The following is a 56,379-nucleotide window of genomic DNA, read 5'->3' as shown; positions in this document are numbered from 1 at the left end:
GAAGCGCAGGGCGGCCCAGATCAGGAACGGGAAGACCAGGAAGAGCAGGCTGACCTCCGTCCGCATGGCCACCAGCGCGACGGCCGCCGTGCCCAGCAGCAGGGCCACCGCCTCCAGCAGGCGGTACGGGCCGACGCCGCGCGGGAGCCGGGCACGGCGGAGCACCAGCAGTACGGGGGTGATCACCAGGACGCCCATCGCGTCGCCCGTCCACCACACCGACCAGGCCGTCCAGAAGTCATCCGCCGCGAGCGCGCCCGACAGCAGGAGCGCGGCGGTGCCCACCGTGGCGCTGAGCAGCATGCCCGCCAGGGCGCCGAGGAAGACCAGGACCAGCGCGTCCCGCAGCCGGTCCACGGCGGGCCGGAAGCCCACGCGCCGCAGCAGCAGATACGAGCAGACCGGGGCCAGGGTGTTGCCCGCCACGATCGCGATGACGGCCGGGGGCGACGGGCCGATGGGGGCGTTGACCGCGACGGCGCCGAGGGCGACGCCCGGCCAGGCCATCGGGCCCAGCGTCAGCAGACAGGCCAGCGCGATGCCGGTCGGCGGCCACAGCGGGGTGACCTGACCGCGCACCAGCTCCTGGAGCAGTCCGATCCTGGCGCCCGCGTAGTAGAGGGCGGCGACGGCCACGAGCCGCAGCGCGGTGGCACCGTGGCGCCGGAGGCTGTTGTTCCGCCGGATCCCCATATCGCGCGCCACAGCCGCCATCAGACTACGGGCGCCCTCGGACGGCGCGGCTGACACGCGGCCGCCGGGGCCGGGCTCGCCCGTACGCAGCACAGTCCGGCCCGTATGCCGCACAGGCAGCCCGGCCCCGCCCCTACGACTCATCCGAGTGCAATTTCACGACTTGGCTTAAGGCTCGTATTGACACCGGAATCCCATGGTCATACCGTCCTCAAAGCCGCGGTACAGACCAGCCAACTCGCCGTTGACGAGGGCCCGTTGGCACGCGCGGTGGCCGCCCTGTGACCGCGCCGGGGCGCTCTTCCCCCGCCCCCACGAGGAGAGGCTTCCGTGATGCGAAGACCCGCACGATCCGCGAAACGCCCCAGGCCGCCGAGAGTCCCCAGGCCCCCGAGAGTCCCCCGGCCGCCAAGGGTCCCCGGGCCCCGGAGAACCGCTCTGCTGGCCGTCTTCGCCCTGCTCACCGCCCTCTGCGGCGCCCTGGCGACGGCCCCCGGAGCGAGCGCCAAGGCCGCCGCGCTGCCGTCGGGCTGGGCCACCGCCGTCAACAAGGGCAGCGGCAAGTGCGTGGACGCGCGCGGCGCGGCGACGGTGAACGGCACCGCCGTCCAGCAGTACGCGTGCAACAACTCCGCCGCCCAGCTGTGGAAGTTCGAGGCCACGGGCGACGGCTACGTCCGGGTCGGCAACCGCAACGACGCCGCCCAGGCGTGGGACGTGACGGACGTGTCCACCGCCGACGGCGCCGCCGTCCAGCTGTGGACCTACGGCGGCGGCGACAACCAGCGGTGGCAGGCCGTGGACGAGGGCGGCGGGGCGTATCACTTCGTCAACCGGCACAGCGGCAAGTGCCTCGACGTGCCCAGCGCCTCCACCCAGGACGGGACGCAGCTCCAGCAGTACGCGTGCAACGGCAGCGCGGCCCAGTCCTTCCAGGTGGCCGAGGTCCCCGGCGACCCGGGCGGCCCCGACCTCGGCCCGAACGTCGCCGTCTTCGATCCGACGATGCCCGCGTCGACCATTCAGAGCCGGCTGAACTCCATCTTCCAGCAGCAGGAGCGGAACCAGTTCGGCTCCAACCGCTATGCGGTGCTCTTCAAGCCGGGCACCTACAGCGCCGACGTCAACGTGGGCTTCTACACGCAGGTGCTGGGCCTGGGGATGTCACCGGACGATGTGACCATCAACGGCGCGGTGCACGCCGAGGCCGACTGGTTCCAGGGGAACGCGACCCAGAATTTCTGGCGCGGCGCGGAGAACCTGTCCGTGACCCCCACCTCGGGGACCGACCGCTGGGCGGTCTCGCAGGCCGCGCCGTACCGCCGGATGCATGTCCGCGGTTCGCTCCAGCTCGATGACGGCGGCTGGTCCAGCGGCGGATTCATGGCGGACACGAAGGTCGACGGCCAGGTGCGCTCCGGCTCGCAGCAGCAGTGGCTCTCCCGGAACACCCAGTGGGGGAGCTGGTCCGGGTCCAACTGGAACATGGTGTTCGTGGGGGCCGTCAACGCGCCCTCGGGGAACTTCCCCAATCCGCCCTTCACGGTGGTGAACCAGACCCCGACCGTCCGGGAGAAGCCCTTCCTCTACGTGGACCAGGCGGGCGCCTACAAGGTCTTCGTGCCCGCGACGCGGTCGAATTCCCAGGGCACCACCTGGGCCGGTGGCGCTCCGGCGGGGTCGTCGCTGCCCATCGACCAGTTCTTCATCGCCAGGCCCGGGGTCTCCGCGTCGGCCATCAACGCCGCGCTCGCCCAGGGCAAGCACCTGCTGTTCACCCCGGGGGTCTACCACCTCGGCGAGACACTGAAGGTGACCCGGCCCGACACGGTCGTCCTCGGCCTCGGACTCGCCACCCTCGTCCCCGACAACGGTGTGACCGCGATGTCGGTCGCCGACGTGGACGGGGTCAAGGTCGCGGGGCTGCTCTTCGACGCGGGTCCGGTGAACTCCGCCACGCTGATGGAGGTGGGCCCGAGCGGGGCGAGTGCCGAGCACGCGGCGAATCCGACGTCCCTGCACGATGTGTTCTTCCGGGTCGGCGGGGCCGGGGTCGGCAAGGCGTCCAAGAGCCTGGTGGTCAACAGCTCGAACGTGATCGGCGACCATCTGTGGATCTGGCGGGCCGACCACGGTGACGGCGTCGGCTGGAACACCAACACCGCCGCCAACGGCCTGACCGTCAACGGTGACGACGTCACCATGTACGGCCTGTTCGTCGAGCACTATCAGCAGTACCAGACGATCTGGAACGGCAACGGCGGCCGGACGTACTTCTACCAGAACGAAATGCCCTACGACCCGCCCAACCAGGGCGCCTGGATGAACGGCAACACCCAGGGCTACGCCGCCTACAAGGTGGGGCCGAACGTCACCAGCCATGAGGCGTGGGGGCTGGGCAGCTACTGCTTCTTCAATGTGAATCCCGGTGTCGTCGCGGCCCGCGCCTTCGAGGTCCCCGACACCCCGGGCGTCCGCTTCCACCACATGGTCACCGTGTCGCTCGGCGGCACCGGCACCATCAGCCATGTCATCAACAACACGGGCGGGCCATCCAATTCCGGCAACAATGTGGCGAACCTCGTGAACTATCCGTAGCACCCCCCGCCACACGGACGACCCCGCGCCCGCGATACGACCCCTTCCCGGGGCGTATCGCGGGCACGCATATGCGCATCGGGCTTGCCCACCCGAAGCGGGAGACGTCACCGTTGTCCCCCACGGGCACGCGCCGCGCGCCCGTATTCGACTGGGACCGGAGGCGCCATGGAACCGATCGTTCCACCCCTCGTTCCACCGTACGAAACCGTCGGCGACGGGCCGCACCATGTGATGGCGGTGCACGGCTGGTTCTCGGACCGGGCCGCGTACGCCGCGATGCTGCCGCATGTCGACCGGCGCGGGTTCACCTATGTGCTGCCCGATCTGCGCGGCTACGGCGAGGCGCGCGACATCCCCGGCGCGTACACCACCGGCGAGGCCGGGGGCGATCTGCTCGCGCTCGCCGATCACCTCGGCTGGGAGCGGTTCTCGCTCATCGGCCACTCGATGGGCGCGGCCGTCGTCCAGCGCGTCGTGGCGGCGGCCCCGGACCGGGTCCGCCGGCTGGTCGGGGTCGCACCGGTGCCGGCCAGCGGGGTGCCGATGGAGGGCGAGCAGTGGCAGCTGTTCGCGGCCGCCGCCGACCGTCCGGAGAACCGCCGGGAGATCATCGACCTCACCACCGGCGGCCGCCACCCGGCCGCCTGGCTGGATCTGATGGTGCGGCACTCAGTGGAGCACAGCGACCCCAAGGCGCTGCGCGCATGGCTGGACTCCTGGGCGCTGGAGGACTTCCACGAGGACATAGCCGGTGCCCAGGTGCCGGTCCGGATCGTGGTCGGCGCCCACGACCCCGCGCTCACGGCGGAGGTGATGCGGCAGACCTGGCTGCGCTGGTACGTCAACGCCGAGCTGGTGGAGCTGGAGTACGCCGGGCACTACCCCGCCGATGAGACACCGCAGGAACTCGTACGGGCCGTGGAGGACTTCATCACGGCCGACGCGTAGCCGCCGGTGAGGAGCCGGAGGCGGGCCCGGAAGGATCGCCGGAGGGCGAGGGGGAGGCCGGTGCGGAGGGTGAGGCGGAGGCACTGCTGGTGTGCTTCGCCTCGCTCTCCTGGTATTTCTCCTCGCTCTTCCGGTACTTGGGCAGCAGCTCCTTCAAGATCTTGTCGACATACTCCTGCGTCTCGAGGATCTTCGGGATGCCGCGCGCCCGGAGCACCGCGTTCGGCCCCGCGTTGTACGCCGCGAGCGCGAGCCGGGTCGCCCCGAGCCCGGCCTTGCCGCCCGGGACCACCTTGACCACGTCGTACAGATGGCACATATAGCGTGCCTGGGAGGGGATGGCGTCGCGGGGTTCCCAGACGTCGGCCCTGCCGTCGCCGTCGCCGTCCTGGCCCCACTCCTTCCAGGTGACCGGGGAGAACTGCGAAATGCCCTGGGCGTGCCCGGAGTCCGCGTCCCGGCGCCAGCCGCTCTCCGCGTCGATCTGGGCGGCCAGCAGCGGCACGCTCAGCGGGGAGCAGGTGCGGACCGCGGCCTCCACGACGGGACGCCTGGCATCGGGGACCACCGGCAGCTCGGGCTCCGAGGGCTCGGTGAGATGCCGTACGACCAGGACCGCGGCGACGACCAGGGCGAGGCCGGCGAGGAACGCGGCGACCATCCCGGCGGCGCGGGTCAGCATGCCGGAACCGGCACGATGGGGGTACGCATGCAGGGACCGTAGCCGGTATCGCGGGCCGATAAGTAATCGTTCGCCGACACGGCCCTACCGCGCCTGGTGGGCGCCGGGCAGCGGCTGCCCGGCCGGACCCGCGGGGAGCGGACCCGTCTCGCCCTCACCCGGACGCTTCATCACATACGCGGCACCGGCGCCCGCCGCGAACAGCGCGAGGACCGAGACCGCCGTGCCGAGCCAGGTGGCGCCGAGCCACTGGCCGCCGACATAGCCGAGGGCCACGCTGTACGCCGCCCAGGCGAGCCCGGCCACCGCCGACCACGGCAGGAATTCCTTCACCCTCCGGTGGGCCGCGCCCGCGCTCAGGCTGACGACCGAGCGTCCCGCGGGCGCGAAGCGGGCTATCACCACGAGCGGACCGCCGCCGCGCACCAGCGCGGTGCCCAACTTCTCCTGGGCGGAGGTGAGTCGGCGGGAGCGGGCGATGGCGCGGTCGAGCCGGTCGCTGCCGCGCCAGGCCAGCCGGTAGGCGACCATGTCCCCGAGGACGGAGGCGGTCGCGGCGCACAGCATCAGCCCGAACATGGCGGGGAAGTCGGCCGTGCCGGCCTGGCGCACCACGCCGACGGCGTCGACGGTGGTGCCGGCGGCCGCGGTGGCGGCGGTGATGACCAGAACTCCGCTGGGCAGAACGGGCAGGAAGACATCGAGCAGAACGGATGCCCCGATCACCGCATAGATCCATGGGGTGTTGGTCAGCGACCCCAAATGTTCCAACAACGTACTTCTCCCGATCCCGGTCCCCCCGCTGCGCATGTCGCCGGGAAGCGGCAGGCGTCAGCCTGTTACAGCCATACAGCGTACGCCTGTGACTGAAGAGGATAACGGTAAGGGGTGTGATGATGTTGTTCGAATCACGCCATGCGGGGCGTTCGACCCCGCATGGCGTGATGGGTGATGTGATGCCGAATGCGTGGAACTGACGGCTGGACGAGGTGACGTCCGGCTGCCGTCCGTCAGACCCGGGACGGCTCGCGCCGCGCCTCCGGCGCCGCCTCGCTCGCGCGGGGCGAGCCGAATATCCGGTCCAGCGCCCAGGGGCCGGGGCCGGTGAAGACGAGCAGCAGCAGGGCCCAGCAGAACATCGCGGCGGGCTCGCCGCCGTTCTGAATGGGCCACAGCTTCTCGGGCTGGTGCTCGTGGAAGTACGCGTAGGCCATCGAGCCCGAGGAGATGAAGGCCGCGCTGCGGCTGCCGACGCCGAGCATCACCAGCGCGCCGCCGACGAGCTGGATGACGGCCGCGTACCAGCCCGGCCAGGTGCCGGCCTCGATGGTCTTGCCGGTGCCCATCATGCCGCCGAACCAGCCGAGCAGCGACGAGGCGCCGTGGCAGAAGAACAGCAGCCCGACCACGATGCGGAAGAGGGAGAGGACATACGGCTTGGCGCTGTCGAGCGCCTCGCCGAGGGTGCGGGGGGTGGTGGAAGAAGGCATGGGAGGGGAGCTCCTTGCTCCTGGGGACGGGGAACAGCGGAACGCCAGGTTAGGTTCCCCTCACCTTTTGTTGCAAGTTCAAGTTCCTGCCAATATGAGTGCCCGGGAGGCCCTTTTCCGGGGCCCTGAACCCGCTCCTCAGAGCCCCACGGCGCACATCGGGGCAGCTTCCTGCCGGGGCTCCCGCGCGGTCATCACGCGCAGCGCCGCCCGTGCCACCGCGTCCGTGTCGCAGAGGGTGACGGAGTTGACGCCCGGCCGCGCGCCCGCGGCCGTCACCCAGTGGACCCCTTCGGTCGGCACCCCGAGGGCGAACCGCCGCGGATGCGGGCGGCCCTGGGTGTCCACCAGCCGGTAGGGGGCGGTGGTGACATCGAGGCCGCCGGTCTCATAGCCCTCCACCCGGTGCGGACGGCCCTGCCCGGTCTCCAGCAGATGGATCAGCAACTCATCGGCGGTCCGGCGCACATCCGGCTCCGGCAGCCGCGCCTCGATCAGCGTCGTGGCCGCCACCGGTGGACCCGGCACCTCGGCCGACCGCGCGGCGAAACCGGCCTCGTCGGCCCCTTGGTCTGGACTTTCCAAGGTCACTTCAAGCCGTGGGCCGAGGACGTCCAGGACGCCCGCCTCGATCAGCGCGGCCATCTCCTCGATCCGGCGGCGCGGCGGGCCGATCGAGAGGAAGGCGTTGAGCGGGGTGTACCAGCGGTCCAGATGGGCGCGGCGGGACGCCCCCGTGAGCCCGCCGTGGTCGACGATCAGACGCACCTCGTTGCGGAGGTCGCGCAGCACGTCGAGGGCGGCCTTGACCGGGCCCTCGACATTGCCCAGCCGAGCGTGCGCCACGTCCTGGTGGGCGTAGGTCAGCAGCCACCGGCGGAATTCGTCACGCCCCGTGAACCGGCGTCCGCGGTGCGGCTGGGCCACCGCGTCCCAGGACCAGTGCTCCGCGTCCGGAATGCCGTACTCCGCGAGCACGGCGGCCTCTTCGGGGCTGCCGTGCTCGGTGGCCAAAAAGTGACGCCTGAAGCGTGCTGGGGTGAACGGGGTGGGGGTTCCGGGGCCGGATTCGGGGGCGTCCGGGGCTTCCGGGGCGGCCGGGGCGTGGGTGTCCGGGGGCTCCGGGGCTTCCGGGGCGTGGGTGTCCGGGGCGCGGAGGGTCAGCAGCGCCTCGTAGTAGACCGTCTCGGCCTCCTTGGCCACGAGTGGCCATATCTCGGTGAGGAAGTCCGGCGGATCGCCGGCGTCCGCGCGCTTGCGGAAGTGGCCGAGCACATCGGGGGTCAGCAGCAGCGGGGTGTGCCGGCCGCACGGCCCCTTCGCGTTGTCGCCCCGCGCGTGGTACGGGATGCCGCGCCGCGACCCCGCGTACAGCCGTGGCTCGAGCCCCGAGGGCCGGTAGACCAGACCGCCGCGGCCGTTCGGGACGAACGTGCCGCCCCGGCCCGCCGTCAGCAGTGCCATGTGGTCGAAGAAGTTGAGGCCGAGGCCGCGCAGCAGTACCGGCTCGCCCGGCGCGATGAGCGACAAGTCGACATCGGCGGGGTTGGCGGGCGGGTAGTAGCGCAGCCCGTACCGCTCCGCGTGGGCCGCGTACCGCCGCTCCGTGGGGTCGGTGGCCGCCGGCAGATGGCCCTGCGCCAGGACGACCGCGCGCAGCCCCTCCAGACGGCTCCCGTCGTCCAGCGCCAGCACCTGCTCGCCGTCGGCCCGTTCCTCCAGCCGTACGGCGCGGGCCCGGTGCACCCGGACGGTCACGGTGTCCGGCGCGCCCCGCATCACCTCGCCGAACACCCACTCCAGATAGCGGCCGTAGAGCGCGCGGCTGGGGTAGTCGTCCGGGCCGAGGCCGGCCGCCAGGCCGCGCGCGGTGACCCATTCGTACAGGCTCGGCCCGGTCCGCACCGGTCCGTCGCATTCGACGCTCGCGTCGGTGAACAGGGTGACCTGCGAGGCCACGGTGTTCATCAGCAACTCGTCCGGCTGGGCGGTGCGCCAGACCCGTCCCGCGCCGGGCGGGGAGGGGTCCACCATGTGCACGGTCAGCGGGGTGCCGGGCGCCAGCTCCGGGGCCGAGGCGCACAGGCGCTCCAGCACGCTGGTGCCGCGCGGCCCGGCGCCGACGACGGCTATCGCGTGAGGGTCTCCGGCCAAGGCTGTGTCTCCCGGGGCAGATGTGACGCAGGATGCGCGCCCATCATGCCGCCCGCTTCACACGAATCTCCCCGGTCTCCGGAACGTACCGCTCCGTTGTGGCCCGTATCACGGACATACGCCGTCATCACGTGACGTACGGCGCGGAACGGTGCCCAAGGGACGGCACTCAAGGGGTCGACTGGCCCGCCCAGTCCGTCTCCAGCGCCGCCACCAGCCGGGCGCCGCCGCCCGCGGGGTCCGACTGCGCCTGATCCAGCCGCAGATGCGCGGTACGGCCCCGGAGGGTCAGCGTCATCAGCTGGTTGCCGAACCAGGGCCCGCCCGTCTTGTGCCAGCTCAAGCGGGGGTGCGGCACCCGGCCATGGCGCCGGAACGCCCGGCCCAGGGCACGGCCCGCCGCGCTCCAGCCGAAGCGGAAGCCGAGCCGTATCGAGGCGTAGATGCTGTTGTGGACCGGGGAGCAGGTCAACTGGCGCACCTGGCTGCGGGGCGGTGGGGACGGCCACCGCGACCAGTCCGGGGTGGCCACATAGGCGTGGTGCACATCGCCGGAGAGCACGCTGATCGTGGCGGGCGCCCCCGGCGCGCCGCCCACCGCGGCGATGGTGTCGGTGAGCGCGTCGAAGGACTCGGGGAACGCGGCCCAGTGCTCCAAGTCGCCGCGCTGCCGCAGATCCTCGGCGATCCGCGCCCAGCGCCCACCGCGTCTGCCGCCGCACACCGAGGCGTTCCACGCCTCCACGTCATGCACGAAGTGCGGCAGCAGCCAGGGCAGCGAGGTGCCGAGCAGCAGATGGTCGTAGCCGCCGGAGGAGGTCTCGGGCGCCTCCGGACCGGGGAAGCCGCCCGTGCCCTCCATGGCCTGCTCGCGCACCCAGGCGAGCTCCTTGTCGGTCAGCATCGCCCGCCGGCCCTCCTCGAGCACCCGCGCCGCGCGGGTGTCGACCATCAGCAGCCGGGTGCGGCCGAAGTCGCGGCGGTAGCTCCAGCGGGTGTACCCCGGATCGGCGTCGGCGCGGGCGGCGAACTCCCGCAGCGCCCCGGTGCCGTCCTCCGCCGCGCGCACCTCCGCGTAGAGCGGATCGGCCGCCAGCTCGGCGGGGGAGAGGTTGCCCAGGTGCTGATGGACCCAGTAGGACATCAGCCCGCTCAGTATCCGCTCCCGCCACCACGGGGTGGCGCGCATCCGGCGCTGCCAGGCCTCGCTGGTGTTCCAGTCGTCGATGACATCGTGGTCGTCGAAGATCATGCAGCTGGGGACGGTGGAGAGCAGCCAGCGCACCTCGGGGTCCAGCCAGGACTCGTAGTAGAGCCGGGTGTACTCCTCGTAGTCCGCCACCTGCTCGCCCGGCGGCTCGCTCAGATCGCGGCGCTCGGCCAGCCAGCGGCGGGTCTCGGCGGAGGTCTCGTCCGCGTACACCTGGTCGCCCAGCAGCACCAGCACATCGGGGCGCGGGGCCTGTGGGGCGCGGGCGAGCGCCTGCGCGAGGGTGTCCAGCGCGTCGGGCCCCACGGGGTCGTGCGAGGCGTCGGAGGGCGGTGCGGCCCACCGGCAGGAGCCGAAGGCCACGCGCACGGGCGCGGGGTTCGCGCCGTCGGCCCCCGGGGCCGGGGCCGGGGCCGGGGTGCGGATGGTGCTGTCGGGGAACGAGGAGCCCGGCAGCGGCCAGACCTGCTCGCCGTCCAGCAGCACCCGGTAGGCGGTCTCGCCGCCCGGCCGCAGCCCGGTGACCGGGATCAGGGCGTAGTGGTGGCCCGCGATCTGCCAGGTGCGGGCGGTGCCGCCCGCACCGTCGGCGCACCGCACCTCGGCCTCACAGGGCCGGTCGGCCTCGACCCAGACGGTCGCGCCGGTGCCGGTCTCCCAGTCGACATGGCGCAGCAGTGGTCCCAGGCGCAGCCCGGCCATCCGGACCTCCTCCGTCGTTCTTCGATGTGCTCGACATGCGTACGGTACGGAACGACGGAGGGGGTGCGGCGGTTCCTCCGGCCGGTGCGCCGGATGGAGCGGTGGCTCAGCAGCCGTTGAGGATGCCGCTGAGCGCGGACTTCTCGGCCGAGTCGAGGGTGAGTTTGTAGGTGTACTTCACCGAGACCCACATGCGGGCGTACATGCAGTGGTAGGCGGTCCGGGACGGCAGCCACTCGGCGGGGTCCTGGTCGCCCTTGGACTGGTTGACGTTGTCCGTCACGGCGATGAGCTGGGAGTGGGTCAGGTCGTTGGCGAACGACTGGCGCTGGGCGGTGGTCCAGCTGTTGGCGCCGGACTTCCACGCCTCGGAGAGCGGCACGACGTGGTCGATGTCCACGTCGCCGGAGGCGGACCAGGTCTCGCCGTCGTACTCGGAGTACCAGGTGCCGCTGGTGGCCGCGCAGCTGGAGTCGGTCTGGACGTTCTCGCCGTCGCGCTTGAGGACTTCCTCGCGGGTGTTGCAGGCGCCGCTCTGGGTGATCCAGTGCGGGAACTTGTCGCGGCTGTAACCGTCGGACGAGCCCTCGGTCTTGACGGTCAGCGAGGCCAGCTGGGTACGGGCGGTGGCGGCGCTGGGCGGGGTGGGCGGGGAAGCCTCGGCGGCGGGTCCGCTCAGTACGAGCGTGCCCAGCAGGGCGACGAACCCGCCGAAGACGGAGGCGCGACGCGCGTAGACGCGACGGCGGGAAGACGTGTCCGACATGCGAACTCCCTTGAGGGTGGGGGGTCGTTGGCCGCTGGTGCCCGGCCATGGTTGCGGCGCCGGGTTGCCGTGGGGTGGGCGCCAGGTAACAGAGTGACGACGCGGTCATGTCAACGCAAGGGGTTCCAGGAGGCAGTTGGTGCCACCCACCCGCCCCGGCGCGGCCACCGCGCGCTTGCGATGCGCCCACGTATCGTGCGCGCCCGCGCCCGGGGCCGAGGCATCGCCGCCGGTCAACGCCGCGCCCGGGGCGGCGCTCGCCGCTCCGCCGCCCGGCGGGTGCACAAGCCGCCGGTGAGCCGGGCGCGCGAGTGGCGACGGCGCTCCGGGCGCCCGCCCAACTGGCCACTGGCCACTGGCGCGGATCGCCCGCCCGGCTGTGGGGCTGGTCACACTTCCCGGCGCCCCGTAGGCATGCCGACGGGCTGCGGTGGGGGTTCCCGTATCCTTGGCGGAAGCAGAAGGGGAGTAGCTCCTCGCCGGACCGTCGACATACTGCCCGCCCCTCGAGGTGCGGGCCGGCGCCCGGAGCGTACGGATCACCGCGTGACGCGGAGGCAGTACGCCAGCGAGACCTTCGGCCGCAGTGTCCGACGCTGCCGTGCCGAAGCGATCCCTCCCCCGGGGCCCTTGGCGCGGCCCGATCTACGAGGTATCCATTCCGTGTTCAGCATCACCGTCGCCGCCGTGGTCTTCGGCGTCGTCTTCCTCGCCGAGCTGCCCGACAAGACCGCCCTGGCCGGGCTGATGCTCGGCACCCGCTACCGCGCGTCATACGTCTTCGTCGGCGTGGCGGCGGCCTTCGCCCTTCACGTGGTGCTCGCGATCGCGGCGGGCAGTGTGCTCACCCTGCTGCCGCACCGCCTGCTCCAGGCGATCGTGGGGGTGCTCTTCCTCGGGGGAGCGGCGATGCTGCTCTTCAAGAAGGACGACGACGAGGAAGAGGTCCGCACCCCCGCCGACCAGAGCTTCTGGAAGGTCTCCGGGGCGGGCTTCACGCTGATCCTGATCGCCGAGTTCGGCGATCTGACCCAGATCATGACCGCGAACCTCGCCGCCCGCTACGACGACCCCCTGTCGGTCGGCGTCGGCGCGCTGCTGGCCCTGTGGGCCGTCGCGGGTCTGGGCATCGTGGGCGGCCGCACCCTGATGCGGTACGTACCGCTGCGGCTGATCACCAGGATCGCGGCTCTGGTGATGCTGGCGCTGGCCGGCTTCAGCCTGTACGAGGCCGTCGCGGCCTGATCGGCGGGGTGCCGGGCGGCCGTCCGTCCGGCACCCGGGGCGCGATCACCGCACGGCGTCGGCCCCGGCGCTCAGCCCGAGAAGCGCTCAGCCCGAGAAGTGCAGCCGCATCGTGCCGTCGGGCAGGGCCTCTATCCGCACCTGCTCAAGGTCCCGCACATGCGCGTCCGGGGCGTGGGCCCCGGCGCGCGGGCCGATGCCGACGACTCGCATTCCGGCCGCCCGGCCCGCCGCGATGCCGGCCTCCGAGTCCTCGAAGACGACACAGTCGGCGGGGGCGAAGCCGAGCTCGGCCGCGCCCTTCAGGAAGCCCTCCGGGTCGGGCTTGCTCGCGCCGACGCGCTCCGCGGTGACCCGTACCTCCGGCATCGGCAGTCCGGCGGCGCCCATGCGGGCGCGGGCGAGGGCCTCGTCGGCGGAGGTCACCAGGGCGTGCGGGAGTGCGGCCAGCGCGGCCATGAAGGCGGCCGCGCCGGGCACCGGCACGACGCCGTCGAGATCGGTGGTCTCGCGCTCCAGCATCCAGCGGTTGTCCGCCAGGTTCCGCTCCACCGGGCGGTCCGGGAGCAGCGCGGCCATCGTGGCGTGGCCCTGCCGACCGTGGACGACCTTGAGGACCTGCTCGGGGTCGAGCCCCTGCTCGGCGGCCCAGATCCGCCAGTAGCGCTCGACCACGGCGTCCGAGTTCACCAGGGTGCCGTCCATGTCGAGGAGGAGTGCGCGGGCGGTGAGGGACATCGGGACTCCTGGGCGCGAGCGCGGAGTGCGGACCGCGGAAAGACGCAACGGAAAGGGAAACAAGCGGCTCCGCCCGCCGGTCAGGGAAAACGGGCGGAACCACTTTGTTCCTTCACGATACAAAGCGGGGCCGCTATGCGCCAGGGGGTGGGGCCCCTCGGTGCGTGTCCGACGGTTCATGCCGCCTGCGGCGGGCTGCTCCCCTCCCCGCCCCTCCCCGAAACCGGGGCTCCGCCCCAGCCCCCGCCGGGGCTCCACCCCGGTCCCCGCCGGGGCTCCGCCCCAGCCCCTGCTGGGGCTCCGCCTCAGTTCCTGCTGGGGTTTCGCTCCGGTCCCTGCCGGGGCTCCGCCCCAGTCCCCGCCCGGGTTTCGCTCCGGTCCCTGCTGGGGTTTCGCTCCGGTCCCTGCTGGGGTTTCGCTCCGGTCCCCGCTGGGGTTTCGCCCTCGCTCCCTGCTGGGGTTTCGCCTCAGTCCCTGCTGGGGCTCCGCCTCAGTTCCTGCTGGGGTTTCGCCTCAGTTCCTGCTGGGGTTTCGCCTCAGTTCCTGCTGGGGTTTCGCTCCGGTCCCTGCTGGGGTTTCGCTCCGGTCCCTGCCGGGGTTTCGCCCTCGCTCCCTCCCGGGGCTTTGCCCCAGTCCCTGCCGGGGCTTCGCCCCTTCCCGCAGCATCGATATGCGGCTTCGCCGCGTGGCGGGGCCCGCCTTAGGGGCCGTGGGCCGGGGGCTGGGGCGGAGCCCCAGTTTCGGGAAGGGGCGGGTAGGGGAAAGGCCCGCCAGGCACCCACAGGGCTCGGGACGGCTCGCGCCCCTACGGCTCGTCGGTTCTCGATTCGAGGTCGCGGCGGGTGTCCTCGCCGTAGACGCCGTCCGGATCGCCCGTGATGTCGTGCTGGTCCTGGTAGCTGGAGACGATCCTCCGCAGCCCCCCGTCGTACTTCCCGTCCGCCACACCGATGTACTGCAGCAGCTGGGTCAGCCGCTTCTGGAGCTCGACCACCTCGGCCCCGCTGTCGCCCTCGCGCAGCACCGGCGGGCCGGGTGGCTCCGGGGTGTCGGACGGGGCGGAGGTCGGGCCGCCGGACGCGCTCGGTCCGGGCTTCGTCGCCGGGCCGGTCGCGGAGGCCGAGCCCGAGGGGCGGGCCGAGCCCGAGGGGCCGCCCTCGCTCGGGGCCGCGCTCGTCCGCGCCGAGCCGGACGCGGAGGGGTGGGGCGTCGCACTCGACGAGGGGGAGCCGGACGACGTGCCCGGCCCTTCGGCGGGCAGCTCCTCCTCGGCCGGAGGGCTGACGGTGCTGTCGGCGAGAGTGTGATCGCTCGCGCCGCCGCCGCTGCCGTCCTCCTTGTGGTCACCGCCGAGCAGACCCGTACCGATCGCCAGCGAACCGGCCACCGCCACGGCCGCCGCGCCCGCGAGCACGGCCGTCATGACCCTGCGCTTGCTCTTGCGGTGACGGCCGGGGCCGGGGGCATCTCCGTCGGCGTCTCCGTCGGCCTCGTCCCCCTCGTCCCCGCCGGGTCTCTCCTCGACGCGGTCGATCACCCGCGTCTCCTCGCCGTCCCCCTTCCCGGCGTATCCGGCGTACCCGGCGTTCTCGGTGGTCTCCCCCTTCGCCGCCGTCTCCGCCTCCGCCGCATCCGTCGCCTTCTCCGCCTCCTCGAAGAGGCGCAGATCGCGCGGATCGGGGCCGGCCGGGCGCTCCTCCGGGAGCGTCACCTGGGGGTTCGGCCGGGTCTGGTCATCGGTCGCACCTGCCGTCGCGGTGGACGCGGCGGCGCGTTCGGCACACGTACATCCGGGGCGGCCGTTGGCGCGCGCCGGTGCGAAGCAGTGCGGGCAGGACTCTGCCGTCACGGAACTTTCCCTCCCTGGAGCTCGCAGCGATTATGCGCATCCGATCGCCCTCCGCGCAGGTGTTCGCCCGCCGTGCGGACCGGTCCGACGGGCCGTAACAGGGCATAAAGGTGAGGATGGGATGAGGATGAGGAGGGGACGGAGGGGAGCGAGGAGGAGTCGCCATGGCGCGGGACGCCGGCAGCCCGGCTCCGGCCCCAGGAGGCCCAGGGACCCCCGGCGCCGTGGCCCCCGGCGCCGTGGCCTCCGGCCCGGGAGGCGGCCGGCCGCGGCGCACGGTCCTCGTGGCCATCGGCGCGCTCCTGCTCGGCATGCTGCTCGCCGCGCTCGATCAGACGATCGTCTCCACCGCGCTGCCCACGATCGTCAGCGACCTCGGCGGCCTGGAGCATCTGTCCTGGGTCGTCACCGCGTATCTCCTCGCCTCGACCGCGGCCACCCCGCTGTGGGGCAAGCTCGGCGACCAGTACGGCCGCAAGAAGCTCTTCCAGACCGCGATCGTCATCTTCCTGATCGGCTCCGCGCTCTGCGGGCTCGCCGGGAACATGGCCGAACTCATCGCCTTCCGCGCGCTGCAGGGGCTGGGCGGCGGCGGCCTCATGGTGCTGTCGATGGCCATCGTCGGCGATATCGTCCCGCCCCGTGACCGCGGCCGCTACCAGGGCCTCTTCGGCGCCGTCTTCAGCGCCGCAAGTGTGCTGGGGCCGCTGCTGGGCGGGGTGTTCGTGGACCGGCTCAGCTGGCGCTGGGTCTTCTACATCAATCTGCCCCTCGGCATCGTCGCCCTCCTCGTCGTCGCCTCCGTCCTGCACATCCCGGTGCGCCGCACCTCGCACACCATCGACTACCTCGGCACCTTCCTGATCGCCGTGGTGGCCGCCGCCCTGGTGCTGATGACCTCCCTCGGCGGGGTCACCTACGGCTGGGGCTCCTGGCAGATCGTCGGGCTCGCGGTGGCCGGAATGGTGCTGCTGGCGGCCTTCGTACGGGTGGAGACGCGCGCGGCCGAGCCGGTGCTGCCGCTCACCCTCTTCCGCAGCCGCACCTTCACGCTCTGCGCGGTCATCGGCTTCGTCGTCGGCTTCGCGATGTTCGGCAGCATGACCTATCTGCCGACCTTCCTCCAGATCGTGCAGGGTGTCTCGCCGACCACGTCCGGCCTCCATCTGCTGCCGCTGGTCTTCGGCACGCTGGTCTCCTCCACCGTCTCCGGCCATCTGGTCAGCCGCACCGGCCGCTACAAGGTCTTCCCGGTGCTGGGCACCGCGGTCACCGCCGTCGGGCTGCTGCTGATGCACCAGCTGCGGGAGTCCAGCGGGACGGCCGAGATGAGCGCGTACCTCTTCGTCTTCGGCTGCGGTCTCGGCCTGGTCATCCAGGTGCTGGTGCTGATCGTGCAGAACTCCGTCCGCTATCAGGACCTGGGCGTCGCCACCTCCGGCGCGACCTTCTTCCGCTCGATCGGCGCCTCGTTCGGCGTCTCCGTCTTCGGCACGATCTTCGCCAACAACCTCGGCCCGCATATCGCCGACGCCCTGGCCGGACGGCGTCTGCCACCCGGTGTCACCCCCGGCGCCCTCACCTCCGACCCCCGGACCCTCGGCCGGCTGCCGCCCGTGGACCAGGCCGCGGTCCGGCACGCGTTCTCCGTCTCCATCACCGACGTCTTCCTGTACGCGGTGCCGGTCGTGCTGCTCGCCTTCCTCCTCGCCTGGTACCTCCGGGAGGAGCCGCTGCGCGCCAGCGTCACCGCGCCCGACGGCAGCGAGATACTCGCCAGCAACCCCGTGGAACGCACCTCGCGCGACGAATGCGCCCGCGCGCTGTCCCTGCTGGGCAGCCGGGAGGGCCGCCGACAGGTCTACGTGGACATCACCCGGCGCGCCGGTCTCGACCTCGGACCGGCCGCGAGCTGGATGCTGCTGCGCATCCAGCACTACGGCTCGGTCGAACCCGCCCTGCTCGCCGAGCGCACGGCCGTACCGCTGCGGGCCATCACCGAGGCGGTACGGCAGATCGAGGCGCGGGGCCTCGGCCGCCGCTACGGGCTGGAGCTGACCCTCACGGACGACGGCCGCGAGATCGCGACCAGGCTCTACCGGGCCCGCGAGGCGTCCCTCGCGGAACTCCTGGGCGACTGGTGGTCACCGGACCGCCCGACCGACCTGACCGAGCTGGTGGACGAGCTGACGCGGGAGCTGTGCGGCTCGGACGCGGAGCAGCCGAGGGAGGGCATGCCCCGCCCGGATCACCGCAGACCGCCGCCGCCGTGTGGGTAGGGCCTTCGGGCGCACCAGGGCCCTTTGGGCGCACCGCGCCTCGTGCCTCAGCCCAGCTCCTTGGCCGTTCAGCCCAGCTCCTTGGCCATCCAGACCTCGGCGTACGGCCCGTCCGTGAAGGCCGGAACCTCCCGGTAGCCGTGGTGTGCGTACAGCCCACGTGCCTCGACCAGATCGAGGCGGGTGTCGAGCACGATCCGCCCGGCGCCCAGTCCGACCGCCGCCGCCTCGACGGCCGCGAGCAGTGCGGCGCCCCCGCCCAGCCCCCGCTTGGCGGGCCGTACGTACACCCGCTTCAGCTCCGCCGTGCGCGCGTCCATCAGCCGCACCCCCGCACATCCGGCGAGTTCCCCCGCATGGTGCGCCAGCAGGAACACCCCCCGCGGCGGGGCGAGATCGTCGCTGGGCATCTCGGCGAGCGCCTGCCCGATCTCCTCCGGAGTCGAGTCCCGCTCCTCGTGGAGCTGGTAGTAGCGGTCGGCGACATCGACGAGGTACTCGCGCAGCAGCATGGCGGAGACGGGGTCGCCGACGGGCCGCGCGGCGACCGCCCACCCGGGGGAGGCTCCGGCGCGCTCACCGGCTCGGGCACAGGGGGTACTCGTCATGGTCCGCATCCTGGCACCCACCACACCTCTGACGCACCGCAGTTTGAGGGCCGAAGACCGGGCTACCCGCAGAGAGGAGCCCCCCGAACGCGGAGGGGGAAGCCAGCGGGAAGGCAGAAGCAGACCATGTCAACTGGTGCGATCAGCATCGTGGTTGTCGTCGCGGTCGTCCTCGCGGCCGCGCTCATCATCCGCGTCGTCCGCGCGGGCGCCGGCCGTAGGGAACGCGCTCTGCGACGCCGCTTCGGGCCCGAGTACGAACTGAACGTCGCTCAGCACGCGGGCGACACCAAGGCGGCGGAGCGGGAACTCGAGGAACGGCTGCGGCTGTACGGCGATCTGAGGACCGAACCCCTGCCCGGTGAGCTGCGCGAGCGGTACGTGGCCGAGTGGGCCGGTATGCAGGAGATGTTCATCGAGTCTCCGGAACACACGGTGACCGGCGCCGATCAGCTCCTGGCCCGGCTCGCCCACGACCGTGGCTACCCGTCGGGCCACTACGAGGAGCAGGTGGCGGCGCTGTCCGTCCACCACGCCGACCACGTCCAGGGCTACCGGCAGATCCACGACACGGCCGCCCGCGCCCGTGAGGGGCGCGCGGACACCGAGGAGCTGCGCGAGGCCGTGGTGCACGCCCGGCCGTTCTTCGAGGATCTGGTCAGGCCGCCGCACCACGGCGCCCCGACCGGCTCCGAGACCGCGCGGCAGCACCACCACGGCGAGCGGCGGAGCGGGAGCGGCCTCCGGAGGTGGCTGCCAGGAACCGGGACCGGGACGGGGACGGGGACCGGGATGGGGACGGGCCATACGCGGTTCGGCCACACCAAGAAGGGCGGCGCGTGGTGACGGACCCGACCGACCCGACCGACCCGACGGAGAACAACGGGCAGCGGCGCCATGGGCTGGAGAAGCATGAAGCGGCTCCGCTGCCCCAGCGGCCGGGCCACACGGAGGCGGCGGGGCCGATGACGTCCTGGCACGCGACGATGCCGAAGCACGAGCCGACGAACGGAAGCCGGTCGACACCGACGAACGGAAGCAGGCCCACGCCGACGAACGGGTCCTCCGCCCAGCCGTCGGGCGAGCCGTTGGACACCCCGAACGGCCCCAGCTTCCCCGTGCTGCCCACGAGCGAGCACGACAAGCTGACCCAGCGGCTGCGGTACGCGGTCAGCGGCTTCGTGGACAGCCCACGTGGCGCCGTGGAGGAGGCCGACGCCCTGCTCATGGAGGTGGCCGCCCGCCTCACCGACCTCCTGGCCGAGCGCCGCGCCACCCTACGTGCCGCCTGGCACGAGGACGACGCGGTCATCTCGGAGACGGAGGAGCTGCGGCTGGCGATGCGGGGCTATCGCAATGTGCTGGAGCGCCTCATCAGCATCTGAGTGCCCCAGTTCACCCTTTGGCCGCCGCCCGGATCTTCTCCGGGTGGCGGCCACGGGCGTATTGGCCGGGGCCGCCTCGTAAATCGTTCGTGGTGGGGCCGGGCCACGGCCTACCGTGGCGCGGTTGTGGTCACGCAGGGTTCATGGAGGGCCGGGGGCAATGACGCTGTACAGCGGGTGGGTCGACGAGGGGTTCGGCGGCGTCGCCGATGTGTTCGCGCGGAACTTCGAGGAGTTTCCCGAACTCGGGGCGGCCGTCACCGTCTTCGCCGGCGGGCGCAAGGTCGTGGAGCTGTGGGGCGGGGTCGCGGATGAGGGGAGTGGGCGGGGGTGGGAGCGGGACACCGTCGTGCCGGTGTTCTCCTGCGCCAAGGGCCTGGTGAGCGTCTGCGCCCACCTCCTCGCGCAGGAGGGGCGGCTGGACCTCGACGCCCCGGTGAGCCGGTACTGGCCGGAGTTCGGCCGGTACGGCAAGGAGGCCATCACCTGCCGTATGGTCCTCGGGCACCGGGCGGGGGTCCCCGTGCTCGACGGGGTGCTGAAGTTCGAGGAGATCGCCGACTGGGCGCCGGTGATCCGCGCCGTCGAGGAGCAGACGCCGCTGTGGGAGCCGGACACGGCGTACGAGTACCACGGCCATGTCTTCGGTTTCCTCATCGGTGAGGTCATCCGGCGGATCACCGGGCACACCCCGGGCGCGTACTTCCGCCGGGCGGTGGGGGACCCGCTGGGGCTGCGGGCCTGGATCGGGCTGCCCGACGCGGAGATGGACGGGCGGGCCCGGCTGGTCGAGGCCGAGGGGCGGCCCGGGATGCCGGGGCCCGAACATCTGCTGACCCGCATCGTGACCATGAACGGCGCGCTGGTCTTTCCCGGCCTCGACGAGCCGCACGGCTGGAACGACCCGGCGCTGCTCGGCATGGAGCTGCCGGGCGCGGGCGCCACCGCGTCGGCGAGCGGGCTCGCCGGGCTGTACGCGGCGGCCGTGACGGGCATCGGGGGCCATCGGCGGCTGCTGGCCCCCGAGACCGTGACGGACGCGGTCCGCGAGGTCTCGTCCGGCAAGGGCTGGCTGGGCTTCGACATGGGGGCGCGCTGGGGCTCGGGCTTTCTGCTCGACTCGCCGTCCTTTCGGCCGATGCTGGGGGAGCGGAGCTTCGGCAATGACGGGGCGGGCGGGCAGTTCGCCTTCGGCGACGACGAGTTCGGTGTGGGTTTCGCGTATGTGGCCAATCGCATGATCGGCCACGGTGATGCGCGGGCGTCGCGGCTCGTTGCGGCCGTGCGGGAGCGTTTGGGCGCCTGATCAGCCCCCACCCCGCCCCTCCCCGAAACCGGGGCTCCGCCCCCGCCCCCGCCGGGTCTCCGCCCCGGACCCCGCTCCTCAATCGCCGGAGGGGCTGGGATGGGTAACGCCGCAGCATCGATATGCGGCTCCGCCGCGGGACAGGGGCTCCGCCCCCGGCCCCCCGGGGTCTGTGGGCGGAGTGCCGGTGGGGTCCGGGGCAGAGTCCCGGTGGGGTCTGTGGGCGGAGCCCCGGTGGGGTCTGGGGCGGAGTCCCTGCGGGGTCTGGGGCGGAGTCCCGGTGGGGTCTGTGGGCGGAGCCCCGACGGGGTCTGGGGCGGAGCCCCTGTGGGGTCTGGGGGCGGAGTGCCGGTGGGTCTGGGGCGGAGTCCTGGTGGGGTCTGTGGGCGGAGCCCCGGTGGGGTCTGGGGCGGAGTCCCTGCGGGGTCTGGGGGCGGAGTCCCGGTGGGGTCCGGGGGCGGAGCCCCGCCGGGGGTCTGGGGCGGAGCCCCTGTGGGGCCTGGGGCGGAGCCCGCCGGGGGTCTGGGGCGGAGCCCCGGTGGGGGCTGGGGCGGAGTCCCAGTTGGGGGAAGGGGCGGGTAGGGGAGCAGCCCGCCGCAGGTGGCACGAAGCGTCGGACACCCTCTACGCCGCGTCCCACACGTCGGTGCTGTGCGCCTTCACCAGCGCGTCGATCCGGGCCAGGGCCTCGTCGGCCGGCACCGGGTCCAACCGGCGGCCGTCCCGTAGCCGCAGGGCCACCCGGCCGTCCGCGGCCTCCCGGGCGCCCACGACGGCCTGGTACGGGACCAGGCGGGCCTCCCGGATGCGGGCGCCCAGGCTGCCGCGGTCCGGCCCGGCGAGCTCCGCGCGCAGGCCGAGCTCATCGCACCGCCGGACGAGCTCCTCGGCTCGCGCCAGTTCGGCCTCGGAGATCGGCAGGACGACCAGCTGGGTGGGGGCCAGCCAGGCGGGGAAGGCCCCGCCGTGCTCCTCGATGAGATGGGCCACGGCCCGCTCCACACTGCCGATGACGCTGCGGTGAACCATGACCGGACGGTGCCGGGCGCCGTCCGGGCCGATGTAGTGGAGATCGAACCGCTCGGGCTGGTGGAAGTCGACCTGGACGGTGGACAGGGTGGATTCCCGGCCCGCGCCGTCCGCGACCTGGACGTCGATCTTGGGGCCGTAGAACGCGGCTTCGCCCTCCACCGCCTCGTACGGCAGCCCGGAGCGGTCCAGGACGTCGGTCAGCAGGGCGGTCGACCGGCGCCACAGCTCGGGCGCGGCGACGTACTTGCCGCCGGGGCCCGGGAGGGAGAGCCGGTAGCGGGCCGGGGTGATGCCGAGTGCCTCGTACGCCCGGCGGATCATCTCCAGGGCCGCCCCCGCCTCGTCGGCGACCTGGTCCAGGGTGCAGAAGATATGGGCGTCGTTGAGCTGGATGGCCCGGACCCGGGTCAGCCCGCCGAGCACCCCCGACAGCTCCGAGCGGTACATCCCGCCCAACTCGGCCATGCGAAGTGGCAGTTCGCGGTAGCTGTGGCCTCGGGAGCGGTAGATGACCGCGTGGTGGGGGCACAGGCTCGGGCGCAGCACCATCTGCTCCGCGCCCAGATCCATCGGGGGGAACATGTCGTCGCTGTAGTGCTGCCAGTGCCCCGACAGCTCGTACAGCTCCCGTTTGCCGAGCACCGGTGAGTACACATGCCGGTAGCCCGCCCGCCGCTCCGCGGCGCGGATGTACTCCTCCAGGGCGTGCCGTACGGTCGCGCCGTCGGGCAGCCAGTACGGCAGGCCCGCGCCGATCAGCGGGTCGGTGTCGAACAGGGCCAGTTCACGGCCCAGCTTGCGGTGGTCGGACATCGCGGTCTCCTCGTCGGGGTGAGGCGAGTGACCGCACGGCGAAGCCCCGGGGCACTCGCCCCGGGGCTTCGGATCAGAACATCGATCAGCGCGCCGGGACACTCTCCGGCGTCGTCGTCATCGCAGCGCGCTTCATACCCGGCACCGTAGCAAGGCCCGGCGCGGCCCGCCCGGCGATTTTCCGGGCGTACGCCACGCCGGGCCACGGCCCGTGCACGCGGTACCGGCTACGTACGCGCGGTACCCGTTACGCTCCCTCCGGCAGCAGTTCCCCCACCGCGTCCCGCCACGCGGCCCGCGTCGCGACCGCCTGCCGCCACGTACGCACCGCCTTCGGCGGCATCCCGACGGCCAGCACACCGGCCACCCGGTCCCCGGAGCGGTAGACGGCCAGGAACTTCCGCTCCTCCAGCACGCCGTCCACCACCGCCACCTCCTCATGGCCGCGCAGATACCCGTGCGCCTGGATCCGGAAGTCGTACTGGTCCGACCAGAAGTACGGCACCGGTGCGAACGGCCGTCGCTCGTCCGGGCGGAGGAGGTTGCGGGCCACGGCCATGCCCTGCTCGGTGGCGTTGGTCCGGTGCTCGATCCGCATCGCCGTGCCGAACAGCGGATTGTGCCAGCGGGCCACATCCCCCGCGCCGTACACACCCGGCGCGGCGGCGCTGTACTCATCGCACTCCAGGCCGTCGCCCAGGGTGAGCCCACTGCCCTCCAGCCAGCCGGTGTTGGGCACCGAGCCGATCGCGACCAGCACCTCGTCGGCCTCGACGAGCGTGCCGTCCGTCAGCCGTACCCCGCCGTCGGCCACCTCGGCCACCGCGACCCCGGTGCGCAGATCCACGCCGTGGTCGTGGTGGGCCTGGGAGAGCATCCGGCCGACCTGCTCGCCGACCGCCGGGGCCAGCGGCACCGGCGCCGGTTCCAGCAGCGTGACCTCCGCGCCCAGCCCCCGCGCGACGGCGGCCGCCTCGGCGCCGAGGAACCCGGCGCCGACCACCGCCAGCCGCCGTCCCGGGCCCAGCCGGTCCCGCAGGGCCAGGGCGTCGTCCAGGGTGCGCAGCACATGTGCCCGCTCCCCGCCGTCGCCGGGCAGCCGGCGCGGGCGGACGCCGGTGGCGATGACCAGGCCGTCGTACGGCACCCGCGCCCCATCGGCCAGCGCGACCGTACGGCCCGCGAGGTCGAGCCCGGTCGCGGCGACGCCGAGGCGCAGATCGAGGCCGAGCGCTTCCAGATCGGCGGGGGCGCGCAGCGGCACCCGGTCGGGCTCCCACTGCCCGCCGAGGATCTGCTTGGACAGCGGTGGCCGGTCGTACGGGTGGTACGGCTCGTCGCCGATGAGCGTGAGCGTGCCCTCGTAGCCCTCCCGGCGCAGCGTCTCCGCCGCCGCCAGACCGGCGGCGGAGCCACCGACCACCACCACGTGTTTCACTTCTCGATCACCCGTATCGCCGCCGCCGGGCAGATCACCGCGGACTCCCGCACATCGGCGTGGAGTTCGGGTGCGGGCTGTTCGTCCAGCAGGACCACGATGCCGTCCTCCTCCCGCTGGTCGAACACATCGGGTGCGATCATCACGCACTGTCCCGACGCCACACACTTGGGCACATCGACTTCCACACGCATGGTGACTCCCTTGCCTTCGCCGCTGCCGTCCCCGCCGCCTTCGTCGCTCATGACGTCCAGGTGACGGGCAGCTCATAGATGCCGTAGACCAAACCGTCTTCTTTGAAAGGTAGTTGGTCGACCCCGGTGGCCAGCCGCAGAGTGGGGATACGGCGGTAGAGCGTGCCGTAGACCACCTGGAGCTCCACCCGGGCGAGCGGCTGGCCCAGGCACTGGTGGACACCGAAGCCGAACGCTATGTGACGGCGGGCGTCGCGGCCGATATCCAGCCGCTCGGGCTCGGGGAAGACCTCCGCGTCCCAGTTGCCGGTGCCGGGGAAGACGATGATCCCGTCCCCGGCGCGGATGGTCTCGCCGCCGATCTCGATGTCCTCCAGCGCGACCCTGGTCCGGCCTTTGTGCACGATGGTCAGATAGCGCAGCAGTTCCTCGACGGCCCTGGCGACCGCCTTCGGGTCGTCGGTCTCCCGCAGCACGGCGAGCTGGTCGGGGTTCTCCAGCAGCGCGGCGGTACCGAGGGCGATCATGTTGGCGGTGGTCTCGTGACCGGCGACCAGCAGCGTCACACCCATGTCGGCTGCGTCGCGCTGGGTCAGCTCACCGGCCCTGACCCGGGCGGCCAGCTCGGAGAGCATGTCGTCAGCAGGGTCGGCGAGTTTCGCGGCGACCAGCCCGTCCAGAAGGCCCCTCAGCGCCTTGTTGGCGCCGAGTACCTCCTCGGGCGAGGCTTGAGGGTGGATCAGGAGCGAGCTGTTCCGCTGGAAGAAGTCGTGGTCCTCGTACGGCACCCCGAGCAGCCGGCAGATCACCAGCGACGGCAGCGGCAGCGCGAGCGCGCGCACCAGGTCGACCGGGGTCGGTCCGGCCAGCATGGTGTCGATCAGATCGTCGGTGATCTTCTGGATGTCGGGCCGCATCGCCTCGACGCGCTTGGTCGCGAACGGTCCGGTGATCATCCGTCGGATCCGGGCGTGCTCGGGGTCGTCCATGGTGACGAAGGACCGCCGCTGCGCGGCGTTCTCGCGGAAGCCGGCGCTCATATGCGGATAACCGGGCAGCGTGTTCTCGGCGCTGACCCGCGGGTCGGCGAGCAGGGCGCGCTGGTCGGCGTGCCGGGTCACCAGCCACGGGGTGCTGCCGTCCCACAGCCGTACGCGGGCGACCGGCCGTTCGGAGTGCAGCGCCCGTGCGGCCGGGGGAGGGTCGAAGGGGCAGCCGGTCGCCCGCGGCATCGGAAACTCCGGAAGCGGCTCTTCCGCCTCGGCCGTGGTCTCTGCCAGCGTCTCGGTCATATCTCTCCTCGGGTGGGGGTTCCGATGGGAGCGGATCGTGAACCTTCGGGTCGGTGGGGACGTCGTCTTCGCGCTACGGGGGCGCGAACCTTTGTGTCGCGGAGATGTGGTGATCAGCGAACCCGCTCGACCTGACTCCCCCCGGTCAGTTTCCTGACGAAACGCTGACAGCGGGGAAGGCCACGGTGACCGTGGTGCCGCGGCCCGGTGCGCTGCTCACGCTCACCTCGCCGCCGTGCCGCTCGACCACTCGCCGCACGATGGTGAGGCCGATGCCACCGCCCAGCTCGATCCGGCCCTCGTCGGAACGCGGAGAGGTGAGCCGGGCGATGTCCTGCGGGCCCATGCCCGGCCCCTGGTCGCTGACCGACAGTTCGACGCGCGGCGTTCCCCCGGCCCCGGCCACCGGGCCGCGCACCGCCACGGTCACCGGGGACCCGGCGGGGGTGTGGCGCAGCGCGTTGCCCAGCAGATTGCGGACGGCGTGCCGCAGCATGCGGTTGTCCGCCACGACGGCGGCCCGGCCGGAGTTCTCGCGGGCGATGGGGCGTTCGGGGTCGAGCAGCCCCAGATCCGCCACCGCCTCGTCGGCCACGTCCCGCAGATCCACCGGCTCCGTCTCCAGCGGCCGTACCCAGGAGGCGTCCGCACGGGGAAGCACCTGCTGGACCACCTGGTGCATATGGTCGGCCTCGTCCTGGATCCGGCGCAGGGCGCGCACCATCAGCTCGGGGTCGTCGCTGAGCCCCTGTAGCGGGAGTTCGGCCCAGCCGCGGATGGTGGTCAGGGAGGTGCGCAGCTCGTGCAGCAGGCCCTCCAGCTGCTGCTGGCGCTTGTGCGTGCTCATCCGGAGGCGAGTCCGCCGAGCCAGTAGCCGAAGCCACGGCGGGTGTGGATCAGGGCGGGCCCGGCCCCGTCGACCTTGTGACGGAGGCGGGAGATCAGCTTCTCGATGGCGTTGTCGCCGTAGCGCCGGTGGTCCGCCACCCACAGATGCTCGCCGATCTGCTCCTTGGACAGCACCTGCCCGGCGTTGACCAGCAGATAGCGCAGCAGCCGGAACTCCGCCGGGGTCAGCTCCAGCGCCCGCCGCCCGCGCCGCGCCTGACGGGTCGTCTCGTCCAGCACCAGATCCGCGTAAGCCGGCGGCGGCTCCTCCCGCCGCCGGTTGCGGGTGCGCAGCAGGGCCTGCACCCGGGCCAGCACCTCCGCGATCCGGAACGGCTTGGTGACGTAGTCGTTGCCGCCGATGCCGAGGCCGGTGACCAGCGAGTCGAGCGAGTCGCGGGCGGTGAGGAAGAGCACCGGCGGATGGTTCTCGTCGGCCGCCACCAGGCGCCGGCACACCGTGAAGCCGTCCAGATCGGGCAGCATCACATCGAGGATCACCAGGTCGGGCCGGTCCCGCCCGACCCGGTCGAGCGCCTCCCCGCCGGTGGCCGCGGTGCCGACCCGGTAACCGGCCAGCTCGAGGGTGGTCGAGAGCAGTTCGGCGATTCTCGATTCATCGTCGACGACCAGGATGCGCTGCCCGTTGCCACGGGCCGGCGCTGGTTTCTCGCTGACACTCCCGTACACGCCATGACACTACTTGACTGCTCCTCAGCCTGAAAGCGGGGGATTTCAGCCTTCAGGGGTCTCGAGGATTCCTGGCTCAGGCAGCTTGGCCGCACTGCGTGCGGCCAAGTCTCACGCCGTCAGCGCCAACCGGGGTCAGACCTGCCCGGATGAGCATCACGCGGGCGGAGTTCTTGTCTCTGGGCGAGACGGTTCCGCACGTGGTGCAGGTGTGGGTGCGCTCACCCAGCGGCAGTGCGTGCTTGGCTCTCGCTCCGCAGTGCGCGCAGTCCATCGTGGTATGCGCGGGGTGAACCAGGTGCACGGTGCGTCCGTGCTTCCGGCCCATTTCGATGGGGCTCGTTGCTTGGCCGGTAGTCCGTCCCTGATGTCTTTCTGTGCCTTGGCGCGTGATTTACCGAAGTCCCGAATGATCTGCTGCTGGGGAACACTTGACCCGTCGCGCAACCACGGGGTCATCGCGCGGGCTTCGGTCAGCATCTTGTCGAGCTGGGCGGGGCCGCAGGTCTGCTTGCCGCTGGAGGTGCTCTTGTTCCGCAGGTGCACGGCTTTGGGCTTGGCGACGCATTCGTTCCAGATCCAGCGACATCGATTCCACTCCGCCAGCAGAGCCGTGTGGGCGGTCGACGACACCAGCCGCAGACGCGCCTCGGTCTCGGCGGCCGGGCGCCCCGCCGGAATCCGCGTATTGGTGGAACCGGTCGAGCCGGGACTTTTTCTGAAGGGTCCGGACCAGCGCACGGGGCACTGCCATGTGCACATCGCGGCCACCGGCCGCATCCGCCGGAGTCGGCATCCTGGGCGGAGCCTCACCCGCGCCGCTCAGATACCATGATCCGAACTCACGACGAGCGCCCCCATCGCCCGCCCTTCACCGGAAAACCGTGCTATCCGGTGCAAAGAGTGACCTACAGCCCACATCGAGCAAATCGGCCAAACAATTGATATCTATAGCATCGCGGGTGTTTTCGCGAATAAATAGCCGAATAACGTTCGCCGCGTGGCGCCGACCACGGACGGTGCTGTGGGCTGCGGCGGGTGTGGCGGTCCTCGGGTTCCTGGTCGCGCTGGAGATCGCCGCGCGGCGTTACGGCCTGCCGGGGCCGATGACCAATCAGGCGCAAGAGGTGATATTCGCCCCCAAATCGGGCTTTCTGCTGTACGCCGGTATGGGCTTGATGATGGTGGTGCTCACCTGGCGGGAACGGTTCATCGCGGCCGGTGCCGCGATCGGCATCGACATCGTCATCTTCCTGGTGCGGTGGGTGGCCGACGCGAAGGTGACCGAAGGGCACCCCTTCGGCAACGGCGCGCTGTGGGTGCTGCTGGGCTGTGTGGTCATCGCGGTCACGCGCCGCACCGGCCGGGAACGCGCCCTGCTGCTGAAGGGCGTCGGGCTGGGCCTGCTGCTGGTGGCCGGCCGTAAGACCGGCGACACCTGGCTTCTCATCACGGCGAAGTCCCGCCCCACGGTGCTCGATCCGTACCTGGCGACCGCCGATCATGCGCTGGGCAACCCGTCGTGGCTGGCAGGCCGGATCGTCGAGGCCATGGGCCCGATCGGCGCCCATGTTCTCGACTACGTCTACATCCAGCTTCCGGTGGCCGCGGTCATCGTCTCGATCTACCAACTGCGCAACGTGGCGGTCGAGCGCCGCTTCCCGCGCCACCATCTGGTGCGTACCTTTCTCGCCATCGGCCTCCTCGGGCCGGCCATCTACATGGTCTTCCCGGTGGTCGGACCGATCTTCGCCTACGGCGCCGGGGCCTTCGGCACCGGCGGTGAGCACTGGGCGCTGGCCAACCTGTGGCCGCACACGCCGCCGCCCATCAGCGCCCCGCACTCGATGCCCTTCGACGAGATCACGCCACGCAACTGCATGCCCAGTCTGCACACGGCGTGGGCCACCGCGATCTTCATCCACTCCCGCCAGGGCCCACGGATCCTGCGGTTCGCGGGAACGTTCTGGCTCGTCGCCACGCTCGGCGCGACGCTGGGATTCGGCTACCACTACGGCGTGGATCTCGTCGCGGGCGTGGTCTTCGCGCTCACGATCGAGGCGGCGCTGCGCTCGCTCGCACGTGGCTGGGACCGGTCGGGAACCCAGCTGGTCGCCCACGGTGCGGCGGTCTTCGCCGCCCTCCTGGTGGCCTATCGCTATCTGCCGGTGGAGATGGCCGGACATCCATGGGTGTTCGGACCCCTTGTCCTGCTGGCGATGGGCTCGGTGATCCACGGCTATGTACGGACCACCAGGTTGTGGGAGCCGAAGGCCGCACCGGCGCTGCAACCGGAACCGCAGCCCGAAATGGTGTGAGCCGTGTTGACCGTAAGGCGGCCATGACGCGGCCATGAGACGGCCATGAGAGCGGTTAGCGATGCGTTAGCCGATCGGCAGGGGATCATCAGCGGCGGCGGACAGGCTTGGTGTCACGGGCCCCCGGAGTACAGGGACGGGGGCCACCCGCGACACAGAGGGGAGTCTCATGTCACGCCGCACCGGACATCGCCACGCTCGTAAGGTCGCCGCCGCGGTGGCCGCCGTAGCCGCGTTCGGGCTGACCGCCTGCCAGGGCGATGGCGACACCAAAGCCACGTCCTCCACCGCCTCCCAGGACTCCGGCTCCAAGGGCTCCGGCTCCAAGGGCTCAGGCTCCCCCGACGCCGAGGCGAAGAACGGGGAGGGCAGCGCGGCGGCCCTGCAGAAGACGGACCCCAAGCCGCTGCGCGACGGCGCGGGCCTCTACCCCCGGGCGATCCGTCTGGAGCACAGCGGGAAGAACAACGGCCGTGTGCTCGCCTCGACCGTCGTCCCCAACGGCGGCAACGGCATCGGCGCCATTCAGGAGAGCACCGACGGCGGAGCGAACTTCAACCAGGTGGGCACCATCGCCGACCCCGCGTCCGCCGACGGCAAGGGGCTGTGCTGCTCGGTCCTCTACGAACTGCCGCAACAGGTCGGTGACATGCCGGCCGGCACCCTGCTGTGGGCCGCCTCCTTCGGCCAGGACGAGCCCGAATCCAGCCGCCATATGTCGATACGGGTGTTCAAGAGCACCGACGTGGGCCGCACCTGGAGCCATCTGTCCACGGTCGCCACCGCGCCGAACGCCAACGGGCTGTGGGAGCCGGAGTTCTCCATAGACGCCGACGGCAACCTGGTCTGCCACTACTCCGACGAGACCGATCCGAACCACAGCCAGAAGCTCGTCGCCGTGCGCTCACGGGACGGCGTCTCGTGGAGCGGACTCCATGACACCGTCGCCAGTGGCCCGGTCCCCGACCGCCCCGGGATGGCGGTCGTACGGAAGCTGCCGAACGGCACCTACGCCATGACATACGAGATCTGCTCCAAGGACCCCAAGTTCTCGTGCGTCGTGCACTACCGCACCTCACCCGACGGCTGGGACTGGGGCGACCCCGCCAACCTCGGCACCCGGCCCGAGACGGCGGATGGCAAGTACTTCAAGCACGCGCCGACCCTGGCCTGGGCGCCGGAGGACGGAAATCCGCAGGGCAAGCTGCTGCTGGTCGGACAGGTGATGTACAACGCGGACGGCAGCAAGGCCGAGGGCAGCGGGCGCACGGTCTGGACCAACAGCAAGGGCGGAGAGGGCGCCTGGAAGGAGATCCCGGCCCCCGTCGCCGTGAAGTCGGACAAGATCGACTTCTGCCCCAACTACAGCTCCAGCCTGCTGCCCTCGGCCGACGGCCGCCAGCTGCTGGAGATCGCGACCGACTACGACGGGGGAGTGTGCCGCCCGTACCACGCCACGAATGACGTGTCGTGACCGGTGCCCAGGTGGTCAGCCCTGGTCGGCTGGCTCAGTCAAGCGCCTTGCGGCATGCAATCCCGGCGTGTTCTGCGTCCACGCCGTCGAGCTCGTCCAGGCCATGGACGCACCTGCTGTAAGTCACCATGGACTCGCCTAGACGGCAGATGGTCCCGGCCGTGTCGCGATCGTCATTCTCAAGAAACGACTCTATGTACCTGTAACAGGTTATCGCGTCTGCCCGTGCCGGCGTGGCGGTTGCCACACTGCCGACAACTACGAGTCCGGTAGCAGCCAAGCTTGCAGTGCAAGCTCCCACGAGGAGCTTCCTTACGTTGAACATGGTGACATCCTCTTCATGTGACAGAACGGACCGCTGCGCAACTCGCCGCGATGTTTCCGCGAACTGACTTTAGGAGCACCGCCGCCACCGGTCTTTAGCAGTGCGCGCACCCTTACCGGGCAAGGCGTGCACTGCCGGGCGCGCCCCGCCGGGCCAATCGGCACGGGCCTTGGCGTTGCGCCCAGCCGGGCCGAACCTCCTCCAGGGCGTCATGCCCGAGGTCGGGGCAGCCGTTGCGAACAGTCTGTGCGGCCCTCGGACCGGTAGTCCCTGGGCGGCATGCCGTAGGCGCTGCGGAAGGCGCGGGTGAAATCGGCGTGGCACGCGAAGCCCCAGCGCGCGGCGATGGCATGGATGGGGGTGGCGTGCTGGGTGGGGTCGGTGAGGTCGCGGGCCGCGTGTTCGAGGCGTTGGTGGCGGATCCAGGCGACGACGGTGCGGTCCTCGTGGCGGAAGACGCGGTGCAGGTACCTGACCGAAATGTGGTGCGCGGCGGCGATCGTGCTCGGGGTGAGCTGGGGGTCGGGCAAGTTCTGGCGGATGAAGGACTGGATGCGCAGGGCGAGATTCCGCTGTCGGGTTTCTGACGGAAGGGCATGCTCGGCATCGAGGGCCTGGGCGAAGAGCGCGCAGGCAAGGTTGGCCAAGACCGTGCCCAGGCGAGGTCCGTCGGTGGGGGTCAGGGAACCCGAGTCCGCGACCAGACGGGTGAGGAACTGGGTGAACAGGGCGCCGATGCCTTCCCGTCCCGGCATCGGCCGGCCGAGCAGCTGGTCGGCCTGCTTGGGCAAGAGGGCCTTGGGTATGTCGATGCCCACCCCGGAGAACAGCCCGTTGTCGTTGGTCGAGTAGAGGTGGTAGGGCTGTGAACTGTCGAAGAAGTGCAACTCATACGGGACGAACGAGGCGGTCTGGCCGGCGGACTCGACGTGGTTGACCCCGCGCAGGGGGAGCGCGATGTGGAACTGCTCGGGATCGGACCGGCGAATCAGCTTCGGCGTGCGGTAGAAGTGCAAGGGCTGGTAGAACGTGGGCCATACCTTCACCGCACCGAGTTCAATAACGCGGTGGCACGCGAGGTACTCCGCAGCATGATCGCTGCGTAGTTCCAGTGGTAAATGCGTTGCGCTCATGAGCTCACACCAGTAATCGAACCGGTCCGCTCCCGGCACGTTTTCGCTGTGGAAAACCGTCTCGGTCAGCATAGTTCCCCTCCATGAGCCCTCCGGTCATTCGGCTCCCGATACGGAACCGGGGCCTGTCCCGGCACTCCATTCCGGCGCGGGCCGCGACGAGCCTAGCCTCCAGCCGGATGACATGCCATGACTGCGGGTGCTCCACGGGGCGCCGTTCACGTATCACAGTGTGAATGGATCCTCATTGAGCTTTCGCGATTCCGTCCACGCCATTCACTGGCATCGCCATGTTCCGCAGCGTCCTTTCCCCGTCCAAAAGAGCCCAGCCGGCGACTTCGGCGAGTTCCGCGGCGGCCGACTGAATGTCGCGCTCGTACCGGGGATCGTAATCTCCGGCTCCGAGCCGCCCGGTGAAACACGAAACCGCTAGCCCTCTGGCCAGAGCCAGGGGCTAGCGGTGGTTGCGAGGGGCCCGGGTCAGCCCTGCTTGGGGGCGGCCTGCTGGACGACCTCGAAGGACCACAGGGTGGAGCCGGACGAGGCGGGCTTCTGTTGGGGGGCATCCTCGCCGCCGCGCTGGTGGGCCGCCTTCATCGGGCCCTCCATCCACGCCTGGAAGTCCTCCTCGCTGCGCCAGCGCGTATAGACGAGGTACTGGTCGGTCCCCTCGACCGGGCGCAGCAGCTCGAACCACTCGAAGCCGTCGGAGCCCTCCACGGATCCGGCGCGCGACGCGAAGCGCTTCTCCAGCACCTCGCGCTGTTCCTCCGGCACGGTCAGGACATTGATCTTTACAACGCTGGGCACAGGACACCTCTCACGCGGCGGGCGCCGGGTCGGCGCCCTGGTCTCGACTCTGTGCGCAGTCTCCTACATCCGGCAGTCAACAGCGCGTGAAGGCGGCGGTCAGTGGCTGATGACGACCTTGCCGAAGCGTGGGCCCTGCTCGAAGTGCGCGAACGCCTCCGGGGCCTCGTCGAACGGGAAGACGCGGTCGATGACGGGCCGGAGCCGGTGTCGGCCGATGACCTTGTTCATCCGTTCGAAGTCGCTCCGGCTGCCGACGCTGATCGACCGGAGAGTCGCGGCGCGACGGAAGAACCGCGTCACGTCCATGCCGCCGCCTGCCGCCAGATTGCCTACGAGGGCGATCTGCCCTCCCTGGGCGACGGCGTCGATGGACTGGGAGAGCGTTCCGGCGCCGCCGATCTCGACGACGCGGTCGGCGCCGCCGCCGGTGAGCTCCCGTACCCGCGCGCCCCACTCCGGTGTGCTGGTGTAGTCGATGACATCGGATGCGCCGAGGGCGCCGAGGCGTTGGGCCTTGGTGGCGCTGGATGTCGTGGCCAGGACGCGTGCGCCGGCCAGGCGGGCGAACTGCAGCGTGAAGACCGATACCCCGCCCGAGCCCTGGACCAGGAGCGTGTCCCCCGGGCCGACGCCGCTCACGGCCGACCACGCGGTGAGTGCGGCGCACGGAAGCGTGGCGGCTTCCTCGAAGGACAGCTGATCCGGCACGGTGACCAGGCTCTGTTCGTCGAGGGCGAGGTATTCGGTGAGCCAGCCGTCGCGGTGTGTGCCGCGCAGCTGCCCCCACTCGGGGAACGGGCCGTACAGCCAGGTCGGATGGAAGGTACCCACGACGCGGTCTCCCACTCGGAACCGCGAGACCCCGTCCCCGACGGCCTCCACGACGCCCGCGCCGTCGGAGAGCGGGATGCGCCCCGGTGGCACGTCGACGGGGTACCGGCCGGTGACGATGAGCAGATCGCGTGCGTTGAAGGAGCTGGCCTTCACCCGTACGAGTACTTCGCCCGCTGACGGGCTCGGTACCGGGCGTTCCGCCGATGTGATCAGGCTGCCGCCCGCTTCCACCTGGAATGTTCGCATTTCCCACCCTTCGTTCGTATGTCGCCTCCACGATAGGTGTGCCCGGTTGGACGATCTGTATCTTGGCGTCCATTGTTTGGCGCGGATCGTCCAGATCGTCCAGACGCAGATGGTCCAGGGATAGGTCAGAGGAGATCAGGGGAGTGGAGATGGATCCGATTGACGACCTTCTCGCCACGATGAAGATCGAGGACGCGCGGTATGTGCGGGTGGACGCCCGCGCGCCGTGGGGAATCTCGTTCCCTCCCCGGCACCTCGCCCGGCTGGTCCTGATCTCCCGTGGTGCGTGCCTGCTCGTCGCGGACACGCTCGCCGGGCCGCAACGGCTGGAGACGAACGACTGCTTCCTGGTCCGCGCGGGGGTGAGATTCACGCTTCAGGACGAGGCGGGCAGCGAGGTCGTCGACTGCGACGGACTGGTCTCCCAGCTCCCCGGCGACGCGGCGCGGGTCGGGGGCGACGGTGAGCTCACGCGGATCGTCTCCACCCGGTTCGCCTTCGACGCCGTGGCGGCAGAACCGCTCTTCGCGCTCCTGCCGCCGGTGTTCCGGCTGAATCTGGACGACGCGGCCGGTCAACTCCTGCGCACCACATTCGACCTCATCGCGCGGGAGAGCGCGGCGGGCGGGCTCGGTGGTGGCTTCATCATGAGCCGGCTGTCCGATGTGCTCTTCGTCCAGGCGCTGCGGACGTGTTGTACGGATGTCGGCGGCGGGACCGTCGGTTGGATCGCCGCGCTGCGGGACCCGCGACTGGCGGTTGCCATGGAGGAGTTGCACGCGGACCTGGCCCATCCGTGGACGGTCGACGAACTCGCCCGCACGGCGGGGATGTCACGCTCGGCGTTCGCCGCCCTGTTCAAGGCGAGGACGGGGGACACCCCGCTGGGCTACCTCACGGCATGGCGCATGTACCGGGTCAAGGTCCTGCTCCGCGAGACGCGGCTGAGTGTCCAGGAGATCGCTGTCCGAGTCGGATACGACACCGGCAGCGCGTTGAGCCGTGCCTTTTCGGGCCGGGAGGGTGTCACCCCCGGCGGCTGGCGGAAGCGGGCGGCCCATTGAACCGTCCTGGCCTTTGAATCGGCATGGTCATTGAATCGGCACGGCCTTGGCTCCGGGCCCCTCAGCCGTGCAGCCGCAAGCCCTTCGTCACCTTGTCCACCTGGCCGCGCGGCCCGTAGACCGCGAGGCCCACCAGGTTCAGGGCGTCGGCCCCGACGGCGCGGACCGTGGCGCGGTTGTCGTCCTCGTTGTCGGTGCCGAAGAGATCCTCGGTGTAGAGGGACATCGGCAGGTCGCGGGAGAGGGCGCGGGTGTGGGTGCGGGTGAGGGCGGGGGCGTCGGCGGCGTAGACGAGGACCGGTTCGCGGAACATCGGAAGGTAGACATTGCCCGAGGCGTCCTCGTACGGCTTGCCGACGATCTCGTCCGTGGCGTGCGCAAGGCCGCTGGAGAGGAAGGCGGTCACGTTCAGCTTCTGCCAGTCGGCGAGGTCGGTGCGGACGATGACGGCGATCTTGGTGTCGAAGCGCATGCCGTCACTCTCGCCACTGCCGCGACCTGCGGTCTTGAACGCTCGTGCGCCACGGCACAATGGATCCGTGAGTGCCGTCGGAGAAGGGGAGCGGGGCCGGGAGGACTGGGCCCGGTACTGGCGCGATCCCGACCGGCCCGTGGAGGCCATGCACGCGCACTTTTTCAGCCATCGGTTCCATCCCCACAGCCATGACACCTACTCCTTCGCCGTGACCGAGGTCGGCGCCCAGCGCTTCCGGTGCCGGGGTGCGCTGCGCACCAGCGGGGCGGGGATGGTGATGGTCTTCAATCCCGACGATCCGCATGACGGGGAGGCGGCTGCCGAGCTCGGCTACAAGTACCGCATCATCCACATAGGTCCCGATGTGGTGCGCGATGTTCTCGCCGATGTGGCCGACAGCGCGGACGGCCGGGCGGCGCTGCCGCTGTTCGACCGGCCCGTGGTCTCCGACCCCCTGCTGCCCCGCGCCCTGCTGCGGCTGCACACCGCCCTGGTCGGCGGCGCCGGGCCGCTGGTGCGGGACGAGCGGCTGACCGCGGCCGTCGGGGCGATGGTGCGGCGCGGGGCCACCGGGCCGCTGTGGGCCCGGGAGCTTCCGGACGGGAGCGGTGAGCAGGCGCGGGCCGCGCGGCGGGTCAGGGCGCTGCTGGAGGAGGCGTACGCGGAGGAGATCCCGGCGGCGCGGCTCGCGGAGGCTGCCGGGTGCAGCCGCTTCGCGCTCTACCGGGCCTTCCGCGCCGCGTACGGGATGGCGCCGAGCGACTTCCAGCGGCAGCTCCGGCTGCGCCGGGCGCGCGGGCTGCTGGTGGCGGGCAGCAGCGCGGCGGAGGCCGCGGCCCAGGCCGGGTTCGCCGACCAGAGCCACTTCCACCGCTGGTTCGTGCGGTGCTTCGGAGTGACGCCGGGAACATTTCAGCGCGCGGCGAGTCCCGATTCGCGGCGCACCCCGCGGCCCTGATGAAATTGGCCCGGACCGTACGGACCCTCGCGGAGCGCAAGGACCCTGCCAAAGTCTGACATCTTTCGGACAACCCCGGACGACAGTCAGGTGAAGAGGGGGTGTTCCGCGTCTGAGTAGTGGGCTCAGTAAGGTCTCCAAACATCCGGGACAGATGAAGAGGGCGAGTGGGGGAGCGGCACGGCGTGGCGAACGTGGAGCGGAGCGGACTGGGGAGAAGCCCGGACACGGGGCCGGCCCCCGGTGCCGTAGGGGCGCGGACGTCACGGACCAGAATGGGGCTCGTGGCCCTGTGGCTCCTGGCGGGCATGCTGGCGGTCCGTCAGGCGGCGGCGGTGCTGCGGCTGCCGCCCGATGAGCGGCTGACCGACCTGGAGACCTGGATCGGCGACCAGGGTGTGCTGCATGTCAGCGGGTCGCTGTACGACGGGGACTCCTTCACCGGCACCCCGTTCTCCGGGCTCGTCCTCAAACCGCTGACCCGGGCCGCCGAGCAGAGCCTCGGGGTCGCCTGGACCTTCGGCACCCTGCTGCTGGTCGTCGTCCTCGGGCTGGTGGTGGCCCGGTCGTTGCCCGGCCCGGTCTCCCGCCGCACCTCGCTGATCGCCGCACCGCTGGCCATCAGCCTGCTGGTGCTGTCGCTTCCGGTGCGCAACACCTTCACCCTCGGCCAGACCAGCATCATCCCGGTGCTCCTGGTCGTCCTCACCGTGCTGCCCAGAACCTCCGGGCGGCAGGCCGGTGTGCTCATCGGAGTGGCCGCGGCGCTGCAGCCCGCGCTGCTGCTGTTCGCCGTCGTGCTGTGGCTGATCGAACGGCGCCGGGCCGCCGTGCTCGCGGGCGCCACGTTCGCCGTGTGCACCGCGCTCGCCTGGGCGGCGATGCCGCACGACTCGGGGACGTACTGGGGGCATCACATCGGCGGCTTCGGCCTCGGCGCCCCCGCCGACAGCCTGGCCAACCAGTCGCTGCACGGGCTGCTGCTGCGCATCGGCGTCGAGGGCCCGATGGAGCTCGGGCTGCTGGCCGTGCTCGCGGTCGCGGTCGTGGTGATCGGCCTGCGGCGCGCGGTGCGCTACGCGAGGGACGGGCAGCTGCTGCTCGCCGCCGCCATCACCGGCAGCGTCGCGCTCGCGGTCTCGCCCACCTCCTGGCAGCACCAGCAGCTGTGGATCCTGCTGGCCGTGGTCGGCCGGGTGGGGCGGCGCGGCTCCGACCGGCTGGTGTGGCCGGTTCTGGTCGTACTGGCGATGTCGCTCAACCGCACCGCCCTGCTGCCCGACATCGAGATCCTCGGCCATATCGGCTACAACGCGCCGCTGCTGGCCGCGCTCGCCGCCGCCTGTCTGGTGCCGTTCCTCTCCCGCACCTCGCCGAGGTGGGACGACCCCGAGCCGACGCCGGTCGCCGAACCGGCCAAGAGCCGCTTCGCCTGGGTGCCGCTGCTGCGCGTCCTCAAGCGGCCGCTGTCCCGCCCGAACCTGATGCTCGAACTGATGCTGATCCGCGTCGGCTACTTCGCCTACTCCTGGATCCGCGGCCACGCCCCGGACGAGCGCGGCGTGGCCGAGGGCCACGGAGACCAGGTGCTCACCCTCGAGGGCTGGCTGCATATCGACATCGAGCACTGGTTCAACGCCATCGTGGCCGACACCGGATGGCTCAAAGACTTCATGAACTGGTACTACAGCACCTTCCACTTCCTGATCCCGCTGTCCCTGCTGGGCTGGCTGTATCTGCGCCGCCCCGCCACCTACCGCTGGGCCCGCACCCCGCTGGCCTTCGCCACCCTGCTCGCCCTGGTCGGCTTCTGGCTCTACCCGCTGGCCCCGCCGCGGCTGATGGGGCTCGGGTACGTGGACACCGCGCACGGCCCGCAGGATCTGAGCAACCCGGACTTCGGCGTGCTCACCAAGCTGTCCAACCAGTACGCGGCCATGCCGTCGCTGCACGTGGGCTGGTCGCTGTGGTGCGGGGTGGTCATCGCGATCGTGGCGCCGTACATCTGGGCGAAGGTGCTCGGCATCCTGTATCCGCTGCTGACGACGGCCGTCATCGTGGGCACCGCGAACCACTATGTGCTGGACGCGGTCGGCGGCGCGGTCATCGTCGCGGCCGGGTTCGCGCTGCAGTACGTGTTCCTCGGTGTGGGCGGGCGCCCGCACGAGGAGGCGCCACCGCTGTCGGCGACGATGGGCGCCGCGGTCGCCCGGGTCAGGGGGCTGGTCCCGGGGCTGGTGCGGCAGCGCGGCGGAGAGCACGACGACGCCGGGCCCGCGGAGCAGACCCGGATCGGGGCCGGCGAGTCCCCCGAAAAGGGGGCCGGGGCTCGCGTTGAGCGGCATGACCAGCGGGTCTAGCGTGGTGAGAAGGGGGCGGAAAGCCGGACAAGCGCGTTGAACGTTGAACGGGGGGATCCGGGAATCGAGACGGGGAGCGGGGACCCCGACCGAGGAGGGATCAAGGATGTCCCTGGTGAAGGCAGTAACCGCGGCGGTCGCGATGGGCGCTTCAATGGCCATCGCGACACCCGCGGTCGCCGCGCCGCCCCACCCCTTCGTCTTCGTCCACGACAGCTTCCAGCCGGCGTCGCAGGCGAAGACCGCCGGTGCGGTGACGTACGACAAGTCGCTGGTGCCGACGTCCGCGTCGGTGTTCATCGCGGAGGCGCGGCTGAGCGGCAAGGGCATGAAGAACCACCACGAAGGTGGGGAGGGCCACGGCGCCTACAAGATGCACAAGGGCACGTTCGTGTTCATCAGCGTGCGTGGCCTCGCGGCCGATCACCACTTCGGGATCCACGTCCACACGAAGCCGTGTGGCACCAAGCCCGACTCGTCGGGGCCGCACTACCAGAACAAGCAGGACCCCAAGCAGCCCTCGACCAACCCGAAGTACGCCAACCCGCACAACGAGGTGTGGCTGGACCTCACCACCAGGGGCAACGGCAAGGGCTGGGCCAAGTCCTGGGTGAAGTGGAACTTCCGGCCCGATGAGGCCCGTTCCGTGGTGATCCACAAGCATGCGACGGGCACCACGTCGGGCAAGGCCGGGCAGGCGGGCGCCCGGGTGGCGTGTGTGAACGTGCCGTTCAAGTAGCGGCGTTCCGCGCGTCGCGCGGCACTCGGTGGAGGGCGGGCAGGCCTCACGGCGGTAGCAGCCCGCCCTCCACCGAGGCGTCCCTGATCTCCTCGTACAGCGCGCGCAGCGTCTCGCTCACGGCCACCCTCGGCAGATGCAGCCCGTCCAGCGCCTCGGCGTCCACGGGGGCGTGGCTGTCGGTGGCCATGTCGCCCCAGCCCTGGCCGGTCAGGCAGCGCATCAGGGTGGGGTTGAGCCGGTCCACCCCGCGCACCAGGCACGCCTCGGGCGTACGGCCCTCCTCGTACTCCCGCCACAGCGCGAGGAGTTCGGCCCCGAGCGGCGCGGGGAGCGAGGCGAAGCGCGGTGGCTCACCGCCCGCGGCTCCCCGCTCCACCGCGTCCATCTCGACGAGGTCGTGCATCAGGCAGAGCTTGAGCATCTTGGTGAGGTCGAGCCGCTGCCCGGCCTCGCGCTCGAACTCGGCGTGCAGGATCCAGCTCACCATCGCCAGATGCCAGGAGTGCTCCGCGACGCTCTCCTTGCGCTCCGGGGTGGCGTTGTTGGCGCGCTCGATCTCACGGAGGCGGGCGGTGAGGGCTATGAAGTCGAAGAGTCTTCGACGGTCGCCCGCCGCGCCGTGCGGGCCGTACATCTCGCTCATGGCGGTCAGTGTGCCCCCGCCCGGCGGGTTGTGGGACTCCTGGCGCGGCACGAACAGCTTACGTGTAGGTCACCCTGAGCTCCTTGATCCCGTTCAGCCAGGCCGAGCGCAGCCGCCGGGGCTCACCCGTGAGCCGGATGTCCGGAAGGGTGTCCGCGATGGCGTTGAAAATCAGCCGGATCTCCAGCTCCGCCAGGCTCTTGCCGAGGCAGAAGTGCGGTCCGCCGCCGCCGAAGCCGAGGTGGGGGTTGGGGTCACGGGTGATGTCGAAGGTCTCGGGGCGGTCGAAGACCTCGGGGTCGTTGTTGGCGGAGGAGTAGAACACGCCGACCCGCTGACCCGCCTCGATGCGCTGTCCGCCGAGCTCGGTGTCCTGGGTGGCGGTGCGCTGGAAGGACATCACGGGGGTGGCCCAGCGCACGATCTCGTCGGCGGCGGTGGCGGGGCGCTCGGCCTTGAACAGCTCCCACTGGTCGGGGTGGGTGAGGAAGGCGTGCATCCCGTGGCTGATGGCGTTGCGCGTGGTCTCGTTCCCGGCGACGGCGAGCAGCAGTACGAAGAAGCCGAACTCGTCCGAGCCCAGATTGCCCTCGTCCTCGGCGGCCACCAGCCGGCTGACGATGTCCTTGGCCGGGCAGGCCTTGCGGTCGGCGGCGAGGTTCATGGAGTACGAGATCAGCTCCATGGCCGACTCGGCGCCGATCTCCTCGGTGATGGCCAGTTCGGGGTCGTCGTACGCGACCATCTTGTTGGACCAGTCGAAGATCTTGGACCGGTCCTGCTGGGGGATGCCGATGAGCTCGGCGATCGCCTGCAGTGGCAGTTCGCAGGCCACATCGGTGACGAAGTCCCCGCTGCCGCTCTCCCTGGCCCCGGCCACGATGCGGGTGGCGCGGTCGCGCAGGGCGTCCTCCAGGGCGCGGATGGCGCGCGGGGTGAAGCCGCGCTGGACGATCTGGCGGACCCGGGTGTGCTCGGGCGGGTCCATGTTCAGCATGATCAGCTTCTGGACGTCGATCTGATCCCGCTGGATGTGCTCGTTGAAGCGGATGATCGCGGTGTTGGCGTGGGAGGAGAAGATCTCCGGCCGGGTGGAGACCTCCTTGACATCGGCATGGCGGGTGACGGCCCAGTAGCCGTCGTCGTCGAAGCCGGCCACGCCATGTGGCTGGGGGATCCAGCACACGGGCGCCGTCTGCCGCAGCCGGGCGAGCTCCGGGAGTGGCACCCGATGCTGATGGAGGTCGGGGTCGGTGAGGTCAAAGCCTTCGGGGAGCGCTGGGCAGGACATCGGCCACTCCAGGGATCTGACGGCCTATCAGAAGTGTCCGCAAGGTAGTAACGGGTTCTACAAGTAGCAAGAGAAGTCGCGGCCATTGTTTCGGCGGATTGATGCCCTTGAGATCCGCTCAACCCCTGCACAACCCTTGCGCCGCCGGGCCGGGTCTCAGCAGACTGAGCTGAAGAACTAGAACGCGTACTAGTTCTGACGCGGGCGCTGCCGGGAGCCCCGCGGATGCGATGAGAGGACGAGACAGCCATGGCCGCCGAACCCGTCATCGTCGAAGCCGTCCGCACGCCCATCGGCAAGCGCGGAGGCGCGCTCGCCAACCTCCACCCCGCCTATCTGCTCGGCGAGACCTACCGCGAACTCCTCGCCCGCACCGGCATTCAGCCCGACTGCATCGAGCAGATCGTCGGCGGCACCGTCACCCACGCCGGGGAGCAGTCGATGAACCCCGCGCGCACCGCCTGGCTGACGATGGGGCTGCCGTACGAGACCGCGGCGACCACCGTGGACTGTCAGTGCGGCTCTTCGCAGCAAGCCAATCATATGGTGGCCAACATGGTCGCCACCGGTGTCATCGACATCGGCATCGGCTGCGGCGTCGAGGCCATGTCGCGGGTGCCGCTGGGCAGCGGCTCCAAACACGGGCCGGGCAAACCGTTCCCCGAGGAGTGGAACGTGGACCTGCCCAATCAGTTCCAGGCCGCCGAACGCATCGCCCGCAACCGCGGCCTGACCCGCGAACACGTCGACTCCCTCGGGCTGCTCTCCCAGGAGCGGGCGGCGCGGGCCTGGGCCGAGGAACGGTTCAAGCGCGAGACCTTCGCGGTGCAGGTGCCCACGACCGACGAGGAGCAGACGGCCGGCGAGGGCATGTGGCGCGCCGTCGACCGGGACGAGGGCCTGCGCGACACCAGTATGGAGGCGCTGGCCGGACTCAAGCCCATCATGCCCACCGCCGTGCACACCGCGGGCAACTCCTCCCAGATCTCCGACGGCGCCTGCGCGGTCCTGTGGGCCTCCAAGCGCATGGCCCGCGCCCTCAAACTCCGCCCCCGCGCCCGTATCGTGGCCCAGGCCCTGGTCGGCACCGATCCGCACTTCCACCTGGACGGGCCGATCGACGCCACGAAGGCGGTCCTGGGCAAGGCCGGGATGACCCTGAAGGACATCGACCTGATCGAGATCAACGAGGCGTTCGCCTCGGTGGTGCTGTCCTGGGCGCAGGTCTTCGAGCAGAACCTGGAGAAGGTGAACGTGAACGGCGGCGCGATCGCCCTGGGGCACCCGGTGGGGGCCACGGGGGCGCGCCTGATCACGACGGCGCTGCATGAACTGGAGCGCGCGGACAAGGAGTTCGCGCTCATCACGATGTGCGCGGGCGGGGCGCTGGCCACGGGCACGATTATCCAGCGGCTGTAGGCGGAGTCCCCCTGCTATGGTGCGCCGATGCCATCGGTCAAGCAGTTCCAAGTCACCTTCGACTGCGCGGAGCCCGCGCGCCTCGCCGGTTTTTGGTGCGAGGTGTTGGGGTACGTCGTACCGCCGGTCCCGGAGGGATTTGCCACATGGCAGGACTACCACCGCTCGCTGCCGCCCGAAGGCCAGGTCATCTACTTCGCGTGCAGTGATCCCTCGGGTGAGGGCCCGCGCCTGCTCTTCCAGCGCGTTCCCGAAGGGAAGGTCGTCAAGAATCGGGTGCACCTCGACGTGCGGGTCGGCGTCGGACTCGTGGGTGAAGAGCGCCTCGCCACGCTGGAGGCCGAATGCGCACGGCTGATCGCGCTCGGTGCGGTACACCTGCGAACGCTGCTTGCCGATGATGACGACGAGTCCTGCATCCTGATGCAGGACATCGAGGGCAACGAGTTCTGTCTCGACTGAGCGTCCTCCGCGAGGGCGAGTCGGCACCGGCGAGGGTGGACGGAGCCCTCACACCTCGCACCGCCAGATCAACCGCCTCCATGCGGTGATTGCCCGTCGGCGGGACTGTGGCTAAGAGGAGGTGTCGGGGGTGGGCCGGTCCTCGAACGTGGCCGGCGCCTCGAAGGCCGCGCGGCGGGTGGCGCGGCGGAGCGCTCGCAGCACCGGTCCGCCGAGGGTGAGGGTGAGCACCATCGTGACCACGGCGCGCGGCAGGTCCCAGCCCAGCGAGGTGGCCAGGCAGTACGCCGCGAAGCGGGTGAGGTTCTCGCCGAGTGGGTCGCCGGGGACGTAGGAGATCCCCGAGGCCATGCCCTGCATCAGGGTCCAGCCCTGGAGGTTCATGACCGTTCCGTAGGCCACGGACGCCACCGCCCCGTACCCCGCGAGCAGCAGCGACTCCGCCCGGCCGGGCGGCCGGGCGGCGCCGGGGAGCAGCCCCGCGCCCATCGCCACCCAGCCCATCGCCAGCATCTGGAACGGCATCCACGGGCCCACCCCGCCCGTGAGCAGCGCGGACGCGAACATCGACACGGCGCCGAGGACAAAGCCGAAACCGGGGCCCAGCACCCGCCCGGACAGCACCATCAGGAAGAACATCGGCTCGATCCCGGCCGTTCCCGCGCCCAGCGGCCGCAGGGCCGCCCCCGCCGCCGCCAGCACACCGAGCATCGCGACGGCCTTGGCGTCCAGACCGGTGTCCGCGATGGTCGCCACGACCACGGCAAGCAGGAGCGGGAGCAGTGCGGCGAACAGCCAGGGCGCGTCGGCCGCGTGGGTGGTGATCCCCGAGTCGCCCGGAGCGAACAGCGGCCAGCCGAAGGCGACGACACCGATCGCGGAGACGAGCGCGAGCGCCGCCACCGATCGCGGGCCGAGGCGTATGGCCTTCGTCCTGCCGCCGCGTCCCCGCTCCGCCCGGTGCGGCCCGCTCAGTGCTGTCCCGCTCATGGCGCTCCCTCCAGTGCCTCGCGTATCTGCGGCACCGTCAGCCACGGCAGTGGGGCCAGCACCTTGGCCACCTGTGGCGCGAAGGCGGGGGAGGAGACCACCACCTCGGCCGTGGGGCCGTCCGCGACCACCTCGCCCTCGGCCAGGATGACGACGCGGTGGGCGAGTTCGGCCGCGAGCTCCACATCGTGGGTGGCCAGTACGGTCGCGTGGCCGTCCGCGGCCAGTCCGCGTACCACCTCCACCAGGCGCGCCTTCGCCGCGTAGTCGAGCCCGCGCGTGGGCTCGTCGAGCAGCAGCAGGGGCGGACGGGCGGTGAGGATGACGGACAGGGCCAGCGCCAGCCGCTGTCCCTCCGACAGATCGCGCGGATGGGCGGTGTCCGCCACCTCCGGCAGCAGCCGGCCGACCAGCTCCCGGCAGGTCCCGGGCGCGGCGCCCGCGTCCTGGTCGGCCGCCGCGCACTCGGCGGCGACCGTGTCCGCGTAGAGCAGATCGCGCGGCTCCTGCGGTACGAGGCCGACCTGGCGCAGGAGCTGGGCGGGGCGGGTGCGGTGCGGTACGACCCGGTCCGGGCCGACCCGCACCGAGCCCGAGGCGGGTTCGTACAGCCCGACCAGGCAGGCCAGAAGCGTGGACTTGCCCGCCCCGTTGCGTCCCATCAGTGCCACCGTCTCGCCCGGCCGCACCGTCAGGTCCACCCCGCGCAGCGCCTCCACCCGGCCGTGGCGTACGGACAGCCTCGCCACCTCGCCCACCGGCCCGCCGGGCGGCGGATCGGCCACCGGCCGGGGGGCGAGCGGCGCGAGCCGTTCCCGCAGCGGCCCCGCCTTGCGGCGCGCGTCCCGTACGGACAGCGGCACCGGCGGCGGCCACCCGGCCAGGCCGCCCAGCGCCACCACGGGCGGCTGGACGGGCGACACCGGCAGCAGCTCGGCCGGGGTGCCGGTCAGCGGGGCGGCGCCGGGGGAGGGGAGCAGGATCATCTGGTCCGCGTACTGCACCACGCGTTCGAGGCGGTGTTCGGCCATCAGGACCGTGGTGCCCAGATCGTGCACCAGCCGCTGCAGCACGGCCAGCACCTCCTCGGCCGCGGCCGGGTCCAGCGCTGAGGTCGGCTCGTCCAGGACCAGGACACGGGGGTGGGTGGTGAGCACCGAGCCGATCGCCACACGCTGCCGCTGCCCGCCGGAGAGCGTGGCGATGGGACGGTCCCGCAACTCGGCGAGGCCCAGCAGGTCCAGCGTCTCCTCGACCCGGCGGCGCATGGTGTCCGGGGCGATGCCGAGCGACTCCATGCCGTACGCCAACTCGTCCTCGACGGTGTCGGTGACGAAGTGCGCGAGCGGGTCCTGGCCCACGGTGCCGACGACGTCGGCGAGTTCGCGCGGCTTGTGGGTACGGGTGTCCCGGCCCGCCACGGTGACGCGGCCGCGCAGGATGCCACCGGTGAAATGCGGTACGAGACCGGAGACGGCCCCGAGGAGTGTCGACTTACCGACCCCGGACGGGCCCACGAGCAGACACAGCTCCCCCTCGGGGACGGTCAGATCCACCGCCGCGAGGGCGGGCCGCGCCGCACCGTCGTAGTGGACCGACACCTGCTCAAAGCGGATCACTGCGTGCTGCCCTCCTCGGGCCCCGCCTCGGCTCGCGCGTCAGCGCGCTTGCCAGCGGGCGGGGTTTGTGCGGTGGGGTGGTGGTCGGGGGCGTCTGCCGGGTGCGAGCCGGGCGGCGTGTCGGGGCGCGGGTCGCGTCGCCGGATCCGCTCTCGGGCCGGTGCGGCGGGGGCCTCGTTCGCCGGAGCCGGCTCGCGGCCCGGCGCCGGCGCCGCGAACGCCGGGAGCAGACCCAGCAGCACCCCCGCCGCCGGCCACAGCGGCAGCGTCGGTGCGGTGAGCGGGACGACGGACGGCTGGAGGGCCTGTGGGGCGTACGAGGCGGCAGCGATCATCAGTGCCGCGACCGCCGCTCCCGACCCCGCCACCAGCCACGCCCGTACGCCCCAGCGGTCCGGGCGGTAGCGGCTGCGCACCGAGCGGCGGCCGCCCAGCCACAGACCGCCGAGCGCGGCGGCGAGTCCGGCGAGCAGCAGCGGCAGTCCGTAGCCCGCGCCCTCGGCCGCGAGCAGGCCGTACGTACCGCAGCAGACGCCGAGCAGCCCGCCCAGCGTCAGCGCGGTGGTGGTACGGGCGACGGCGGGCGGAACCTGGGCGGTGCGGCCGTAGCCGCGCGCGTCCATCGCCGCCGCCAGGGCCACCGAGCGTTCCAACGCGCCCTCCAGCACCGGAAGTCCGACCTGCAGCAGCGCCTTCACCCCGCGGTCGGGGCGGCCGCGCAGCCTACGGGCGGAGCGCAGCCGAGTCACGTCCGCCACCAGATGGGGTGCGAAGGTCATCGCCACCACGACCGCGACCCCGGCCTCGTAGAGCGCGCCGGGCAGCGACTTGAGCAGCCGCGCCGGGCTGGCGAGGGCGTTCGCGGCGCCGACGCAGATCAGCAGGGTGGCCAGCCGCAGCCCGTCGTACAGCGCGAACACCAATCCCTCGGCCGATACCCGGCCGCCGATGCGCACCCCCTGCGCCCAGTGGGGCAGCGGGACTTCGGGGAGCGTGAAGAGCACCCGCGTCCCGGGGATCGGCGAGCCGAGGAAGACCGCGAAGAACAGCCGGATGGCCAGCACCACGAGACCCAGCTTGAGGAACGCGGTGTACGAGCGGGCCCATGGCGCGTCCGTGCGGCGCACGGCCACCACATAGCCCGCGACCGCGATGAGCAGCCCGAGCAGCAGCGGGTTGGTGGTCCGGGACGCGGCCGTGGCCAGCCCGAGCGCCCACAGCCACCAGGCCCCGGCGTGCAGGGCGCTTCCGCCGCGCGGGGTACCGGCTCGCGGCCGGGTGCGGGACCTGGTGCGGAAGCGGAGGCCGGGGCGGCGCGGGGCCGTGGCCGGGGCGGTGCTGCGCGGTGGCATGGCGGTCTTCCGTGTACTCATCCGCGACGGCGGCGCGCCTGCCAGACCGCCGCGGCGCCGAGCAGCACGACGGCGGCGAGCCCGCCGATCAGCCCGGCCGAGGGGCCCGAGCCGCCGTCGTCCGCCTTGCCGCCGTCGCCCTTCGGGGCGGCGTGGGCGTCCACGGAGGTGCTCACCTTGTCCCCGCAGCCCGTCTCCGGATAGCCGGAGACGGCGCACAGCAGCGCCGCGGAGTTGTAGCGCAGCGGCTTCGCGACGGCGGCGAGTGCCTCCCCGGCGGACGCGTCCTCGCCGACCCGTGCGCACTCGGTGCGGGGCGCGGGCGGCGTCCGGCGGTCGGGTGCGTCGGTGGCCGTACCGAAGTCGATGACCACCGCGACCCGTTTGGTGCCGTCCGTGGCGGGGGTGTCGGCACAGGCGGCGGCGAAATCGGCCATGCCGCGCGGCCGGGTGGCGTCGTCGGAGTCCTCGCTGACCGCGAAGCGGAAACCGATCATGTCACCATCACCGGGCCGCGCGGAGGAGGGCCCCTGCGTGGCATAGCTCCAACTGCCGCCGTCCCCGCCCCGCTGCCAGAACGACCAGTAGCGATACCCGTCGGCGGCCTGCGCGGGCGCCGCGCCGAGCATCGGGAACAGGGCGACGACGGGCAGTGCCAGGGCGACGACGGGCAGTGCCAAGGCGGCGGCGGACAGCAACAGCCGGGCCGCACGGCCGCACCAGGCGAAACGCGCGCGGATGTGTGGGACGGAAGCCGCGTCCGCGCGTGGGGCCGTGGCCGCCGGCGCGTGCGGGGGCGACGCCGCCTGGGCGTGCGTGGGGGGTGCCGCGTCCGCGCGCCGGGCCTGGGCCGCGCGGGCGCGCGGTACCGGTGCCGAGGAGGCGTACCGGACCCGTGCCGCGCGGGTGCGCGGGACCCGAGCCGCCCCGGTGCGGACCGGTGCCACATCTGTGCGTGGGCTCAAAGCTGTCGCCTCTTCCGGCCGCTCAGGAGGAAGCCGATGCCCATACCGGCGACCGTGCAGACGCCGACCGTCCACCAGACGCCGCCGACTCCGTCGTCGTCGTCCTTCTTCTCCTCACCCTTGCCGTTCCCGTCCGACTCCGCGCCCGGGGCCGCCGCCTCGGGCTTCGGGCCGGTGGCGGTCAACTGCCGTACGAGGTCGGCGCCGCCGAAGTCGCGGGGGTCGGCGCCGGCCGCGTGGGCCGCGAGGATCAGTTTGGCGAGGGCGCCGGGGTCGCCCTTGGCCCAGGCCGCCGCGCCGCTGTCCTTGCTCTGGAGCCACTGCAGGGGCTTGCCCGCGGCCGCGCTGTGTTCCCCGGCGGCGAGCGCGACCACCGCGTCGGCCGTGCCGCCGAAGTCGGGCTGGTCCTTGGCGCCGGGCATCGCGGACTTCAGGTGCGCATCGGTGTCGGACATGACGCGGGAGAGGTGGGCCAGCGCGGCCTCGGCGGCGTCCTTCGGGGTGTCGGCCCCGTCCTTCCCCTTTTCGCAGCGCAGCGGCTTCGGCTCGGCGCCGCCGTCCTTGCCGACGGTCTCGAAGACGAAGCCCTTGCCCCGCGCGGCCAGCGCGGCGCTCGCGGTGGCCAGCTCGTTGGCGACGGGCTTGCCCTTGGCGGCCGTGTACGCGAACGCCCCGCGCTCCGCCGCCTTCGCCGAGCAGTCCAGTTGCAGGCCGAGCAGTGCGTCGTACGGGGTCTTGCCGCCCTTGCCCGGGGCCGACGTCACCTTCGCCGGGTCCTGGCCGGTGGCGGCGAAGGCGCCGACCGCCGCGGCGGTGGAGTTGGCGTCGCTCGGGCCGCCCGGGTTCATGCCCCAGCCGCCGTCCTCGTTCTGGTGGCGCTTCAGCCAGCCGATGCCCTTCTCCACGGTGCCGGAGCGCCCGCCCACCGCGGCCAGCGCCTGGACCGCCGCCGCCGTCGCGTCCGTGAACTCGCCCTTCTCCGGGTCGCAACGCTTGGACGTGTCCGCGCGGTACGCCGCGAAGCCGCCGTCCTCGCAACTCTGCCCGGCCAGCCAGTCGATGGCCGACTTCGCCGGGGTGACGCCCACCGCGTCCTGGGCGAGCAGCGCCAGCGACTGTCGCCACACCCCGTCGAACTTCGGGTCCTTGGCGCCGTAGAGCCCCTCGGCACGCCCGGCCGGGCCGCCGTCGGCCACGGCGGCGGGCGCGGCGGCCGCGCCCAGTGCGCAGAGGGAAAGAGCCGCCACGCTGCGGCGAATGTTCATGGCTGTGGTGCCTCTCGGTCGGTGGACGGGCGCACGCAGCCGCGCACGGCCGTCCAGCCGCGCCGCACGCGGAACACACTCCGCGGCACGCCTGGCACCCGGCTCAGCTCCGCATACCTCGACGGTGCCGCCACCGGTCGTCCGGCGGCGGGAGCCTGCGTCGTCGCGCCCGCCCGGGTGTTCCGGCTCGTACGCCCCGCGGGGCGCGCTCACGGTTGCGGGTCAGCGCCGGAATCGCACCGGCTTCCCCCGATCGGACGCGTATGAAGTTTACGGACAGCTTATCCGCCGACTTGTCGGGCGCCTTCAGCCGCCCATGGACGGGGCCGATCGACGGCCTTCGCCTCGGACGACCGCGAGACAGCGCGTCGTCGTGCCGTCCCCCTCCTCGATATCACGGCGGTGCGCGAAGCCGAGCCGGGTGAGCAGGGCCAACGACGCCTCGTTGGCCGCCATGACCGTGGCGTGCACCTCGCTCAGCCCGAGCGTGCCGAAGCCGTGACCGACGACCGCCTCGGTCAGCTCGGTCCCCAGACCGCGCCCCCACGCCTCCGGCGCCAGCGCGTAGACGATCTCGTGGCCGCCGACGGCCTCGGTCGGCTTGATCTCGGCGTGGCCGACGTACCGGCCGTCCGCGCGGACGGCCCATACGTCGAACAGCCGCCGGGCGTAGACCTCGGTGAAGATCCGCCCGAACAGCGCCCGGTCCTCGGCCTCCGGGGCGAGCCTCCTGACAGCCCCCGCTCCCGGCCGCCGTCCGCTACCCGCGGCGCCACCACTGGGCCAGGGACTTCCACCAGCGGCGCCGGGCCTCGTGCTCGGCGCCGGACTCGGGCTCCGGTTCCGTGGTGGCGGACGCGGTGTCCGGCGAGGGCGCGGTCCCGCCGGGACCGTCGTCCGGGGCGTCCGTCCGGGCGACCGCGGGCGTCTTGCCCACGGCCCCCGAGATAACCGCGGTCGCCGCCGCCGCCATCTCGGCCAGCGCCTCATCGGTCTTCGCGGCCGTCCGCGGGAAGCGCACCGGCAGCGCGGCCAGGGCCCGGTGGAAGGGGCCGGGCCGCCACTCCAACCGGTCGGCGGGGACGGCGAGTTCGAGATCGGGCAGCCGATCGAGCAGCTTCTCGATGGCGACGGAGGCGATCAGCTGGGCCGGGTCCTTCGCGGGGCAGGTGTGCGGGCCGGCGCTCCACGCCAGATGCGCCCGGTTGCCGCGCCGGTTCGACAGCAGATACGGGTCGTTGTTGGCGGCCGCCAGGCTGATGACGACGGGGTCGCCCTTGGACAGCCGGTGTCCGTCGACAGTGACGTCATGGCGCGGGTAGTGGACGCAGAAGTTGGCCAGCGGCGGGTCCTTCCACAGGACCTCGTTGAGCGCGTCCTCGATCAGCATGGTGCCGCCCGCGAGATCGCCCCGGAACCGTTCGTCCGACAGCAGGAGCAGCAGCCCGTTGCAGATCAGGTTCTGCTGGGGCTGGGTGCCCGCGCCGACCAGGACGACGATCTGGTGGATCAGCTCCTCGTCGGTGAGCTCGGCGGGGTGGGCGATCAGCCAGGACGTCATGTCCGGGCCCGGATTCTCCCGCTTGAGGGCGATGAGCTGGAAGAGGGTCTCCGCGAGGAGCGCGTTGGCCTGCTCGGAGTCCTCGGTGACGTCGAAGAGCGCCGAGAGCGCCCGCACCAGCTTGTCGCTCAGCTCGGGCGGGCAGCCGAAGAGCTGGTTGAAGACGAGCAGGGGGAGCCGGGCGGAGTACTCCTTGAGCAGATCGGCCTCGCCCTTGGGGCCGAAGAGGTCGATAAGGAAGTCGGCGCTCCGTTCCACGTAGCGGCGCAGCGCGTGGATGTCCAGGCGGTCGAGGGTGTCGGAGATCGCCGCGCGCAGCCGGTGATGCTGCTCGCCGTCGCTGCACAGCGCGTTCGGCCGGTACATCATCATCGGCACCACGGGGTTGTCCATGGGGATGGTGCCGTCGGTGAGCGCCTGCCAGTGGCGCGCGTCCTTGGAGAACGTCTCGGGGCCGCGCAGGATGTCCAGCGCGGTCTGATAGCTGGTCACGAGCGAGACGGGGACGCCGGGCGCCAGCTCCACGGGCGCGATGCGTCCGTGTTCCCGCAGGCGGGCGTAGGTGGCGGACGGGTCGGCGGCGAACTCGGGGCCGTGCAGCGACTCGAGCCCGTATCCGGCCGGGGCCTGGCCGGAGTGGGCGGGGCAGCCCGGGGGCGGTGTCGGATCGGCGGCCGGATCTGCCGGGCCTGCTGCCGGATCGGCCGTCGGAGTCGGGTCGGAATCTCGGGTGGGGCTCGTCACGCATGCTCCTGCTGATACGGCTGTTACGGGGGGTGTGCGGCTGTGTGCGCCAGGCCGGGTAAGGCTAGCTTCCGGTCCGTCGCACCGGCACCCCATACGTCACTCAAATCGCTTGGTACATCACAGGATCGCTGCCCGGTACCGCTTCCGCCCTGCCCAGCTTCACCAGCCGGCGCAGATGGGCCTCCGCCTCCGAGACCGCGATATTGCGGGAGCCGAAGGGGATCTGCTCCCACGGGCGGTTCCACTCCATGGCCTCGGCCAGCCGCCACGGGGTGAGCGGGGTGGTGAGCAGCGCCAGCAGCCCGGCCAGCCGCTCCTCGTGGTGGTCCAGCAGCGCCCGCACCCGCGCCGGGGCGTCGGTGAACGCGTACTGATGGGCGGGGAGCACCTCGGCGGGGGCGAGGGCGGCGATGCGTTCGAGGGAGTCGAGGTAGTCGCCGAGGGGGTCGGTGACGGTCATGTCGTCGGGGTCCTCGTAGAGCCCGATATGGGGGGTGATCCCGGGCAGCAGATGGTCCCCGGAGAACAGGCGGCCATGGCCGGGCGGGGCCTCACCGGCCGCCGGATGGGCCTCTTCGAGGTGGAGGCAGACATGGCCGGGGGTGTGGCCGGGGGTCCAGATGGCGCGCAGCCGCCGGCCCGCCAGATCGAGGAGTTCACCGGGGACGATCTCGCGGTCGGGGAGCGCGGCCCGCTGCCCCGGGAGGCTCGTACGGCCGGCCGCGCGGGTGGCGCGCAGTGGGGCCAGATGCTCCTCGGGTGCCCCGGCCGCGGCGAGCTTCTCCTCCAGATAGTCCAGCCAGCGGGAGGGCTCGGCCTCCCGGGTGCGCCGGACCACCTGGGCGTCGGCGGTGTGCATGGCGATCCACGCCCCGGACGCCTCCCGCACCTGGCCGGACAGCCCGTGGTGGTCGGGGTGGTGATGGGTGACGAGGACGCCGTGGACATCGGCGACGGAGGCGCCGCACGCGGCGAGCCCGGCGGTGAGGGTGTCCCAGGCCGTGGGGTCGTCCCAGCCGGTGTCGATCAGGACGGGGCCGCGGTCGGTGTCGAGGAGGTGGACCAGGGTGTGCCCGAGCGGGTTGTCGGGGATCGGGACCGGGATGCTCCACACCCCGCCGCCATGGTCGGTCACCCGCGTCACCTGCGCCATCGGCTCCCCCTCTCCTCGACACAAGCATTGCCCACTATAGCTAGAACTGGTATCAGTTCTGATGCAGCGTCAGATATTGGCTGCCTCTGTTGGCGGGCCCGACCCCGGGCGGGCCGACCGTACCCACCCGTACCCCTCAGTCATCGGCCGGAAGGCATCAGCGATGGACGACCTCATCGAGCACGGGCAGCTCTTCATCGGCGGCGCGCTGGCCGATCCGGCGGGCGAGGACACCATCGAGGTCGTCTCGCCGCACACCGAGCAGATCATCGGCCGGGTGCCGCACGCCTCCCGCGCCGATGTGGACCGGGCCGTCGCGGCGGCGCGGACGGCGTTCGACGAGGGCCCCTGGGCCCGGACCAGCCTGGACGAGCGGATCGCGGTGGTCACCCGGATCAAGGACGCCATCGCCGTACGCCATGAGGAGATCGCCCGGGTCATCAGCGCGCAGAACGGCTCCCCGTACTCCTGGAGCGTCCTCGCCCAGGCGCTCGGCGCGATGATGGTGTGGGACGCGGCCATCACCGTGGCCCGCGACTTCGTCTACGAGGAGCGGCGGGCCGGGGTGCTCGGCCCGCTGCTGGTGCGGCGGGAGCCGGTCGGGGTGGTCGCGGCCGTGGTGCCGTGGAACGTACCGCAGTTCGTGGCGGCCGCGAAGCTGGCGCCCGCGCTGCTCGCGGGGTGCTCGGTGATCCTCAAACCGTCGCCCGAGACACCGCTGGACTCCTACATCCTGGCGGAGATCGCGGCCGGGGCGGGGCTGCCCGAGGGGGTGCTGTCGATCCTTCCGGCCGACCGCGAGGTCAGCGAGTACCTGGTCGGCCACCCGGGCGTGGACAAGGTGTCGTTCACCGGTTCGGTCGCGGCCGGCAAGCGGGTGATGGAGGTGGCCTCGCGCCATCTGACCCGGGTCACGCTGGAGCTGGGCGGCAAGTCGGCGGCGGTGATCCTGCCGGACGCGGACCTGGAGGCGGCCGTCGCCGGGATCGTGCCCAACGCCTGGATGAACAACGGACAGGCGTGTGTGGCCCAGACCCGGATCCTCGCGCCGCGCGCCCGCTACGACGAGCTCGCCGAGCGGTTCGCGGCCGCCGCCTCCGCCCTGGTCGTCGGCGACCCGCTGGATCCGGCCACTCAGGTCGGGCCGCTGGTGGCGCGGCGGCAGCAGAAGCGGTCGCTGGACTACATCGCGCTGGGTCAGCGGGAGGGCGCCAAGGTGCTGACCGGCGGCGGCCGTCCGGCGGCCCAGCAGACCGGCTGGTACGTGGAGCCCACGCTCTTCGGCGACGTCGGCAACGACATGCGGATCGCCCGTGAGGAGATCTTTGGCCCGGTGATCTGTCTGCTGCCGTACGGGGACGAGGAGGAGGCGGCCCGGATCGCCAATGACTCCGACTACGGGCTGTCCGGCTCCGTCTGGACGGCGGACGTCGGGCACGGCATCGACTTCGCACGGCGCGTCCGCACCGGCACCTACTCGGTCAACACCTTCAGCCTCGACATGCTCGGGCCGTTCGGTGGCTACAAGAACTCCGGTCTGGGCCGGGAGTTCGGCCCGGAGGGGTTCTCCGCGTACCTGGAGCACAAGATGATCCACCTGCCCCAGGGGTGGGACGGGGAGCCGAGCTGATGGGGGACCGCTGGCGGATCGAGGTGGACCGCGGCGTGTGCATCGGCTCGGGGATGTGCGTGAGCACCGCCCCCGGCGGCTTCCGGCTCGACGGGGCGCGGCAGTCGCATCCGGTCGAGACGGAGGCCGACGCCTCCGAGGCGGTGCTCGCGGCGGCCGAGGGCTGCCCGGTCGAGGCGATCGCCATCCGGCTGTCGGAAACCGGTGAACAGGTCTTTCCCCCCGACGAGTAGCTCTCCTGGCCGCCGCCCGCCGGTTCAGCAGCCCTCGTACCGCGATATCAGACCCAGCCCTCGCACTGCGATATCCGTATGGCGTCCACCCGGTTGCGCGCCCCGGTCTTCCGGGTGATCGCGGCCAGGTAGTTGCGGATCGTCCCGGTGGACAGATGCAGCGTACGGGCGATCTCCGGTATGGAGGCGCCGTCGGCGGCCAGTGACAGCACGCCCAACTCCCGCTCGGTCAGCGGGATCTTGGCCGCCTGGAGGAAGCCGTAGCCGAGCGCGTCGTCCACGTACCGCTCCTTCTTCGCCACCTGCCGTATGGCCTCGATCAGCCGTTGCGGCGGGGCGTCCTTGTCGACGTAGCCGAGCGCCCGCGCTTCATGCGCGCGGCGCAACGGGCCCGGCCGCTCCGAGTTGACCAGCACCAGCAGTCCGCAGTCCCCGCCCTCCCCAGAGGCGGATGCCACGAACTTCCCCCACTCGCCCTTCCGCGCCGCCTTGTCGGCCGCCGGGCTGTCCGTGTCCACCACGCACACCTGCGGCTGTAAGGAACGGGCTCTGCTACGCGCGTCGCGCCAGGAGCACGCGGCCGCTTCGATGTCTGGTTCGGCCCCTATCACGGATGCCAGGGCCGATCGCAGCAATCCTGACTCGTGTACCAGAAGTAACCGGATCACGAACTTCTCCACCCCCCACGATGCCGTTCTCTCGTTGCGCGCCGTTGTCGCTCTGTCGCGCGCCGTTCATGAATACCGGGATTGGGCAGGGCGTGAACGCGGAATTTGAGCCAATGGGGGGCGCGAGGGCGCACAAACTCTTTCCAGAAGCTCGAAGGGGCGCAGGAATTGGCGTGCGCGCCCCTGATGTACCGTCCGTCCGGCTATCGGGCCGGGGTGGGGGCGGTGAGGTCGATCAGACGGCAGACGGTCTCGATGTCGATCTTCACCTGGGCGATCGAGGCACGCCCCGAGAGCCAGGTGATCAGCGCCGAATGCCAGGTGTGCTCGATGACGCGGACCGCCGACAGCTGCTCGGCCGTCGGGGCCTCGTCCAGGCCCATCGCGTCGAGGATGATCGCGGTGGTGAGCCGGGAGACCGTGTCCACCTCCGGGCTGACCGACCGGTCGGCGAAGGTGAGCGCGCGCACCATCGCGTCGGCCAGATGGGGTTCGCGCTGCAGCGCGCGGAAGGCGCGCATCAGCGTCTGGGCGACCCGGGCGGCCGGTTCCTCCTCGGTCGGCGGCCGCTTGCGCAGCGTCTCGTGCATGTGCTGCAGCTGATCCTGCATCGTGGCGACCAGTAGATGGACCTTG

At 71.8% G+C, this 56,379-nt stretch carries 49 protein-coding genes, 2 pseudogenes and 1 riboswitch (2 of these 52 only partly in view); of the genes and pseudogenes, 17 read left to right on the top strand and 34 right to left on the bottom strand.

Annotated features, from left to right (window positions below; genetic code table 11):
• A protein-coding gene (locus J2Z30_RS03485) for an MASE1 domain-containing protein (protein ID WP_245387447.1) crosses the window boundary here: on the bottom strand, positions 1-714 show its 5' portion. The gene continues 300 nt to the left of window position 1, outside the view; 714 of the gene's 1,014 nt are visible here — the first part of the coding sequence; it begins with the start codon at positions 712-714; the stop codon falls past the left edge of the window.
• Between the two features lie 312 nt (positions 715-1,026).
• Between J2Z30_RS03485 and J2Z30_RS03480 the strand changes: the two genes are divergently transcribed.
• Together J2Z30_RS03480 and J2Z30_RS03475 are read left to right on the top strand one after the other, a co-directional pair.
• Entirely contained in the window at positions 1,027-3,291 is a 2,265-nt protein-coding gene (locus J2Z30_RS03480; RefSeq protein ID WP_245387446.1) for an RICIN domain-containing protein, read from the top strand.
• Positions 3,292-3,459: 168 nt separating this feature from the next.
• A complete protein-coding gene (locus tag J2Z30_RS03475; RefSeq protein WP_044576073.1) occupies positions 3,460-4,242 on the top strand; it encodes an alpha/beta fold hydrolase in 783 nt (260 codons plus the stop codon).
• On the opposite strand, the gene J2Z30_RS03470 is transcribed toward J2Z30_RS03475, so the two are convergent.
• From J2Z30_RS03470 to J2Z30_RS03445, 6 genes are all read right to left on the bottom strand, one after another.
• Positions 4,226-4,924 carry a lytic transglycosylase domain-containing protein gene (locus J2Z30_RS03470; protein ID WP_044576075.1) on the bottom strand — a complete coding sequence of 233 codons (699 nt, stop codon included), beginning with the start codon at positions 4,922-4,924 and terminating at the stop codon, positions 4,226-4,228. The genes J2Z30_RS03475 and J2Z30_RS03470 overlap by 17 nt on opposite strands.
• An 84-nt stretch (positions 4,925-5,008) precedes the next feature.
• Positions 5,009-5,698 (bottom strand): DedA family protein, encoded by a 690-nt coding sequence (locus J2Z30_RS03465; RefSeq protein WP_044576076.1) that lies wholly within the window; start codon positions 5,696-5,698, stop codon positions 5,009-5,011.
• A gap of 236 nt (positions 5,699-5,934) precedes the next feature.
• On the bottom strand, positions 5,935-6,414 hold the full coding sequence (locus J2Z30_RS03460) for a DoxX family protein (protein WP_020871656.1): 480 nt from the start codon (positions 6,412-6,414) through the stop codon (positions 5,935-5,937).
• A 138-nt stretch (positions 6,415-6,552) separates the two neighbouring features.
• Positions 6,553-8,568 (bottom strand): FAD/NAD(P)-binding protein, encoded by a 2,016-nt coding sequence (locus J2Z30_RS03455; protein WP_052701612.1) that lies wholly within the window; start codon positions 8,566-8,568, stop codon positions 6,553-6,555.
• A 169-nt stretch (positions 8,569-8,737) separates the two neighbouring features.
• A complete protein-coding gene (locus J2Z30_RS03450) occupies positions 8,738-10,480 on the bottom strand; it encodes an alkaline phosphatase D family protein (RefSeq protein ID WP_044576081.1) in 1,743 nt (580 codons plus the stop codon).
• Positions 10,481-10,586: 106 nt separating this feature from the next.
• Positions 10,587-11,246, bottom strand: a complete 660-nt coding sequence (locus tag J2Z30_RS03445) for an HNH endonuclease family protein (protein ID WP_044576084.1) — start codon at positions 11,244-11,246, stop codon at positions 10,587-10,589.
• Between the two features lie 663 nt (positions 11,247-11,909).
• Here J2Z30_RS03445 and J2Z30_RS03440 point away from each other — a divergent pair.
• The gene (locus J2Z30_RS03440; RefSeq protein WP_044576086.1) at positions 11,910-12,491 is read left to right on the top strand and encodes a TMEM165/GDT1 family protein; all 582 of its coding nucleotides are present in this window, start codon (positions 11,910-11,912) and stop codon (positions 12,489-12,491) included.
• An 87-nt stretch (positions 12,492-12,578) separates the two neighbouring features.
• Here the strand turns inward: J2Z30_RS03440 and J2Z30_RS03435 are convergent, their stop codons facing one another.
• The gene (locus J2Z30_RS03435) at positions 12,579-13,229 is read right to left on the bottom strand and encodes an HAD-IA family hydrolase (protein ID WP_044576089.1); all 651 of its coding nucleotides are present in this window, start codon (positions 13,227-13,229) and stop codon (positions 12,579-12,581) included.
• Positions 13,230-14,034: 805 nt separating this feature from the next.
• On the bottom strand, positions 14,035-15,078 hold the full coding sequence (locus J2Z30_RS51265; RefSeq protein WP_052701613.1) for a peptidoglycan-binding domain-containing protein: 1,044 nt from the start codon (positions 15,076-15,078) through the stop codon (positions 14,035-14,037).
• Positions 15,079-15,242: 164 nt separating this feature from the next.
• Between J2Z30_RS51265 and J2Z30_RS03425 the strand changes: the two genes are divergently transcribed.
• On the top strand, positions 15,243-17,357 hold the full coding sequence (locus tag J2Z30_RS03425; RefSeq protein ID WP_245387445.1) for an MFS transporter: 2,115 nt from the start codon (positions 15,243-15,245) through the stop codon (positions 17,355-17,357).
• Positions 17,358-17,425: 68 nt separating this feature from the next.
• On the opposite strand, the gene J2Z30_RS03420 is transcribed toward J2Z30_RS03425, so the two are convergent.
• Positions 17,426-17,965: a GNAT family N-acetyltransferase gene (locus tag J2Z30_RS03420; RefSeq protein WP_078956915.1), complete on the bottom strand. Its 540-nt coding sequence runs from the start codon at positions 17,963-17,965 to the stop codon at positions 17,426-17,428.
• Between the two features lie 126 nt (positions 17,966-18,091).
• Between J2Z30_RS03420 and J2Z30_RS03415 the strand changes: the two genes are divergently transcribed.
• The 3 genes from J2Z30_RS03415 to J2Z30_RS03405 all read left to right on the top strand — a co-directional run bounded on the left by J2Z30_RS03415 (position 18,092) and on the right by J2Z30_RS03405 (position 20,656).
• Positions 18,092-18,811: a hypothetical protein gene (locus J2Z30_RS03415; protein ID WP_044576094.1), complete on the top strand. Its 720-nt coding sequence runs from the start codon at positions 18,092-18,094 to the stop codon at positions 18,809-18,811.
• Positions 18,808-19,350 carry a hypothetical protein gene (locus J2Z30_RS03410; protein WP_308279681.1) on the top strand — a complete coding sequence of 181 codons (543 nt, stop codon included), beginning with the start codon at positions 18,808-18,810 and terminating at the stop codon, positions 19,348-19,350. Before J2Z30_RS03415 ends, J2Z30_RS03410 begins: the two co-directional genes overlap by 4 nt.
• A gap of 160 nt (positions 19,351-19,510) precedes the next feature.
• Positions 19,511-20,656, top strand: a complete 1,146-nt coding sequence (locus J2Z30_RS03405) for a serine hydrolase domain-containing protein (protein WP_044576097.1) — start codon at positions 19,511-19,513, stop codon at positions 20,654-20,656.
• Between the two features lie 624 nt (positions 20,657-21,280).
• Here the strand turns inward: J2Z30_RS03405 and thrS are convergent.
• From thrS to J2Z30_RS52095, 7 genes and pseudogenes are all read right to left on the bottom strand, one after another.
• A complete protein-coding gene (thrS, locus tag J2Z30_RS03400; RefSeq protein WP_308279679.1) occupies positions 21,281-22,603 on the bottom strand; it encodes a threonine--tRNA ligase in 1,323 nt (440 codons plus the stop codon).
• 145 nt (positions 22,604-22,748) lie between these two features.
• Positions 22,749-23,939: an NAD(P)/FAD-dependent oxidoreductase gene (locus J2Z30_RS03395; RefSeq protein ID WP_209468533.1), complete on the bottom strand. Its 1,191-nt coding sequence runs from the start codon at positions 23,937-23,939 to the stop codon at positions 22,749-22,751.
• Complete coding sequence (locus J2Z30_RS03390) at positions 23,936-24,133, bottom strand: ferredoxin (RefSeq protein WP_044582004.1); 198 nt, start codon at positions 24,131-24,133, stop codon at positions 23,936-23,938. Before J2Z30_RS03390 ends, J2Z30_RS03395 begins: the two co-directional genes overlap by 4 nt.
• A 47-nt stretch (positions 24,134-24,180) precedes the next feature.
• Positions 24,181-25,425, bottom strand: coding sequence for a cytochrome P450 (locus tag J2Z30_RS03385; protein ID WP_044576102.1), 1,245 nt, complete (start codon positions 25,423-25,425; stop codon positions 24,181-24,183).
• Positions 25,426-25,570: 145 nt separating this feature from the next.
• Positions 25,571-26,272 carry a sensor histidine kinase gene (locus J2Z30_RS03380; RefSeq protein ID WP_044576104.1) on the bottom strand — a complete coding sequence of 234 codons (702 nt, stop codon included), beginning with the start codon at positions 26,270-26,272 and terminating at the stop codon, positions 25,571-25,573.
• Positions 26,269-27,003: a response regulator transcription factor gene (locus J2Z30_RS03375; RefSeq protein WP_044576107.1), complete on the bottom strand. Its 735-nt coding sequence runs from the start codon at positions 27,001-27,003 to the stop codon at positions 26,269-26,271. The genes J2Z30_RS03380 and J2Z30_RS03375 overlap by 4 nt, the downstream gene beginning before the upstream one ends.
• A gap of 76 nt (positions 27,004-27,079) precedes the next feature.
• Positions 27,080-27,337 (bottom strand): annotated as a pseudogene (locus J2Z30_RS52095) (zinc ribbon domain-containing protein); the annotation flags it as partial.
• Positions 27,338-28,022: 685 nt separating this feature from the next.
• On the opposite strand from J2Z30_RS52095, the gene J2Z30_RS03365 reads away from it, so the two are divergent.
• Entirely contained in the window at positions 28,023-29,321 is a 1,299-nt protein-coding gene (locus tag J2Z30_RS03365) for a phosphatase PAP2 family protein (protein ID WP_044576109.1), read from the top strand.
• 169 nt (positions 29,322-29,490) lie between these two features.
• Positions 29,491-30,795 carry a sialidase family protein gene (locus tag J2Z30_RS03360; RefSeq protein WP_044576112.1) on the top strand — a complete coding sequence of 435 codons (1,305 nt, stop codon included), beginning with the start codon at positions 29,491-29,493 and terminating at the stop codon, positions 30,793-30,795.
• Positions 30,796-30,829: 34 nt separating this feature from the next.
• Here the strand turns inward: J2Z30_RS03360 and J2Z30_RS03355 are convergent, their stop codons facing one another.
• The 4 genes from J2Z30_RS03355 to J2Z30_RS03340 all read right to left on the bottom strand — a co-directional run bounded on the left by J2Z30_RS03355 (position 30,830) and on the right by J2Z30_RS03340 (position 34,146).
• Positions 30,830-31,120 (bottom strand): hypothetical protein, encoded by a 291-nt coding sequence (locus J2Z30_RS03355; RefSeq protein WP_044576114.1) that lies wholly within the window; start codon positions 31,118-31,120, stop codon positions 30,830-30,832.
• Between the two features lie 209 nt (positions 31,121-31,329).
• The gene (locus tag J2Z30_RS03350) at positions 31,330-32,325 is read right to left on the bottom strand and encodes a helix-turn-helix domain-containing protein (protein ID WP_044576117.1); all 996 of its coding nucleotides are present in this window, start codon (positions 32,323-32,325) and stop codon (positions 31,330-31,332) included.
• Between the two features lie 408 nt (positions 32,326-32,733).
• On the bottom strand, positions 32,734-33,063 hold the full coding sequence (locus J2Z30_RS03345; protein WP_044576118.1) for an antibiotic biosynthesis monooxygenase family protein: 330 nt from the start codon (positions 33,061-33,063) through the stop codon (positions 32,734-32,736).
• A 99-nt stretch (positions 33,064-33,162) separates the two neighbouring features.
• The gene (locus J2Z30_RS03340; protein WP_044576120.1) at positions 33,163-34,146 is read right to left on the bottom strand and encodes a zinc-dependent alcohol dehydrogenase family protein; all 984 of its coding nucleotides are present in this window, start codon (positions 34,144-34,146) and stop codon (positions 33,163-33,165) included.
• 149 nt (positions 34,147-34,295) lie between these two features.
• Here J2Z30_RS03340 and J2Z30_RS03335 point away from each other — a divergent pair, with 149 nt between their 5' ends.
• Positions 34,296-35,210: an AraC family transcriptional regulator gene (locus tag J2Z30_RS03335; RefSeq protein ID WP_044582006.1), complete on the top strand. Its 915-nt coding sequence runs from the start codon at positions 34,296-34,298 to the stop codon at positions 35,208-35,210.
• Between the two features lie 61 nt (positions 35,211-35,271).
• On the opposite strand, the gene J2Z30_RS03330 is transcribed toward J2Z30_RS03335, so the two are convergent.
• Positions 35,272-35,682, bottom strand: coding sequence for a DUF2000 domain-containing protein (locus J2Z30_RS03330; protein ID WP_044576121.1), 411 nt, complete (start codon positions 35,680-35,682; stop codon positions 35,272-35,274).
• 148 nt (positions 35,683-35,830) lie between these two features.
• On the opposite strand from J2Z30_RS03330, the gene J2Z30_RS03325 reads away from it, so the two are divergent.
• From J2Z30_RS03325 to J2Z30_RS03315, 3 genes are all read left to right on the top strand, one after another.
• Positions 35,831-36,643 (top strand): AraC family transcriptional regulator, encoded by an 813-nt coding sequence (locus tag J2Z30_RS03325; RefSeq protein WP_044576124.1) that lies wholly within the window; start codon positions 35,831-35,833, stop codon positions 36,641-36,643.
• Positions 36,644-36,918: 275 nt separating this feature from the next.
• Complete coding sequence (locus J2Z30_RS03320; RefSeq protein ID WP_044576127.1) at positions 36,919-39,003, top strand: bifunctional glycosyltransferase 87/phosphatase PAP2 family protein; 2,085 nt, start codon at positions 36,919-36,921, stop codon at positions 39,001-39,003.
• 106 nt (positions 39,004-39,109) lie between these two features.
• Positions 39,110-39,742, top strand: coding sequence for a superoxide dismutase family protein (locus J2Z30_RS03315; RefSeq protein ID WP_044576130.1), 633 nt, complete (start codon positions 39,110-39,112; stop codon positions 39,740-39,742).
• Between the two features lie 46 nt (positions 39,743-39,788).
• On the opposite strand, the gene J2Z30_RS03310 is transcribed toward J2Z30_RS03315, so the two are convergent.
• Positions 39,789-40,388 (bottom strand): HD domain-containing protein, encoded by a 600-nt coding sequence (locus tag J2Z30_RS03310; RefSeq protein WP_044582007.1) that lies wholly within the window; start codon positions 40,386-40,388, stop codon positions 39,789-39,791.
• 58 nt (positions 40,389-40,446) lie between these two features.
• Positions 40,447-41,679 carry a cytochrome P450 gene (locus tag J2Z30_RS03305; protein ID WP_044576132.1) on the bottom strand — a complete coding sequence of 411 codons (1,233 nt, stop codon included), beginning with the start codon at positions 41,677-41,679 and terminating at the stop codon, positions 40,447-40,449.
• A gap of 249 nt (positions 41,680-41,928) precedes the next feature.
• On the opposite strand from J2Z30_RS03305, the gene J2Z30_RS03300 reads away from it, so the two are divergent.
• Together J2Z30_RS03300 and J2Z30_RS03295 are read left to right on the top strand one after the other, a co-directional pair.
• The gene (locus J2Z30_RS03300; protein ID WP_044576134.1) at positions 41,929-43,098 is read left to right on the top strand and encodes a steroid 3-ketoacyl-CoA thiolase; all 1,170 of its coding nucleotides are present in this window, start codon (positions 41,929-41,931) and stop codon (positions 43,096-43,098) included.
• A 27-nt stretch (positions 43,099-43,125) separates the two neighbouring features.
• Positions 43,126-43,560, top strand: a complete 435-nt coding sequence (locus tag J2Z30_RS03295) for a VOC family protein (RefSeq protein WP_044576137.1) — start codon at positions 43,126-43,128, stop codon at positions 43,558-43,560.
• Between the two features lie 111 nt (positions 43,561-43,671).
• Here the strand turns inward: J2Z30_RS03295 and J2Z30_RS03290 are convergent, their stop codons facing one another.
• The 8 genes and pseudogenes from J2Z30_RS03290 to J2Z30_RS03255 all read right to left on the bottom strand — a co-directional run bounded on the left by J2Z30_RS03290 (position 43,672) and on the right by J2Z30_RS03255 (position 53,212).
• The gene (locus J2Z30_RS03290) at positions 43,672-44,550 is read right to left on the bottom strand and encodes an ECF transporter S component (RefSeq protein WP_044576139.1); all 879 of its coding nucleotides are present in this window, start codon (positions 44,548-44,550) and stop codon (positions 43,672-43,674) included.
• On the bottom strand, positions 44,547-46,169 hold the full coding sequence (locus J2Z30_RS03285; protein ID WP_044576142.1) for an ABC transporter ATP-binding protein: 1,623 nt from the start codon (positions 46,167-46,169) through the stop codon (positions 44,547-44,549). The genes J2Z30_RS03290 and J2Z30_RS03285 overlap by 4 nt, the downstream gene beginning before the upstream one ends.
• On the bottom strand, positions 46,166-47,521 hold the full coding sequence (locus J2Z30_RS03280) for an energy-coupling factor transporter transmembrane component T (RefSeq protein WP_245387444.1): 1,356 nt from the start codon (positions 47,519-47,521) through the stop codon (positions 46,166-46,168). Before J2Z30_RS03280 ends, J2Z30_RS03285 begins: the two co-directional genes overlap by 4 nt.
• 17 nt (positions 47,522-47,538) lie before the next feature.
• Positions 47,539-48,150, bottom strand: coding sequence for an SCO2322 family protein (locus J2Z30_RS03275; RefSeq protein WP_107073565.1), 612 nt, complete (start codon positions 48,148-48,150; stop codon positions 47,539-47,541).
• A 332-nt stretch (positions 48,151-48,482) separates the two neighbouring features.
• The gene (locus J2Z30_RS03270) at positions 48,483-49,751 is read right to left on the bottom strand and encodes an SCO2321 family membrane protein (RefSeq protein ID WP_044576145.1); all 1,269 of its coding nucleotides are present in this window, start codon (positions 49,749-49,751) and stop codon (positions 48,483-48,485) included.
• Between the two features lie 175 nt (positions 49,752-49,926).
• Positions 49,927-50,001, bottom strand: a riboswitch (cobalamin riboswitch).
• 56 nt (positions 50,002-50,057) lie between these two features.
• A pseudogene (locus J2Z30_RS03265) lies at positions 50,058-50,474 on the bottom strand (GNAT family N-acetyltransferase); the annotation flags it as partial.
• A gap of 37 nt (positions 50,475-50,511) precedes the next feature.
• The gene (locus tag J2Z30_RS03260) at positions 50,512-52,056 is read right to left on the bottom strand and encodes a cytochrome P450 (protein ID WP_052701615.1); all 1,545 of its coding nucleotides are present in this window, start codon (positions 52,054-52,056) and stop codon (positions 50,512-50,514) included.
• A gap of 103 nt (positions 52,057-52,159) precedes the next feature.
• On the bottom strand, positions 52,160-53,212 hold the full coding sequence (locus tag J2Z30_RS03255) for a Strvi_7410 family MBL fold metallo-hydrolase (RefSeq protein ID WP_044576146.1): 1,053 nt from the start codon (positions 53,210-53,212) through the stop codon (positions 52,160-52,162).
• 163 nt (positions 53,213-53,375) lie between these two features.
• Here J2Z30_RS03255 and J2Z30_RS03250 point away from each other — a divergent pair, with 163 nt between their 5' ends.
• Both J2Z30_RS03250 and J2Z30_RS03245 read left to right on the top strand, forming a co-directional pair.
• Complete coding sequence (locus J2Z30_RS03250; RefSeq protein ID WP_044576149.1) at positions 53,376-54,842, top strand: aldehyde dehydrogenase; 1,467 nt, start codon at positions 53,376-53,378, stop codon at positions 54,840-54,842.
• The gene (locus tag J2Z30_RS03245; protein WP_037947116.1) at positions 54,842-55,075 is read left to right on the top strand and encodes a ferredoxin; all 234 of its coding nucleotides are present in this window, start codon (positions 54,842-54,844) and stop codon (positions 55,073-55,075) included. Before J2Z30_RS03250 ends, J2Z30_RS03245 begins: the two co-directional genes overlap by 1 nt.
• A 47-nt stretch (positions 55,076-55,122) precedes the next feature.
• Here the strand turns inward: J2Z30_RS03245 and J2Z30_RS03240 are convergent, their stop codons facing one another.
• Positions 55,123-55,743 (bottom strand): response regulator transcription factor, encoded by a 621-nt coding sequence (locus tag J2Z30_RS03240; RefSeq protein ID WP_209468531.1) that lies wholly within the window; start codon positions 55,741-55,743, stop codon positions 55,123-55,125.
• A gap of 203 nt (positions 55,744-55,946) precedes the next feature.
• Positions 55,947-56,379, bottom strand: partial view of a TetR family transcriptional regulator gene (locus J2Z30_RS03235; RefSeq protein ID WP_044576156.1) — the 3' portion only. 182 nt of this gene lie beyond the right edge of the window; 433 of the gene's 615 nt are visible here — the last part of the coding sequence; its start codon lies off the right edge, out of view; its stop codon occupies positions 55,947-55,949.

This window comes from Streptomyces iranensis, assembly GCF_017874715.1.
GTDB classification, from domain to species: Bacteria; Actinomycetota; Actinomycetes; order Streptomycetales; family Streptomycetaceae; genus Streptomyces; species Streptomyces iranensis.
The sequence above is the reverse complement of the archived record's forward strand: the minus strand, read 5'-3'. Positions and strand labels throughout refer to the sequence as shown.

Excerpts from the sequence above, each read along its gene's own strand:
- J2Z30_RS03250 (WP_044576149.1), top strand. The coding sequence starts at position 53,376 with ATGGACGACCTCATCGAGCACGGGCAGCTCTTCATCGGCGGCGCGCTG.
- J2Z30_RS03460 (WP_020871656.1), bottom strand. The coding sequence starts at position 6,414 with ATGCCTTCTTCCACCACCCCCCGCACCCTCGGCGAGGCGCTCGACAGC.
- J2Z30_RS03435 (WP_044576089.1), bottom strand. The coding sequence starts at position 13,229 with ATGTCCCTCACCGCCCGCGCACTCCTCCTCGACATGGACGGCACCCTG.
- J2Z30_RS03450 (WP_044576081.1), bottom strand. The coding sequence starts at position 10,480 with ATGGCCGGGCTGCGCCTGGGACCACTGCTGCGCCATGTCGACTGGGAG.
- J2Z30_RS03405 (WP_044576097.1), top strand. The coding sequence starts at position 19,511 with ATGACGCTGTACAGCGGGTGGGTCGACGAGGGGTTCGGCGGCGTCGCC.
- J2Z30_RS03360 (WP_044576112.1), top strand. The coding sequence starts at position 29,491 with ATGTCACGCCGCACCGGACATCGCCACGCTCGTAAGGTCGCCGCCGCG.
- J2Z30_RS03445 (WP_044576084.1), bottom strand. The coding sequence starts at position 11,246 with ATGTCGGACACGTCTTCCCGCCGTCGCGTCTACGCGCGTCGCGCCTCC.
- J2Z30_RS03275 (WP_107073565.1), bottom strand. The coding sequence starts at position 48,150 with ATGCTCGGCGCGGCGCCCGCGCAGGCCGCCGACGGGTATCGCTACTGG.
- J2Z30_RS03350 (WP_044576117.1), bottom strand. The coding sequence starts at position 32,325 with ATGCTGACCGAGACGGTTTTCCACAGCGAAAACGTGCCGGGAGCGGAC.
- J2Z30_RS03330 (WP_044576121.1), bottom strand. The coding sequence starts at position 35,682 with ATGCGCTTCGACACCAAGATCGCCGTCATCGTCCGCACCGACCTCGCC.
- J2Z30_RS03335 (WP_044582006.1), top strand. The coding sequence starts at position 34,296 with ATGGATCCGATTGACGACCTTCTCGCCACGATGAAGATCGAGGACGCG.
- J2Z30_RS03415 (WP_044576094.1), top strand. The coding sequence starts at position 18,092 with ATGTCAACTGGTGCGATCAGCATCGTGGTTGTCGTCGCGGTCGTCCTC.
- J2Z30_RS03340 (WP_044576120.1), bottom strand. The coding sequence starts at position 34,146 with ATGCGAACATTCCAGGTGGAAGCGGGCGGCAGCCTGATCACATCGGCG.
- J2Z30_RS03385 (WP_044576102.1), bottom strand. The coding sequence starts at position 25,425 with ATGACCGAGACGCTGGCAGAGACCACGGCCGAGGCGGAAGAGCCGCTT.
- J2Z30_RS03315 (WP_044576130.1), top strand. The coding sequence starts at position 39,110 with ATGTCCCTGGTGAAGGCAGTAACCGCGGCGGTCGCGATGGGCGCTTCA.
- J2Z30_RS03290 (WP_044576139.1), bottom strand. The coding sequence starts at position 44,550 with ATGAGCGGGACAGCACTGAGCGGGCCGCACCGGGCGGAGCGGGGACGC.
- J2Z30_RS03280 (WP_245387444.1), bottom strand. The coding sequence starts at position 47,521 with ATGCCACCGCGCAGCACCGCCCCGGCCACGGCCCCGCGCCGCCCCGGC.
- J2Z30_RS03355 (WP_044576114.1), bottom strand. The coding sequence starts at position 31,120 with ATGTTCAACGTAAGGAAGCTCCTCGTGGGAGCTTGCACTGCAAGCTTG.
- J2Z30_RS03420 (WP_078956915.1), bottom strand. The coding sequence starts at position 17,965 with ATGACGAGTACCCCCTGTGCCCGAGCCGGTGAGCGCGCCGGAGCCTCC.
- J2Z30_RS03270 (WP_044576145.1), bottom strand. The coding sequence starts at position 49,751 with ATGAACATTCGCCGCAGCGTGGCGGCTCTTTCCCTCTGCGCACTGGGC.
- J2Z30_RS03325 (WP_044576124.1), top strand. The coding sequence starts at position 35,831 with ATGCACGCGCACTTTTTCAGCCATCGGTTCCATCCCCACAGCCATGAC.
- J2Z30_RS03390 (WP_044582004.1), bottom strand. The coding sequence starts at position 24,133 with ATGCGTGTGGAAGTCGATGTGCCCAAGTGTGTGGCGTCGGGACAGTGC.
- J2Z30_RS03300 (WP_044576134.1), top strand. The coding sequence starts at position 41,929 with ATGGCCGCCGAACCCGTCATCGTCGAAGCCGTCCGCACGCCCATCGGC.
- J2Z30_RS03475 (WP_044576073.1), top strand. The coding sequence starts at position 3,460 with ATGGAACCGATCGTTCCACCCCTCGTTCCACCGTACGAAACCGTCGGC.
- J2Z30_RS03425 (WP_245387445.1), top strand. The coding sequence starts at position 15,243 with ATGGCGCGGGACGCCGGCAGCCCGGCTCCGGCCCCAGGAGGCCCAGGG.
- J2Z30_RS03480 (WP_245387446.1), top strand. The coding sequence starts at position 1,027 with ATGCGAAGACCCGCACGATCCGCGAAACGCCCCAGGCCGCCGAGAGTC.
- J2Z30_RS03295 (WP_044576137.1), top strand. The coding sequence starts at position 43,126 with ATGCCATCGGTCAAGCAGTTCCAAGTCACCTTCGACTGCGCGGAGCCC.
- J2Z30_RS03320 (WP_044576127.1), top strand. The coding sequence starts at position 36,919 with ATGGGGCTCGTGGCCCTGTGGCTCCTGGCGGGCATGCTGGCGGTCCGT.
- J2Z30_RS03255 (WP_044576146.1), bottom strand. The coding sequence starts at position 53,212 with ATGGCGCAGGTGACGCGGGTGACCGACCATGGCGGCGGGGTGTGGAGC.
- J2Z30_RS03380 (WP_044576104.1), bottom strand. The coding sequence starts at position 26,272 with ATGAGCACGCACAAGCGCCAGCAGCAGCTGGAGGGCCTGCTGCACGAG.
- J2Z30_RS03470 (WP_044576075.1), bottom strand. The coding sequence starts at position 4,924 with ATGCTGACCCGCGCCGCCGGGATGGTCGCCGCGTTCCTCGCCGGCCTC.
- J2Z30_RS03305 (WP_044576132.1), bottom strand. The coding sequence starts at position 41,679 with ATGTCCTGCCCAGCGCTCCCCGAAGGCTTTGACCTCACCGACCCCGAC.
- J2Z30_RS03245 (WP_037947116.1), top strand. The coding sequence starts at position 54,842 with ATGGGGGACCGCTGGCGGATCGAGGTGGACCGCGGCGTGTGCATCGGC.
- J2Z30_RS03310 (WP_044582007.1), bottom strand. The coding sequence starts at position 40,388 with ATGAGCGAGATGTACGGCCCGCACGGCGCGGCGGGCGACCGTCGAAGA.